Origin of the sequence: Rothia sp. HSID18067 (genome assembly GCF_003989445.1) — a bacterium.
Classification (GTDB): Bacteria; Actinomycetota; Actinomycetes; order Actinomycetales; family Micrococcaceae; genus Rothia; species Rothia aeria.
The window spans coordinates 574521-632191 of record NZ_RBMF01000001.1 but is presented as its reverse complement, the minus strand read 5'-3'; the positions used below and the strand labels follow the sequence as shown (position 1 = coordinate 632191).

Genomic DNA, 57671 nt, shown 5'->3' with positions numbered 1-57671 from the left:
TAAATGACGGTATCAGCACGCTCTAGAAGACGCTCACGTACCTGAGAGTACTGCCATTCTGTAATCCACGAATCCTGCGCCGCGAGTTCATCCACATCTGCTTCAAAACTGGGGCGGGGCGTCCAGTTCTCGCCCCAGTGCAAAGAATCCATTTCGGTATGCGGTATGCCTAAAATCGCGCCGAGTCTTTGGGCAAATGTGGTTTTACCGCTGCCGCTTGTGCCAGCGATGAGGATGCGCATAGCTCCTGCCTTTCGTGCGGGGACTTTTCCCAGAATAACTAACCCATACACGAATACGCACCGAAACGACGAAAGCGGGCTGCGCATACACCCGTGTGTAGCTGCAGCCCGCTCTCCTCTCAGCGCTCACGCGCGGGGATTTTCAGACAAGAATTACTTCTCGTCTTCGTCCTTCTTCTTCGGCTTGAAATCAACGCCTGCTTCCTTACGCTGCTGCGGCGTGATTGGTGCAGGTGCGGCAGTCAGCGGGTCATAGCCGTTACCGGTCTTCGGGAAGGCAATAACCTCGCGAATCGAATCAACCCCCGCGAGAAGCGAGATAATGCGATCCCACCCGAATGCGATACCGCCCATCGGGGGTGCACCGTATTTGAAGGCGTCCAGCAGGAAGCCGAACTTCTCCTGTGCTTCTTCCTCGCCAATTCCCATGACCGCAAAAACACGTTCCTGCACGTCACGGCGGTGGATACGGATAGAACCGCCACCGATCTCGTTACCGTTGCAGACAATATCGTAGGCGTATGCCAGCGCCGAACCGGGGTCCTTGTCGAAGGTATCCAAAAACTCGGGTTTTGGCGCCGTGAAGGCGTGGTGCACGGCAGTCCATGCGGAGTGCCCCAGTGCGACATCTCCCGACTCGGTGGCCTCTGCGGCAGACTCGAAGAGAGGCGCATCCACAACCCACACGAAAGACCACTCGCCGTCCTTGATAAGGCCGGTGCGGTGACCGATCTCAACACGGGCAGCGCCTAGCAGAGCACGCGCCTGTTTAGCTTCACCGGCGGCGAAGAAGATGCAGTCCCCCGGGTTGGCCCCGGTTGCTGCGGCAAGACCCGCGCGTTCTTCATCGGTGATGTTCTTCGCGACAGGGCCGGTCAGTTCGCCGTCTTCCTGCACGAGGACATAGGCCAGACCCTTCGCACCGCGCTGCTTTGCCCATTCCTGCCATGCATCCAGGGTGCGGCGCGGCTGAGAAGCACCGCCGGGCATCACCACGGCACCCACGTAGGGAGCCTTAAACACACGGAACGTGGTGTTGGCAAAGTAATCGGTAAGTTCGGTCAGCTCAAGACCAAAACGCAGATCTGGCTTGTCGGTACCGTATTTCTCCATCGCTTCGGTATAGGTCATACGGCGAATAGGACGGGGAACCTGCACATCAATCAGGTTCCAGACGGCCTCGACAATGCGTTCACCCAGGTCAATAATGTCATCCTGGTCTACGAAGGATGCCTCAATATCGAGCTGAGTGAACTCAGGCTGACGATCCGCACGGAAGTCCTCATCGCGGTAGCATCGAGCAATCTGGTAGTACTTCTCAATGCCGCCCACCTGCAGGAGCTGTTTAAACAGCTGGGGTGACTGCGGCAGCGCATACCAAGAACCGGGTGCCAAACGTGCAGGAACCAGGAAGTCACGGGCACCTTCGGGTGTCGAACGGGTAAGAGTGGGGGTTTCAACCTCAAGGTAGCCGTCATCAGCAAGCAGGTTGCGGGCCGCGCGGTTAGCATCAGAACGCAGGCGCATGATGCGAGCAGGTTCGGGGCGGCGAAGATCGAGATAACGGTAACGCAGACGCGCCTCTTCACCAACCTCAACATGCTCGTCAATCTGGAATGGAAGCGGTGCCGCAGTATTGAGAACCTCAACCGCAGAAACTTCAACCTCAATTTCGCCGGTTGCAAGATTCGGGTTTTCATTTCCCTCAGGACGCTTGGTCACCTGACCGGTTACACGCAGAACGTACTCATTGCGCAGGTGCTCAAAATCGTCTTCATTATGGAACACACACTGGGTAACGCCCGCGCGATCACGCAAATCGACGAAAGCTACGCCGCCGTGGTCACGACGACGAGCTACCCAGCCGGTGAGGGTTACGGTTTCTCCGATGTTGGCGGCGGTGAGCTCGCCATTGGTATGGGTGCGAAGCACTGCATTCCTTTCATTGCAGGCACCTCACGACTATAGACAGTAGCCGGGTGCATGCGCTTGATTTTCTAAGATACGCACACTGCGTGCGCATTGTCCCATTGTAATGCCGCCACGCACTATAGTGTGGCGACACCCGCAATATTTTATGAGCCGATACTCTCGGCAGGCACTACACGCACGTTCAGGTCTTTTTCTGAAGGCATCCAGCTCGCGGGGTCCGCAGCGACTTGTTCCCCCGAACGGATATCCTTCACCTCGTGCGCCAGTTCGCCGTTATCCCCCGTCGAAATAAACCATACGAAGGGAATACCGCGTTTTTCAGCGTATTTGATCTGCTTACCGAATTTGGCTGCGTTCGCCGAAACTTCACAGGCGATACCGCGCGCCCGAAGCGCATCGGCAACATCGTTAGCGGCAGACCAGCCTTCATCATTAGTGAGGGCGATAAACACCGCTGAGGGAACCTTACGGGTAGCCTGCGCAAACCCCTGCGAGAGGATGCGTGCCACCAGACGGGTTACCCCAATCGACAGCCCAACTCCGGGATAGGTTTTCTTCCCGTTCGAGGCTAGTGACTCATACCGACCGCCCGAGCAAATCGACCCTAACGATTCATGCCCCACGAGCACAGTCTCGTAGACGGTACCGGTGTAATAATCCAGCCCGCGCGCAATAGAGAGATCGGCGAGAACTTTTCCGGGGGCGCGGCGGGCGGCTTCATCAATAACTTCGGCAAGCTCGGCAACACCCTGATCAAGAAGCTCATGCTCAGCCTCGTAGCGTTCAGCGAGTTCACGGACCTGGGCCACAAAAGATGAATCCTCGGTACGAATCTGCGCAAGCTTTAGGGCTGCCTGAGCCTGTTCTTCAGAGGCACCAGCTTCACGCTGAAGTTCCTGCGCCACCGCATCCGCGCCAATTTTTTCAAGTTTGTCAATGGAACGCAGCACCGCGGCTGTATCGGTGAGCCCCAGCCCAAGATAAAAACCCTCCGCAAGTTTGCGGTTGTTCACCCGAAGTTTGAAATCGGGAATAGGGAGTTTTGAGAGCGCATCCACAACAACGAGGGCGAGGGTCACGTCATAACGGAAAGGCAGTTCGCCATCACCCACAACATCAATATCAGCCTGGGTAAACTCGCGTGCACGCCCCTCCTGCGGGCGTTCGCCGCGCCACACTTTCTGAATCTGGTAGCGAGAGAACGGGAAATTCAGGTACCCGGCGTTCTCAACCACGTACCGCGCGAAAGGCACGGTCAAATCGAAGTGCAGAGCAAGCTTTTCTTTAGCTTTGGCGCCGTTATCATCCTGCAGGCGAGAGATCGCGTACACTTCCTTATCGATCTCGCCCTTGCGAAGCAGCTGCTCAATAGTCTCAACCGAGCGGGTCTCAATTGAGGAAAAACCATGAAGCTCGAAGGTCTTACGCAGAGTATCAAGAACGTGGTTCTCAACAAGTCGTTCAGCCGGTAAATACTCCGGAAAACCAGACAGCGATGCCTTGCGAGCCATAGTGTTTCTTCTCCTTGAGGTTGCAATAATCGGTTGTGCTATATGAGCAAAGTGTTTGCGGGGCACAATCTTCTTAATAGTAACAAGGATGCGCTCCTAGCGAACCCGACGCCGCCTTCTGCCGACCTGAACCACCAGCTCGCCACGTGTGCTTCGCGGCGTCGCGCATCTCACCCTGTGACCCGCGTCCGGGTTGGCGTGTAACGGTGTGTTTAAACACCCGGCACCCGTTATGCTGTATAGATGCGCGCGCATCCTGATGACACGGTGCGCACCCTCAAAGCCGCCCCGTACGCGCGCACCATGAACCTCGGTGTCGCACCCTAACACGGTACGACGCCCCTAGTGAAAGAGTTATAGCGGTGACCATTAAATCCGACGACATTGCTGTGAACCTCGAAAAGGCCCGCAAGTTTGGGCGCGTCTCTGAAGACGGCCACGTATTCGTCATTGTCGAAGGCGAAGAGTACGCGGTAGGCCAGCTGCCTGACGCCTCAGAAGAGGAGGCGCTCGCCTACTTTGCCCGCAAGTTCGAGAACGTTGAGGCGCAGGTGACCCTGCTGGAGTCTCGCATCGAAAACAACGCTCCCGCCGCCGATGTTCAGAAGGGTATCGAATCAATCGGTGCCCAGATTGCCGAGCGGAATATGGTGGGCGACTACGCCGGTATGCAGCAGCGGCTAACAGCCCTGACCGAACGCATCGGTGAGCTGGCTGAGCAGCAGAAGCAGAACCGTGCCGCCAACCGTGAACGCGCCTTGGCAGCCCGTGAAGAGATCGTGGCTGAAGCCGAGTCGATTGTGGAGCAGGATCCCGAGAAGATTCACTGGAAGAACTCGCACGCGCGCATGAACGAGCTGTTTGATGCGTGGAAGCAGGCCCAGCGGGAAATCCACCTGCCCAAGTCGGTGGAGGACGAGCTGTGGAAGCGTTTCCGTACCGCCCGCACCACCTTCGACCGTAACCGCCGCGCGCACTTCTCCCAGCTGGATGAGCGCAACGCTCGCATTAAGCGCGCCAAAGAAGAGCTGATTTCCCGCGCGGAAGAGCTCTCAAGCTCCACCAACTGGTCTGAGACCTCCCGCGCCTACGGCGATCTTATGCGCGAGTGGAAGAAAGTTCCGCGCGGCTCCCGCCGGGAGGACGATAAACTGTGGGCCCGTTTCCGTGCTGCACAGGATGTCTTCTTTGACGCCCGTAACGCTGCCGAAGCTGAGCAGGATGCGGCCTATGCCGACAACCTGAAGGTGAAAGAGGGGCTACTGGTTGAAGCCCGCGGGCTTCTTCCGGTAACCGATATTGCTGCCGCTAAAGCCGCGTTCGATAAGATCCTTGACCGCTGGGATGCAGCGGGCCGCGTGCCGCGTGCCGATATGCGCCGCATCGATTCTGAGCTGCGTAAAATCCAGGACGAGATTCACGGTGCCGAGGCTGCGAAGTGGAAGAAGAACGACCCCGCGAAAACCGCACGGGCAAACTCGCTGCTTGCGCAGATTCAGGATTCCCTCACCAAGCTGGAAACCGAGCTGGCGCAGGCCCAGGCATCGGGTGATGAGAAAAAGATCGCTAAGGCGCAGGAGGCACTGGATGCCCGCCGCGCCTGGGCAGCCACCCTGGAAGGGTTTGAAGGCTAACGCCTAAGAGCGCAAACCTTATCGGGGCGGCTCACCACACTACCGCAGGAGTGTGTGAGCCGCCCCGTTCGTGTATAAAAACACCCTCTTATGATGCGTGCGCCGGCTTAGAGCCCGTCAGACGGTACGCCTTATACACGCCGTCAACGTTCAGTACTACGTTCACCACATGCTCCAGCATGTACCTGTCCCCCAGTTCAACCGTGAACCTGTCCACCGCTATGTGGTCCTCGGACGTGTGCACGCGCGCATCCACAATACTCACGCCCGAGTCTGAGATCGCACGGATGAGGTCATTGAGCAGACCCTTACGGTCAAGTCCCTCCACCTGAATCTGCACCCGGTAGGTGCTGCTGGGGGTGGGTGCCCACTGAACCTCCGTTAAACGCGGCTGCTGCTCCTCATCCAGGTTCAGTATATTCGGGCAGTCACGCCGGTGCACCGAAATACCGTTGAGCCGGGTGACCATGCCAATAATGTCGTCGGGCGGGACTGGGCTACAGCAGCGGGCGATCTTCGTGAGCACACCCTCAGCCCCCGGCACCAGCACACCGTTGTCGCTCACCGCGCTGCGGGTCTGCTTCAGCAGGGTTTCGTCAAAGTCGCTCACCTCAACAGTCGGCTCGTCCTGCTGCTCCCCGTTATACAGGTCAATGAGGGTGTCAATAACCTGCTTTGTGGTCAGCTCGTTCTCGCCGATAGCCCGGTACATGGTTGCCACATCGTTCTTATGCAGAGTTTGCGCCACCTGGGTCATCAGCTCGGGGCTCATCATCTTCTGTAACGGCAGCTCATTATTGCGCATGCTCTTCGTGAGCGCCTCACGCCCACGGTCCAGCGCCTCAAGACGACGTTCTTTCGCAAAGTGCTGGCGGATCTTTGTGCGGGCCCGTGAGGAACGCACGAACTTCAGCCAGTCTTCGCTGGGTCCTGCCTCCTCATCTTTCGTGGTCATAATTTCCACGGTCACCCCGGTCGGCAGCATCGTGTGAAGCGGTACCAGACGGCCGTTTACTTTCGCCCCGACGGTTCGGTCCCCCACCTCAGAGTGAATAGCGTACGCGAAATCAACCGGGGTTGAGCCGGAGGGAAGCGCAATAGCCTCACCGTTGGGTGTGAGCACCACAATCTCGTCGGTATCCAGGGTGTCTGCGAGGGATTCGTAGAACTTATCGGACTCGGGGTTAGAGTTAGAAATTTCGGCGATAGCCTGCAAAATACCGACGTTCATTGCTGCGGTCTGGGTGCCGGGTTCGTGCTTGGCGTTGCTCACCTGCTCACCGCGTGAAGCCGCCTTATACCGCCAGTGCGCAGCCACCCCGTATTCGGCTTCTTCATGCATCTTATAGGTGCGGATCTGCACCTCTAACGGCAGGTTCCCCGGCCCGTACACCGTTAAATGCAGCGACTGGTAGTTATTGTTTTTGGGGTTTTTAATATAGTCCTTAAACCGGCCTGTCATTGATGGCCATAGCGAGAGGATATGCCCCAGCACGGTGTAACATTCGCTCTCCTCTTCCACCATAATGCGCACCGCAAGAATGTCATTAATCTCGTCAAAACTACGGCCCTTTGTTTTCATCTTCTGATGAATCGAGTAGTAGTGTTTAGGCCGACCAGTCACCATGGCCTCAACACCCATCTGGGTTAGCCGCTCGGAGATTTTAGCGCGGGCGTCCTCCAGAAACGCCTCAAGTTTTGGGGTGCGTTCCCCCACCATGCGCACCATCTCAGCGTAAATATCGGGGCTCATCGCCGCAAATGACAGGTCTTCAAGCTCCCATTTAATCGTGTTCAAACCCAGCCGGTGTGCTAAGGGGGCATAGATTTTTAGTGTCTCTTCGGCTTTACGGGCCGCCGAGGCCGCCGCCACAAAACGCCAGGTGCGTGCATTGTGCAGACGGTCCGCAAGTTTAATGAGGAGCACACGAATATCTTTGCTCATCGACAGCACCAGTTTACGGATGGTCTCAATGGAGGCACGCTCACCGTAGGTCATCCTGTCGAGCTTAGTCACCCCATCCACCAGGTAGGCGACTTCCTCCCCAAATTCTGCGGTGAGCTCTTCCATCGTGTAGTCGGTGTCTTCTACCGTGTCGTGAAGCAGCCCAGCAGCCAGCACGGGGCCGGTTGCACCCATCTCCGCCAGGATCGCTGTCACAGCAACCGGGTGGGTAATGTACGGGTCGCCACTTTTACGTTTCTGCCCGCGGTGGTGCCTATTGGCCACCTCAAAGGCACGTTGAAGAACCTGAATGTCCTCCTCAGGATGGTATTTGCGCAGGGCACGCACCACCGGGGCGATCATGGGCGAGAAATGTGTCTGTGACGTACCAGGGTCAAGATTTTTAGCGATGCGCCTACCGAAAACCAGCCGGTTAGGCACACGCCCGGATGCGGTCATAACACGGTGCGAACCGCGCACCGGTTTCTTTTTCGGCGCGGTTTGAGGAACCACACTACTGTCTTCGGGGGTATTGTGGGATTCTACGACCATTTTTACCTTTTCCCTCCTGCGAGTTTTCTGGCCTGGTAGCGGTGGGGTGCTTCGTCGGCCCCTTACGCGGCGCCTTGTTGTGCATGGCGGCGCGCATCCACACGAGAAAACCCGTTGTGTGTTTGTTATGCTACCCAACCTTGACGATACGTCGCAAACTGTGCCCGGTTATATGGTGCGCGCCCGCACGCTTTTTGGCCCCTCAGCAGCTGGGCAACCCCGGTGCACTAAAGGGCACGCATAAGGGGCTAGCATCTTGGATGATGCTAGCCCCTTACCCTCAAAGCCGGTAAGTGAAACTAATCAAAATTCACGACATTCACTTCAATCTTCGGCTTTGAACGTTTCACGGGTTTCTGCTGTGACTCGTTGTCAGAGTCGGTCTCTTCTTCCCCGCCGTGGGCGCGGAAGTACTCCACCTTCTGCCGCTGCCCAACAATCTTTTTCTCGCCCAGCCGCAGCATACCGTACAGCGGTGCCGAGACGAACAGAGTGCCGAACATGCCCACCAGAATACCCACAAAGAGCGAGAGGGAAAGATCCTGCAAGGTACCTGCACCAAGCATAAACGCACCAATGAACAGGATGGACCCGACGGGGAGCACACCCACGATCGCGGTGTTAATGGAACGCACCAGGGTCTGGTTAACTGCCAGGTTTGTTTCCTCCGCGAAGGTCGCATCCTTACGGTCCATAATGTCCTCGGTGTTCTCGCGGATCTTATCGAAAACCACCACGGAGTCGTACAGCGAGTAGCTCAGGATCGTTAGGAAACCAATAATCGCGCTCGGGGTGATTTCAAAGCCCAACGCCGCGTAAATACCCACGGTGACCACCACGGTAAAGAACAAGCCCGCGATGGAGGCGACAGACATCTTCCAGGTGCGGAAGTAGAACGCCATGCCAATCAGTGCGAAAATCACGAACGCCACCAGACCCCACAGCGCCTGCCGGGTCACATCAGCACCCCAGGTGGGGCCCACATAGGATGAGGTCACGTCGTTTTCGCTGACGCCGTACGCATCCTGCAGGGCTTTCTTCACTTTGAGGGTCTCTTCGTCACTGAGTTTACTCATCTGCGCCCGAACAGTGCCGGGGGCAATATGGGTAACATGCACGTCGGAGGCGTCCGGGACGTTCTCCTTGACGATTTTCTCCCCGGTGGAGGATTCCGTATGAGAAGCCTTCGACACCACAAATTCCGAACCGCCACGGAAATCGATACCCAGGTTAAACCCGTTACCGACCAACGGAAGGATCACTGAGACCGCCATGAGCGCGGCGGCTATCATCAGCCACAGTTTACGTTTGCCAATGAACGGGTAGGAGCGTTTGCCCGAGTGCAGGTCATTACCGAACCGCGCGAAGACGTTAGGTTTTACCTCGGTCATGGTTACGCCTCCTTCTTTTCTTCAGGGGCGCCCGTCACGTCTTTATCCTCGGCGGCACGGGCGGCGCGGCGGCGCTCTGCGATACTCACATAGTCTTCATCCGGTTTGCGGAAACGACCGGCGCCACGGTACAGCGGGGTTGCGCCCAACGACTCGGGCGAGAGGCCCGAATGACGGTACCCCTTACCGAAGTAGCGGGTATTCGCCAGCAGGGTCAGGGTGGGGTGAGTGAACAAGTACACAACGATCAGGTCGGCGATAGCAGTCAAGCCCAGGGTAAAGGCGAAGCCCTTCACAGAACCCACCGACACCACGTACAGCACCACTGCCGCCAGCAGGTTCACGGCCTTCGAAGCGAGGATGGTGCGGGAGGCCCGCTTCCAGCCGTGGTTCACAGCGGAAGGGATGGTGCGTCCGGCGCGTATCTCATCACGAATACGTTCGAAGTACACAATGAACGAGTCGGCTGTGGCACCAATAGCAACAATTAGGCCCGCAACACCTGCCAGGGAGAGGCGGTAGTTCAACGCCCAGCCCAGAAGCACAATCGCCTCGTACGAGATAATGCCCGCCACGATCAGCGATGCCATGGTCACAAACCCGAGCAGGCGGTACTGGAACAGCGAATAGATGAACACCAGCAGCAAGCCGATGAGACCGGTCAGCAGGCCCACCTTCAACTGCTCAGAGCCGAGGGTTGCCGAGATCTGCTGCTCAGATTGGATGCTGAAACTAATCGGCAGTGCACCGTATTTGAGCTGGTCGGCCAGGGCTTTGGCCTGGTCCTCAGTGAAGTTACCGGTGATCTGTGACTTACCGTCTGAAATAACAGCTTGGGACGTTGGGGAGGACAGCACCTTACCGTCAAGCATAATAGCGAACCGGCTGCGCGGGTCGGCGGGGTTCTGCCCACGGATCGAGTTCAGGCGGGAGGTCACATCTTTGAAAGTGGTAACCCCCTGGTCTTTAAACTCAATGTTCACGCCCCAGCGGCCGGTGGTCACGCCCTGGCCGCTGCTTTCCTGGGAGTGCGAGGCTGTTGCAATATCGTTACCGCTGAGCTCAACACGACCCAGGATGTACTTTTCGGTACCGTCGGTGGAGCAGGCCACAATCGGTTTTCCGGGATCCTGGTTTTCAGCATCCTCATTATGCCCGGCGGTGCAGTCTTTCGCCTCGTATTCTTTCTGCAACTCGGCGGTAATCCAGTTCTTATCCGAGTTGTCTTTAGGTTCCGCGTCCGGTTTGGGGAGCTTATCGTCCGGGGTGCGGCTCTCTTGCGGGGTTGCCGCGCCTGAACCCGAGGCCAGCACAGGGCGGAACGACATGTTCGCAGAAGCCTGAATGAGTGCACGGGTTTCGGCGCTAATAGTGCCCGGAACGGAAACCACCACGTTATTGCCCGAACCGAAGGAGGTGGTAACCTCCGCCTCGGAGACGCCCGCGCCATCAACGCGCTGACGGATAATTTCAACTGCCTGGTTCAGCTGCTCTTGGCTGACAGATTCATTCTGCGACCCGTTAACTTTGGGTGAAAGAATCATCTGCGTGCCGCCAGAGAGGTCAAGCGCAAGTTTCGGGGCCCACGACCCGCCCGCCTGGGTGGTGCCGAAAATACCTGCGGCCATCACAATCATGAGCAAAACCATTGAGACGAGGGCGCCTCGTGCAGCTGTAAGCGGGGAACGCTTAGCCATGTATGCCCCTTACTAGATTTTTATCTTCTCAATCAGCAAGAATAGCACCCGTTCTAGGGTGCTATTCCCGATTATTGTCTTTATTAATTGAGGTCGTAGCCCTTGGCAGGCTTCTCGGGTGACTCGTCTTCCGCCGTGTCTTTGGACTCGGTGCTTTCCACGGCTTCTTCCTTAGCCTCCACCGGTTCTTCTTCCGCAACATCCACCACGGTGGCAACAGCGTCCAGGCTAATGGTGATGATCGTTCCCTCGGCGATCTCCACAAGTGCTTTACGGTTTTCATGGTCGGTTGAGACGATGGTGCCGTACAGCCCGGCGCGGGTCATAATTTCATCACCAGCACGCAGGTTTTCCTGCATAGTCTGGGTGGCTTGCATCTGTGCTTTCTGCCGTTTAGTGCCGCTGTAAATGCTCCAGATCATGAAGAGCACAAAAACGGCGAGAAGTATCATCGTAATATCCATGGTGTCCTCTCTGTAGGGACGTGTCCCCGGCGTCGCCCTACCCGGGGTGCATAGGATGGTGACGCGCCTGTGTTCATAGTTTCTCTACTGTACCCATCCTACGCGAGAGCACAGTCTTTCCCTATCGGTTATGCGCTCAGCCGCAGTTTTTCTTGAGAAACTACCCTGCCACGGTGATGTTTTCCCCACTGAAAACAGCATGACCGTTCCGTGATAGGGGGGATAGTTCGGTACTACAGGTTGATATCGGGGGCTTCTAGCCCCAGGTGCTCCCACGCGGCAGGCAGCGCCACACGCCCGCGAGGGGTGCGGCCGATCAGCCCTTCACGCACCAGGTAGGGTTCGGCTACTGTCTCCACGGTCTCGGTTTCTTCACCAACGGCGATAGCTAGGGTGGATAGCCCCACCGGTCCCCCACCGAACTTGTGGATGAGCGATTCAAGAACGGCGCGGTCCAGGCGGTCCAGCCCGCGCTCATCCACTTCATACATGTCAAGGGCGGTTGCCGCGTTGTGGGCGTTAATATTGGGCACATCATTCACAAGGGCCCAGTCGCGTACACGGCGGAGCAGCCGGTTAGCGATACGCGGTGTGCCGCGTGAACGGCCCGCGATCTCTGCGAACCCCTCACTGGTGATACTCATATCCATCAGACCGGCACTGCGGCGTAGCACCAGCTCAAGCTCCGGCACGGAGTAGAACTCCAGGTGCCCGGTGAACCCGAAACGGTCACGTAGCGGCCCGGGGAGCAGCCCGGCACGGGTTGTGGCACCCACCAGGGTAAACTGCGGTAGTTCAAGGGGGATGGAGGTGGCTCCCGCTCCCTTACCAACCACAATATCCACGCGAAAATCTTCCATCGCCATGTACAGCATTTCTTCGGCGGGGCGGCTCATGCGGTGTATTTCATCTAGGAAAAGCACCTCGCCGGGGGTTAGCGACGAGAGGATTGCCGCTAAATCGCCGGAGTGCTGAATAGCTGGGCCGGAGGTGATGCGCAAAGGGGCATCCATCTCAGCGGCAATAATCATGGCGAGCGTGGTTTTGCCAAGCCCGGGAGGGCCGGAAAGAAGCACATGATCAGCACTGCGGCCCCGCATTTTCGAGGCTTCCAGCACTAGGGAAAGCTGCTGCCGCACCCTTTTTTGCCCCACGAAGTCACCAAGCGATTTGGGGCGCAGGGCCGCCTCAATCATTTTTTCTTCGGGTTCTTCTTCCATGGCAACTAGCCGCTGCTGCCCGGGCACCTGACCGGGTGCGTAACCGCCCGACGGCGTAGGCTCATAGGGGTTATCTGTCACGTGTTCTTATCCTCTGTAGATGCTGTAGCTCTCGTGCCTGAGCGGGATGCGGCGGCTCTATCCGATACTACCGTACGCACCACCGGGTGCGGTGTGCTCCCCGTGGTAGGGTGTGTTCCGCCGTGTGTTAGCGCCGCCCAACAGTATTTTGCGCCCCTAAGGAGGCAAGCACCCCGCGAAGTGCTGCGCCTACCGCCTCATTCTCGGCACCCGGGTTGTGGGTCACATAGGCGTCAATCGCGGCATTAGCGTCTTTTTCAGTCCAGCCCAGAGAGGTGAGAGCATCGAGAACCTGCGGCTTCCATACCAGCCCGCCCTGGGGGGCGGCTGCTTCTTCTCCCTGGCTTTCGCTAAGAATTAGTTTGCCCGCCAGCTCAAGCACAATACGCCGCGCACCCTTGGGGCCAATACCGGGAACCTTGGTAAATGCTTTATCATCCCCCGTGGCCACGGCGCGCTCTACCTCGCTGGCGGTGTGCACGCTCAGCACAGCCAATGCAATACGCGGGCCAATTCCTGAGACGGAGAGCATCATATCGAACACTTCACGTTCGGCGGGTTCAGCGAAACCGTAGAGCGTCATAGATTCTTCGCGCACAATCATGCTGGTGAGCACCGTGGCAGTCTCCCCCAGGTGCAGGCCAGCGAGCGTACGGGCGGTGGCGTGCACAAGCATCCCAAACCCGTTGACGTCGAGGATGACGCTGTCGAGACCTACATGGCTTACTCTGCCGGTGAGTGACGCAATCATAGTTTCCTCTCATAGGGCGCACTAGGTACCGTTGCTGTGAGCAGGGCGCGCACCTCCAGTATATTAGAATATATCTTCTGAAATCAACCACATGATGACCCGCCCGCGAAAAATACTTGAGAATAACGGGAAAATCGCGCACATTATATTCGAAAATAGTATCGAAAAATGTGTTGGGTCGCCTACCTGCGGGCCTTCGCCTCCGCCTCTTTCCACGCCCGCTGCGCTGGAGTGAGCGCCGCACCCCGGGCAGCCTGCACAGGCCGGGACCCCTGGTGAGTCTGGGTGTGCGCCGCCATATTAATACCCGAACCGATGCCGCCGCCGCGCCACCCGTGGCAGATGGCAATAGCGAGCGCATCGGCAGCATCCGCCGGTTTCGGCATTTTTTCAAGGCCCAGGATGCGGGTTACCATCCGCCCCACGGAGCTTTTATCGGCCCGCCCGGAGCCGGTGACCGCCGCCTTCACCTCGGAGGGGGTGTGAAAATGCACGGGCACACCAAGCATTGCGGCCGCCGAAATCACCGCCCCGGAGGCGTGCGCGGTACCGATCACAGTATTGACCTGTTCTTGGGCGAAGATTCGCTCAATAGCGAGCGCATCTGGCTTATACACTTTAATCCACTGTTGGGTGGCGTTGAATATGCGCAGAATACGCTGATCCAGTGCCTCAGCCGCCTGGGTTCCGGCGATACCGACGTTCACGAAGTAGGCTTTGCGGTCGGCGGTCATATCGAGCATGGAGATGCCGCAGCGGGTCAGGCCCGGGTCGATGCCCATAATGCGTGTGGCACCGGGTACGCGCGGCTCGGGGGCGAGCGGGTGGTTTTCGCTCATCCGGTTTCTCCTTATGCTGTCGTTGGCTGTCCCCTCCGACTCCGGTGGGGGTGCGCCCAGATAGAGTACGGTGCCCGGCTCACTGCCCGCGTGTGCGGGGTGTGTCCGGGCACTCGTGCGTTTTGTGCTTATTCGGCTTCTAGCTGGGCGATAACCTCTGCGGAAACGTTTGCGTTGGAGTAGACGTTCTGGACGTCGTCGAGTTCTTCGACCGCATCCGCGAGTTTGAGGAACTTTTTGGCGCCGTCAAGATCGAGGTCTACCTGCATGGTGGGGCGGAATACGGGGTCGTCGTTGTTGTACTCCAGTTCCGCTTCATCCAGTGCTTTGCGGATTTCGGGCAGGTCGGTTGCGGCGGATACGACGGTGAACACGTCGCCTTCGTCCAGTACTTCTTCAGCACCTGCATCAAGCACGGCCATGAGCACGTCATCTTCGGTGAGCCCGTCGGTTTTCGCTACTTCGGCCACGCCTTTACGCTCGAAGAGGAACGCCACGGAGCCCTGGTCTGCCATGGTGCCGCCGTTGCGGGTCACGGCCAGGCGCACGTCTGATGCGGCACGGTTGCGGTTATCGGTCAGGCACTCGATGTACAGTGCGGTGCCTTGCGGGCCGCGTGCCTCGTACATGATTTCGGTGTAGTCGATGGTTTCGCCGGTCAGCCCAGCACCGCGTTTAATGGCGCGGTCAATATTGTCGTTGGGCACCGAGTTCTTTTTTGCTTTCGACACGGCAAGGTCGAGTGCGGGGTTGCCCGCAATGTCTGCCCCGCCCATGCGGGCGGCTACTTCGATTGCCTTAATGAATTTGGCGAATGCCTTCGCGCGCTTGGCGTCAATCGCGGCTTTCTTGTGTTTGGTGGTGGCCCATTTGGAGTGACCCGACATTCGTTTCTCCCTTACGTTAATGTTCTGTGCGGGCGCACGTGGGTGGCCGCGCGTCAATACTTTTCAACTATACCGGCTGATGTGCGCTGGCAGTAGTTTTAGCGGGGGCGTTTCATCGCTGATGCGCGTGCCTTGTTCACGAGTGTGTCGTCGATTGTGGCGGGGGTGAATTCGCCGTATTTACGTTTGGCGGCCTGCTCGATCAGGTAGTCAGAGATTTTGGGGTTTTTGGGCAGTAGTGAGCCGTGCAGGTAGGTGCCGATCACGTTGTGCACGCGCGCGCCTTCATGGGTTTCTGCCTTGTTGTTCCCTTCGCCTTTGGTGACGGTGGCAGCAAGCGGGGTGCACCCTGAGCCCAGGTAGGTGAGCCCGGAGTGGTTCTCAAACCCGATGATGGTTCCGAAGTCTTTGGACTCTTCAACAATGTTGCCGATCAGTCGTTCGTCGCCGCCTACAGTGTGGGCGTCGAAGATCCCGATGCCTTTGAGCACTTCCCCTTCGCGGGTGCGGAATTCTTTGCCGAACAGCTGGTATAGGCCGCAGATGACGAGCATGGGGGTGCCGTCTTCGGCGAGCTGTTTCAGGTGTTCGGAGTTGGCGTGCAGGTCTTCTTGGATGACGGTCTGCCCGGAGTCCTGGCCGCCGCCGCCAATAATAATATCGACGTCTTGGGGGAATTCGTCGCCGGGGTTGTAGTCGATAATGTCAACGTCGAACCCGTGGGCGTGTGCGCGGCGTGCGAGTGAGAGCGTGTTGCCCCAGTCGCCGTAAATGTTCATGTCTTTGGGGTACAGCTGCAGGATACGCAGAGTTTTGCCGTTGTTCGGCCCGGCGGCGGGGGTTCCGGCGATGGTGTGGGTCATGGCTTAGGAAACCCTTTCGACGTTGGTGATTTTTCCGAGTTCTTCGCGCAGGGCGAGCATTGAGGTGTAGGTGCAGAAGATACGCATGGGTGCCTGCCCGCTGTTGGCGATGAACGAGCGGAGGGCATCGTCGAGGTCTTCTTGCACGTCTTCTACAGGTACGCCGTCGTGTTCTAGGCGCAGCGCCATATCCCAGGCGCGCACCCCGGAGACCATTTTCACGCCGGTGGCGGCTAGGTCGTGGAAGTCCACATCCCACAGCCAGGAGACGTCACGCCCGTCGGCGTACTGGTCGTTAATGGTGATCATGGTGGCGTAGTCGTGGGAGTTTGCGCTGGCCAGTGAGAGGCGGAACCCGCTGGGGTTTTTCACCAGCAGCAGCTGCAGCGGACGCCCGTTCACGTTGAGGGTTTCGCCGCGGCCGAATGCGGGGGTGATTTTTGCCAGCTCGTTCACTAGGGCGTCTTGGTTGAGTTTTTCGCCCATCACAGCGCGGGTGAGGGCCATTGCGGCGGCGGCGTTGAAAATGTTGTAGATGCCGTAGAGGTTAATCTGCCCTGTGATGCTTTGGCCCGCCAGGTTGAAGGTTGCGCTGCTGCCGGAGAAGGCGGTGAGGGTCACGTCTGAGTCGGGCAGGTCGGCGGAGCGTGCGCCCACGCCGCTGCGCAGCTCGTCGTCTGAGGGGAAGTATGAGCGCAGTTCGTCGTTCAGCCCGAAGTAGCTGATGTTCGTGCCGGGCTGCACGGCTTGAGCGAGCGAGCGGATGCGCGGGTCTTCGCGGTTGAGCACCACGGTTTTAGTGGTTGCGGCGGCTACGGTGGAGAGCATCCTGCGGGTGGTGTCGATTTCGCCGAAGCGGTCAAGCTGATCGCGCAGCACGTTCAGCAGCAGCGCATAGTCGGGTTTGACGGCTTTGACGAAGTGCACGGCGTGCGCCTCGTCTAGTTCGAGCACGGCAATGTCTGCATCGAGTTTTCCGGTGAGGCTCATTGCGCCCAGGAGGGCCGCCGCCACACCGCGCACGAAGTTGGAGCCGGTGCGGTTGGTGAAGACTTTAAGCCCCTGCGATTCGAGCAGCTGCACCGTCATTTTGGTGGTGGTGGTTTTGCCGTTGGTGCCTGAGACAACAACCACGCCGTAGGGCAGTTTGGCGAGTTCTTCGGCCACGAATTCGGGGTGCAGTTTTTCCATGACGAGGCCGGGGAATGCGGAACCGCCACCGCGCAGTTTACTTGCGTAGCGTACGCCCTGGCCGAGCAAACGAATGAGGGGTTTTGACATGCACACTATTTTATACCCTCCCGCACTGTGTAATTGCACGGTATGGCGTTGCTTACTTTGCGGGTGTTGGCGGCGGTTTTTTATGTGTTGTGCCATGCACACAACGGCGCGTGCCGCTATTTCGCGGCGGGTTTTCGCGGGAGTAGTAATAATTTTTCTGGGTGATTTTAGAAGAGAGCCGTTTGAATATTTACGGTGCTTATGTCGTGGTTCACGGTGAAGGCTAGGTTGTCGATTTCGGCCGTGTTTACCAGCAGGGCGGCGGCTGGGTCGCCGGTGTGGGCGGTCATGAATTTCCCGGCCGCACCGGTGCAGTAAAATCCTGCGGTGCCGGTGGAAAGTACGCTGGGGAACTGCCCGAGCGGTTCGGGGCTGCCAGCTCGCAGGGCCGCGTAGGGGCGAGCCATGGCGGGTGAGGGCTCCCACGGCTCATTCAGCGGGGTAAGAGGGGCGCGCAGTTGAGCGTGGGTGAGCGCATCCCGGGCGGTTTTCATGGTTTCTTGGTGGACGCTGCGTATTGTGCTGTTTGGCAGCGGGTTAAGCCAGGCACGGTATTTGCTGGGTGTCTGTTTCACCTGCGGCACCCCGCCGATGCGGGTAACAGCGTCTTCAGCTTCACGCACGCTCAGCCCGTCGGGTGCTTGGGCTATGTAGGTTGCGACGGCTGGCGCCTGCTCGTCGAGGCGGCGCGGGGTTGAGGCTTGGGAACTGGTGCCTACTTTGCTGGTCCCGTCGGGGAATGTGGCAATGTAGAGCCGGTGCGGTGTCGCCGCGTAGGCCCGCATCCCCGGGGTTAATGTGCCGGGGTGCAGGTGCGCGGTGTGAAGGGCCGTGAACTCGTCGCGGGCGGCGCATCGTTCACATTGTTTACCGCTGCGGATGCGTGCTCCTTCTGGGCAGGGCACCCTGCGGGGCGCACCCGTGTTTGGGGTGTTCGTGTTCTCACCGGGTGGCCCGCTTGCAAAGTACCCGGCACAGTAGCGCAGGTGTTCACCGGCGGTATCAGCCAGTAGCCGCAGCCCAAGAAACGCGCCGGGGGTAAGCGGTATGCGGATGCGCTCACCGCTGGGGTGCTGCTCCCCCGCCGCCGCGGTGAGGGGTTCCGCTTCAAGAACGGGCTGACGCTCAACCCACCGCAGCTCACGCCAGATGAGCGCCCGGTCGCTGCCGCCGCTAGGGGTCGCACTATCGAGCAGGTTCAGGGGCGTCATCCTCCCAGCATACCTATTCCCACCAGGTTCTAATACCCCCATGAGCCGGGTGCGCGGCTACTTCAGCCACTTGGAGCGGAGCGAATCTACCTTCTTCACTTTCCACCCCTGGTCTTCCACGTACACAAGGGTCATATTGAAGTCCTCTTGAATACCCCACGAATAGTACCGGTTATCGGCTTGGCCGCTATCTTTGTTGTACCAGGTGTAGGTGTTGCGTTTGTGCCGTACCGCAATGGTGACTTCTTTTTTATCGTCACTCCATTTTTCTGAATCGGCCACACGTTTCATGGTGTATTTATATTCACCAACCCAGTACCCTGCTTCGCGCAGCTCATTATCGTTTTTGCTCTGACCGTCGGGGGTTTTGTCGGTACGTTCGTCTTTTTCACTGGATTTATCGTACTTATAGTCGGGGGCGTACACGTTTTTGGTGTAGTTCTCGATTTCCGTATTAGTGTACGCAGTGTACCGGTAGGTTTCGCCCATGTATTTAATGAGTGCATCTACCCCGTCAAGTTCACGGGATTTTACGGTGTCTGAAAGCACCGGCGCACCCATATTGTAGACGGGGTGCTTATCGGTGGGCGGTATGAATTTACCGGCGTAATAGTTGTCAAGCTCCGTGCTGCTCAGCGGGGCGGGTGAACCATCGGGCAGCGTGGGTGCGGGGCGCTCTTTAGTGAGCGGCACACTGGATTTGGCGGATGAGCTCGCTGAGGGGCTGGCTGATGCGGAGGTGCTGATCGTACCTGATGCGTCGGTTTCTTCGTCGACGTATTCGGCGCATCCGGCGGTTGCGAGCAGGCAGGCTACGATCGTGAAACTGGTGATTGTTCGAGTAATCTGGGGTCGTTTACCTGTGGGGATGCGGGGGCTCATCGGCGGCTTTCGTGGTTGGTTTGCGGTCAGCTGGGTGGGAAGGTCCGGAAGGAACCTTGGGGGCGGCGGTACGGGTGGTTTCGCCGTTATATATCATGCCATACTTTACGGTTCAAAAAATAATCTGACACCGTGGTTTTAGCATGATGCGTTTCACTCGTGGCCGCAGGCGCTTTCTGCCCGTAAAAAATAATGCTCAGGGGTGGGTATTTAGGCTGGGGTGCGGCAGATTTTGGGCGCTGGCAGCTTTTTTCTGTGTCTGGTTTTTTGCGGGGTTTTAAACAGCACAGTTTACCCTTCTGTAGAGGTTCAACTTACCGATTTATTGTACGCCTGCTTTTCTGTCTTAACAAGGAAATACGGGGGTTGAATTACCCACAGTCTTCCTTGTTGCCTGCCCGCACAATTACTGGGTTTGAGCGAACCCGTCCGCAATTATTTGGCGCATGTCGTCAAGGGTGCGAGACATGGTTTTTGTGTGCGCAATAATGGGCAGAAAATTGGTGTCCCCGCTCCAGCGGGGCAGAATATGCTGGTGCAGGTGGTCGGCTATGCCCGCTCCCCCGACTTTGCCCTGATTCATACCGATGTTGAACCCGTCGTTATGGGACACTTTGCGCAGAACCCGCATGGTGCGCTGAGTCAGGTACGCCATTTCGAGGGTTTCTTCTTCGGTTGCCTGGTCGTACAGCGGAATGTGGCGGTACGGGCAGATGAGCAGGTGCCCCGGATTATAGGGGTACAGGTTGAGCAGAGCGAAGGTGTGCTCCCCACGGTACACAATGAGCGATTCCTCATCACTGCGTGAGGGCGCGGTGCAGAAGGGGCAGGTTTTCTCGGTGTGGTCCTGCTGCCCGCCACTCACATAGGCGGTACGGTGCGGTGTCCAGAGCCGCTGGAACGCATCGGGCACGCCGGGCAGCTCGAAGTCATCGGCAGTGTTCGTGGTGTGGGCATTCTGGTTCTCGCTCATGTCTCTATTAAACCGCACGGCGCACCTGTGAGGGCGCTATCGCCCGGCGCCTTTAGAAATAACTGGTGTTCCCGCAGGCGGCCCCATAACCCGGCAGGGCACTAGAGCGCACTGGTCAGCCTACGATTCTCCTCAGCCGCCGTATAGGTGCGGGGTTTAAGAATCACGCCGCAGGCGCACCGCGATTTTCTGGCGGATCACGGTGAGCGTCTGTTTGGTCTCTTCGATAAGTTCCATGGGCTGTTCAGGCTCGTGGGTGTCGTCCTCTGCGGTATCGGGTGCACCCCGCCGGGAGGCAAGAAATTCCTGGGTGAGTTCTTCGGGTGGGCGGTGTACCGTGCCGTCTCCCATACGGATGGCGAGCATCGCTTTCAGCTCGGCGATTTCGGCGTGAAGCGCCTCAATATCGGCTTTCGTTGCGGCGTGGTCTTCTTCGGTGACTCCGCTAATTTTCTCAATCACCCAGGTGGCTAGCGCACCGGTGATCACACCAAACAGGCCAACCCCGTAAATCATAACGACCACGGCAATAACCCTGCCGGAGACGGTCACCGGGTACACGTCGCCGTAGCCCACGGTTGCCAGGGTTGCCAGAGTCCACCAGTATGCCGTCCAAATGTCTTTAATGAGGGCACCGGGGGCGTCTTGCTCAATGGAGAAAACGGCCAGGGCCGCCATAATCACAAAGATCAGTGTGTACCCGAAGAGTTTAACGGCCAGCTCTGAGAGCAGCTTGTACTGGCGGTTGGCGGTCATGTGAAGCATCGCCAAGAAACTCACAATACGCCAGGCTGGCAGGAGCACAATAGCGAGGTTCATCAGGTTGCGTGTGAGGAAGTATATGCGCCGGGGCGCCAGGTAGAGCCGCACACAATAATCGACCGCGAAAAGCGCCCACAGTACCATCTGAAGAATATTGAGAACACCGTCAATCGGCGCGCTAATGCGCGTGCTCACAATGGGTGCGGCGTAGGCAATAAGGTACAGGAGCGAGGCAATAAAAAGCGGTTTGTCGGTGCGGCGCTCCCATTCGGTGAGCCCTTCTTCGCCGCGGGTAATCTTGGGCCGGCGGGCCTGTTCCGGTTCGGGGTGCCGAGTTTGGGAGGGGTCTAAAGAAGTGTTTTCAGACTCGGGTGCGGTACCGGTGTGTGGTGTTTCTGCGCCGTTTGCCTCTGCCATGCTGCCCAGTCCTTACACGTTCTTCGTTGAAGCAGGTCTGCTGTGAACCGCAGGTTCGTGCGTGAACCTTCTGTAGCCATCATATCGGTTTTTCCGCACATATCTGCGGATGCTGCAGAACTAGCGTGAGGGCACCTACCGTTCGGGAACGTTGGTTTGCTTCGGGGGTATAGCCCAGACCAGTACAGAGAAGAGCCGCATCTGAGAGACTAGAACTATGAGTTATTCAATCTCTCAGGCAGTCCGCGATCTTGCCGAACCAAAACTGGCGGAGTTCACGGCGAAGCTGCTCCCCACGGTTGATCCGGCACGGATTTTAGGTGTTCGCACACCCGCACTGCGCAAACTCTCTCAGAAGCTGCTGCGGGAACATCCGCAAGAGACTGCGGAGTTCCTGGCAGCGGTTCCGCATGATTTTCAGGAAGAAGACCTGCTGCATGTGCTGCTTCTGAATGAGGAACGCAACTTCGCAACCTGGCATACGGAAATTACCAGTTTCCTGCCGTATATGACGAACTGGATTCTTACAGATGCCGTCTCCCCAGCCTGTGTGAAGGGCCGCAAAGCAGCCAACCTGCCGCAGCTGGAACGGGCCTGCCTCGACTGGCTGGTTGATGACCGCGTGTATGTGCAACGTCTAGGCGCGGTGGTGCTCATGTCACTGTTGGGCACCGAGTATTTCTCACCGGAGCATCTGCGGGCGGTAGCAGCATTGGCAGGCAGCGATGAATACTATGTTCGGGTTGCTGTTGCCTGGTATTTTGCGGAGGCGCTGGCTCGCCAAGAACGTGCAGCTCTCCCCTGGTTCGCGCTCGCTGATAGTTCCGACGGCACCGATTCACCTGGTTTACCAGCGGTGGCGCTTCGCATGGCGATCACGAAGGCTATCGAATCGCGGCGTATTTCGGACGAACTGAAGGCAGAGTTAAGGCAGATTCGTTCCACGCTCCCCCGCCGTTCCTAGTCCCTGCTCAGAGCGAGAGTTTCAGTTCTGGGAGTGTAGTCCCCCGCTGCCGCTGTAAAAGGTTGCACTATTTGTTTGAGCTGTATTTTTCGTAGAGCCACAAGTATTCGTCAATGATTTGAAGCCGTACTTCAATATCGCTGTGAGGTGCCGCCGGGTCGAAAGTAGGCTGGTCTGGTTCTGGGGCGTTGGGGTGGTACTCCCAGGGGTCGCCCACGTATGCGGGCACCTGCACGGTGCGGGTTTTGAGCAGCTCGGTGAGCTGCGTGCGGCGGGCGATAATGCCCGGGATCGTGACACGGAAGTGGCGCAGCGCGTCGCTCAGTTCGTCTTGTTCTTCTAGGTAGCCGGAAATGTTGGGGTGCCGCAGCTCATCCGCCAAGTGTTTGGCGTACAGGCACCGCACCAGGTACTGCGCATAGTTATAGTCTGTATCGAGCCGCGCCAGCAGCAGAATAAAGTTGGGGTAGCTGAGGCGGATGTGTTTCTCCCCAATGTCCGCGATATCGTCAAGGTAACTGCTGGGGGTGTTGTCGTAGATGTCGTGGTCGTGCACTGCCGGGTTCCTTGTCCAAAGTTGAGTGTTCCTTGTCTTATAGTTACACGTTTTCCTTTTCAGGCGCGCGTCGCTTCGTCACCTCTAGGCGTGAGGGTGAAAACGGTGCATCTAGACTGTGTTTAAATATGTGTATAGTAGGTACCTGAATACATATGAACGCCTGTATTGGAGCTATTATGACCGATGAACAGACCACAGTTGAGTTACCGAAACAGCATGCGTTTATGTCGCCAATTCTTAGATACTTGTCTGACGGTAAAACACATACGAATAGAGAAATTTATGCAGGTGTTGCAGAGCTGGTTGGTCTTACGCCTGAGCAGATGAACCTTCGGCACCCTACTAGTTCTATCTTTATTTATTCTGACCGGATTTACTGGGCTTTATTCACGCTAAAAACGGTTAAGGCTACAGCTTCTCTCAAAGAGGGCCAACACGTTATTGGTGAGTACGGGCGTCAATTACTCCGTGAGTTTCCAGATGGTTTACCTGATGATATTATTCAGTCGATTGCACGTAAAGCACGTGAGTTAACCCCACGGTATAGGAATTCTATCAACCCTGCTAATAAAGCTGTCTCTCAACCTACTGCCGTTGAAGATAGTACACCAGACGAATTAATTTCTTCTAGCATGGTGCAGCTTGAAACAGCACTTGCCCAAAATGTTTTGGAACGTATTCGTAACCTCTCCCCCAGCGGGTTTGAGCGCTTGGTGGTGGATGTCCTGCTGGCGATGGGCTATGGCGGCAGCGAGGGGCGCGGCATGGTTACCCAGGCTTCCAATGATGGCGGTATTGACGGTGTGATCGACCAGGATGCGCTGGGGCTGTCAAAGATTTATGTGCAGGCTAAACGCTATGGTGAGAAGAATTCGGTGGGCCGCCCCGAGGTTCAGTCATTTGTGGGCGCAATGCACGGGCAGGCATCACAGGGCGTATTTATTACTTCCGGCTCTTTTACATCCGGGGCACGGGAGTATGCTCAAAATCTTGGCGGCGGGCTGTCTCTAGTACTGATTGATGGTGAGCGCCTGGCACGCCTCATGATTAAGTACAGTGTGGGCGTGCAGGTGGCACGCACCTATACAATCATGAAACTCGACGAAGATTTCTTTGAAGATTCCTAAACATCAATCAAATAAGAGGTGGAAATCACCAGACTTATCCTCATAAATCAGTAATATTTAACTTGAGATTTTAATGTATCTCGAAGTATATCTCTAAAAAAATCTAAATCTGTTTTTTTGCCCAGCCCTCCCTTAACTTCTGAAATTAAGATATTACCTAAAGTATTATTTATCATTTTACTAATATTACGATATCCAGCAATCATTTCATCATCTCTAGGATCTATATACTTTTTAGGATCTACTTCAGGAGTATGTTTTTCTGGAAACTTTTGTTTTATATCATATACACGTATATTCTTTTCTAATAACAAGTCAAATTTTTCGTTAATCTCGCAATAAAATGGATCGCGATACATCAACACATCGGCTTCTCCTTTACTCGCCCTACCATATTTTCCACCCATATAGGTAGAATGACTAAAATTAGAGGAGCCAATAAGAATACCGCATATATCTATATTATCCACGAACCTATCAATACCTTCAAAATCTAATTGTTTTTTACCTGAAAATACACAACATAAACAGTTATTTAAATAGCATAAACAGTTATTTAAGCAACATAAACAGTTATTTAAACTGTGCTCGCAACGTTTATCTACGCGAATTGGAGCACAGATAAAAACAATCTTTCTATGATCATCCCCAGTTACCTGGTTGTAATCCTGAGGTGAAAATCTTATAGGGTCGGGAAGATTTTTCTTTCGTATAAAATCATTTAAATATTCTAAACGCTCTGGAGTACTTCTGTAGCCATTCAACATGCCAATTTGATAATTTATTTTTTTATCAAATATATTTTTGTATAATTTTTTAGAACTTGCTGAAGTAGTTGATAAATACCCTGGAGATATTAATAATATAACCTTATTATTGTTCTCTAAAGCGACTGATTCTGTCATAGATTTTAACATGTTTACAATTGCAAACTCTTTTGATTTAGCCCTTTTTTCATCATGACTCTTATTGATAAATACTAACTTCAATTACTTTCTCCAATTCAAATAAAGCGATATATTCAACAAACAAAGCGATATTTGACTGCACAACATATAAATTAAGTTTTATACTGTTATGCCCCCTCCCCACTCGGCTTCGGGTCTTCATTTACCCTGTTCCGAATATGGTCGACAATGCGTGCCACTGCTTCATCAACAGGGACGCCGTTCTCTTGTTTGTTACCGCGGAAGCGGAATGAGACTGCTCCAGCCTCCGCATCCTCGCCGCCAGCAATCAGAATGAACGGCACCTTCTCGGTAGAGGCGGTGCGAATCTTCTTCGTAAACCGGTCCGAACCGTAATCAACCTCAACACGCACGCCCTGCTCACGCAGCTTATCCGCAATCTCGGTCATATAGTCGTTGAAAGCCTCCGCCACAGGCACACAAATCACCTGCACCGGTGAGAGCCACGCCGGGAACGCACCTGCATAGTGCTCAGTCAGCACGCCCAGGAAGCGCTCAATCGAACCGAACTTGGCCGAGTGAATCATCACCGGCTCCTGAATCGAACCGTCCGCAGCCTGGTACTCCAAACCAAACCGGCTGGGCTGGTTGAAGTCATACTGCACGGTAGACATCTGCCAGGTGCGGCCAATCGCGTCCTTCGCCTGCACCGAAATCTTCGGGCCATAGAACGCGGCCCCACCCGGGTCAGGCACCAGCTCAAGACCGGTCTCCTTCGCCACCTGCTCCAGTACGGCGGTAGCCTGCTCCCACTGCTCATCGGTGCCGATAAACTTATCCTTCTTATCGCCCTCAGTGTCGCGGGTCGAAAGCTCCAGGTAGAAGTCCGTCATACCGAAATCTTCCAGCAGGCTCAGCATGAAATTCAGCAGGTGCCGCACCTCATCGGGTGCCTGTTCCTTCGTCACATACGAGTGGGAATCGTCCTGCGTAATCATGCGCACGCGGGTTAAGCCCTGCAGCACGCCCGACTTCTCGTCACGGTACACGGTGCCGAACTCGAAGAAACGCAGCGGCAGCTCACGGTACGAACGCCCACGCGAACGGTAAATCTCGTTATGCATGGGGCAGTTCATGGCCTTCAAACGGTAGTTGCCGTTGTCGAGCTCCATCGCTGGGAACATGCCGTCCGCGTAGTACGGCAGATGCCCGGACGTGTAGAACAGGTCTTCCTTCGAGATATGCGGGGTGCTCACGTACTGGAAGCCCTCAGCAATATGGCGGGCGCGCACATAATCTTCCATCTCGCGCTTAATCACGCCGCCCTTAGGGTGAATCACCGGCAGGCCGGGGCCAATGTTCTTCGGGAACGAGAACAGGTCAAGCTCCTTGCCCAGGCGGCGGTGGTCGCGGCGCTCAGCCTCAGCAATACGGTGCTTATACTCCACCAGCTCGTCCTTCGTGGGCCAGGCGGTACCGTAAATACGCTGAAGCATGGGGTTCTTCTCAGAACCACGCCAATACGCGCCACCGGCACGCATGAGCGCGTACCCGTTAGCAATCAGCTTAGTATTCGGCAGGTGCGGGCCGCGGCACAGGTCATTCCACAGCACCTCACCGGTTTTCGGGTGCACATTATCGTAAATCGTGATCTCGCCAGCACCAACCTCAACCGAGGCACCCTCGGCGGCATCCGCGCCCGAACCGGGGCCTTGGCTAAGCGAAAGCAGTTCGAGCTTATACGGCTCGTTCTTCATCTCTTCAACCGCTTCATCGTGGGTGACCACGCGGCGGCGGAACAGCTGGCCCGACTTGACGATCTTAATCATCGACTTCTCAATCTTCTTCAGATCCTCGGGGGTGAAGGGCTCAGCCACATCAAAATCAAAATAGAAGCCATCCGTAATATAGGGGCCAATGCCCAGCTTCGCGTCTTTGCGGTACTCCTGCACCGCCTGCGCCATCACGTGCGCCGCAGAATGGCGCAGCACATTCAAGCCATCGGGTTCGTCAATGAAAACGGGCTCAACGGTATCGCCCTCAGAGAGCTTGTGTGAAAGGTCAACCAGCGTGCCATTCACGCGGGCAACCACAATCTTTGCGTTATCTGCAAAGAGTTCAGCGGCGGTGGCGGCAGTAACTTCGCGCTCCTCACCGGATACGCTGATCATGATGGGTGCTGACATTTCAGCGGCAGACATGTGTCTCCTTTAGGTTAGGCACGGGGCCTACTCCCCCAGCGTACGGGGCCAGGGTAGGCGCAGCCGCGCAGGCTAATCCGCACTGTACAGGTGCACGGACATCACCATTCTACGGCGTTCACAGCAGATTTTCAGGTAGCGGTGCGGTGAGCGTGTCTCAGCAGCCCCGCCATCTCACTAGTTAAGCATGTTTTCCGGGGCATAAGCCTAGCCAAAGCTAAGCAGACATAACGTGTGCAAAAGCACATACTGGAAGGATAGGAAGTACTGTGCCTTCATCGCTAAGGAGATAAGACCCATGACAGTTGTATCGAACACGTCCGAAGCTCTAGACTCCCCCTACACTAATGCCCTTGAGCATATGCTCGCTGAAACCCGCGCGCACGCCCTCGATTCCAGTGTTAAAGAAATTGACAGGCTCGCTATTGCGCACGATGCCTCGCACTACCTGCTGGTGCCCGCCGGAATCGTACGCCCCGATTCTGCGGAGGCGGTCGCCGATATTTTCCGTGCCGCCAGCGCCTTCAACCTGCCGCTCACCTTCAGGTCGGGCGGCACCTCTCTATCAGGGCAGGCAAGCGGCGACGGGCTGATGGTCGATACCCGCCGTAACTTCAAGAAAATTGAGGTGCTTGACGGCGGCAAAAGGGTGCGCGTTCAGCCCGGCGCCACGGTGATGGCGGTCAATAATATGCTGGCACCCTACGGGTATAAACTTGGGCCTGACCCGGCCTCATGGTCGGCATGCACTATCGGCGGGGTGGTCGCCAATAACTCCTCGGGTATGTCTTCCGGTACCGAGTTCAACACCTATAACACACTGGAATCTATGGTGTTCGTGCTCCCCAGCGGAACCGTTATTGATACTTCTGCACCCGATGCTGATGCCCGCCTGCGCGCCCTCGAACCCGAGATTCACGAAGGGCTGCTGCGCCTGCGCAAGCGCGTGGTCGAAAACCCGGAATCGGTTGCGCGCATCCGTCAGCAGTACTCTATGAAGAACACCATGGGCTACGGCGTGAACTCCCTGCTGGATTACAGCACCCCGGTTGATATTCTGCAGCACCTTCTGATTGGTTCCGAAGGAACGCTCGGGTTCGTGGCGTCCGCAACCTACCGCACTCTGCCCATTCATAAATTCGTCTCAACCGGTCTGCTCGTGTTCGACAACCTGCTGGACGCCACCCGTTCCGTGCCGGAGCTTGTGGCCAACCACCTGGCCACGGTTGAGCTTTTGGACGCCACCAGTATTCGTGTGGCGCAGCGTACCGGGCAGGCGGCGGAGGCGCTTGCCGCCATTGATGTGCGAGAGCATGCTGCTCTTCTCGTGGAATTTCAGGGTAATTCAGAGCAGGAGCTCACCGACCTCGCCCTATCTGCCGCGCCCATGTTTGATGCCCTCCCGGTGGTGTCGCCAGTCACCATGACCAGCAAACTTTCCGAACGTAACGCGCTCTGGGCTGCGCGGCGCGGACTGTACACCACGGTCGCAGGCAACCGCCCCACCGGCACGAACGCATTGCTTGAGGATGTGGTGGTCCCGGTGGACGTGCTCGGCACCACCTGCCGCGATCTGACCGCCCTCTTTGATGCCCACGGCTACCAGGACTCGGTGATTTTCGGGCACGCCAAAGACGGCAATATTCACTTCATGCTCAACGAGCAGTTCCGCGACGCCAAACAGCTTGTGCGGTACCGCGAATTCACCGAAGAAATGGTGCAGCTCATTCTGGAGGCTGACGGCTCGCTCAAGGCAGAGCACGGAACCGGGCGTATTATGGCCCCGTTCGTGCGCCGCCAATTCGGTGACGAGCTCTTTGAGGTCATGCGCGAAATTAAGCGCCTGATCGACCCGAAGGGCTTTTTGAACCCAGGTGTGGTTCTCGCCGAGGAAGACACCGATTACGCCACCGACCTGAAAGTCGCCGAAACCGTTGAAGAGGAAGTCGACCGGTGTGTGGAATGCGGGTACTGCGAGCCGGTGTGCCCCTCTAAGGATTTGACACTGACCCCGCGCCAGCGCATTGTGCTGCGCCGCGAAATCGCTGCGGCAGAGGCTAATGGTGATACTAAGCTTGCCGAGCGTCTGCGCCAAGAATACGAATACTACGGTGTGGATACCTGCGCGGTAGACGGCATGTGCGTTACGCGCTGCCCGGTGCTGATTAACACGGGTGATTTGGTGCGCCGTCTGCGTGCCGAGAACCAGGATGCGCTCGGTGCCGCCGGGTGGAAGTTCGCCTCGAAACACTGGGGCACAATCGATAAAGTGGCGGGTAAAGCGCTCACGGCCGCAAAAATGCTGCCGTTCCCGGTGGTGCGCGGAGCCACCGATATTGGTCGTAAACTTTTCGGCGAAGACTTGGTGCCCGCCTATAAGAAGGGGCTGTCTGCCGGTGGCGCGCCGCGTGTGCCGCATACGGAAGCGAACCCCGATATTGTGTTCTTCCCTGCCTGCGTGAACGCCATGTTCGGCGGTGTTGATGGTGAAGGTAAGCACGACCCGGTGAATGCGACCCAGGCGTTTATTCGCCTCTGCGAACGTGCGGGTGTGAAATACCGGGTTCCCGAAGGCATCGACCAAATGTGCTGTGGCACGCCGTGGAAGTCCAAGGGGTACACAGACGGCTACTCGATTATGAGCGACCGCGTGCTCAAAGCGCTGTGGGAGGCGACCGACGGTGGGCGCATCCCGATTGTGTGCGATGCTTCATCATGCACCGAAGGCCTTGAGGTGATGCGCGCGAAAGTTGCCGCCGCCCTAGAGCATAAAATCACGCACGGCTTGGGCGCGGGCGAAGCAGATTACGCTCAGCTGAAGCTGATTGATTCGGTGCAGTTCGCCGCCGATACGCTGCTGCCTAAGCTCACGGTGTCTGCTCCCCTGCCGTCTCTGGCGCTGCACCCCACTTGCTCAATGACTCATCTGGGTGTGCAGCCAGCGTTCGAGAAGATTGCAAACGCCATGAGCGAGCAGGTGTACGTTCCCAAGAATTGGGGATGCTGCGGTTACGCTGGTGACCGCGGCATGCTGCACCCCGAGCTCACGCAGAGCGCTACCCGTGCCGAGACCGCTGAGCTGAACGAGCACGAGTTCGCCGCATATATATCCTCAAACCGGACCTGTGAGCAGGGTATGACCGAAGCAACCGGTCACACCTTCCAGAACGTGCTGCAGCTTCTAGAGCGGGCCACACGGTAAACCCCTGTTACGCACGTGATGCGCGTACACAAAAAGACGGTGCCCTCACATCGGTAGGATGCGGGGGCACCGTCTATAAGTGTATGAAACTTACGCTGCGTGCTGGCAGGTTGAGCAGGTGCAGTCCTCGCATGCGCAGTTAGCGCAGGAGTCGCTGCAGTGAGCGCACTCGCACACGGCGTGGTTGCAGGTGGGGCAAGCGCAATCGGCGCAGGTGCAGTTAGCGCACAGGTCGTTGCAGTTGCCGCAGGAACAGGTGTTGCACTCGTCGTAGTGGCCATCGTGCTCACGGTGTGCGTGGCCATCGTGCAGGTAGTCCACGTGATCCAGGTGAATCACTGCCTGGTGCCCGCAGTTGGGGCCGTGGGTGTGAGCATGTGCCTCGGAGTGACGGTGCGGTGCTACGGTGGTCATGATTGCTCCTTAGTGTGGGCATGCACATCAGTAACGATGTGACTAATATGATGATCCTTCAAGCTGTATATGGTGGCCCTGCCCTGCTGCTGCCCCTCAACAACATGCGCTTCACGCAGAATACGCAGGTGGTGCGAGGCAAGCGGCTGGGAGATACCCAAGCATGAATGCAGTTCGCTAACGCTGTGTGGGCGCTCCACAAGATGATGGGCAATAGCTAGGCGTAACGGGTGGGCCAATGCTGAAAAAATAGCCACCGATGCGCCAAACTCATGTTCCCAATCTTTATGGGCTGAACCATTTTCCATAAAGACAACTTTATATAAAAACAGGTTTATATGTCAACCGTTGTCTGTTCCGCACAAAAATATTAACAACCCACCAGCGAAAAATACCCCGCAGGTCAGCCCGCGGGGTATTTTTCGATATAAAGTTCTGCATGGAACCTACAGGGTCACGCCCAAACGAGCCGCCAAAATATCGCGGATTAGCTCAGCCCCGCCCACCGGTGCCGCCGCACCGGTGCTCGTCGTCTGGGCACGTGTGAGGGCATCAATAGCCCACGCATCCAGCGCTTTGAGCGCCTCGGGTGCGTTCAGATCATCCGCCAGATACTCGCGCACCTTATCTAGAGTCTTTACGGCGCCCTCAGTATCGTCCCCGGTGGCTGCCGCAATGGCATGGCGGTACGTCTCAAGGCGCGCATCAGCCTTATGCAGCAAATCATCGGTCCAGAACCAGTCAGACCGGTAATGGTTATCAAGAATCGCCAAGCGGATCGCGTTCGGGTCAACACCGGCTGCACGCAGCTTAGAAACCAGCACCAAATTCCCGCGCGACTTACTCATCTTATGCCCGTCAAGACCCACCATGCCCGTATGCGCATAGTGGCGGGCGTGCGGCCGGTGATCCACCGCCCACGAATGCCCCGCCCCCAAATCATGGTGCGGGAACGTCAAATCTGAGCCGCCCGCCTGCACCGTCAGCGGCCCATTCACAAAACGGCGGGCAATCATAGTGCACTCAATATGCCAGCCGGGCCGGCCTGCGCCCAGCGCACCGGCCTCCCACGACGGTTCACCCTCGCGGGCGGCACGCCACAGCAGCGGGTCCAGGGCGTCACGTTTGCCCGGGCGGTCGGGGTCACCGCCTCGCTCCGCGAAAATGCTCAGCATCTCCTCACGGCTCATATGGCTCACCTGCCCCGGCGCCCACGAGTACCCTTCCTCATCCGCCGGTAGTGCCTGGGTCGCTTTCACATCCAGGTAAATATCCCCGTCAGGATGCTGCACACCCTTCTCGTCCGTAAACCCCGGCACACGGTACGCCAAGCCACGCTCCAGCAGGCCCTCGACCACGGGGAACAGCCAAGCAATCGACTCGACCACCCCCACATAATGATCCGGCGGCAGCACATTCAAAGCCGCCATATCGGTGCGGAACAGCTCCGTCTGGTCTTCCGCAAGCTCTTGCCAGTCCACGTTCGTGGCGGTTGCGCGCTCCAACAGCGGGTCGTCCACATCCGTAACGTTCTGCACGTAGGTCACCTCAACCCCGGCGTCCCGCCAGGCACGGTTAAGCAGGTCAAAAGCCACATAGGTGGATGCGTGCCCCATATGCGTGGCATCGTACGGGGTGATACCACACACGTACAGTCCCGCTTTCTTTGGTTCTTCAAGCTGAACCACAGTGTTTGCGGCGGTATCAAAGATACGCGGTAGCGGCGCCGAACCGGGCAGAGAAACAGGGGCGGGCGCATCCCAAGCACGCATGAGCATCCTTTCAAAGGCATAAAAATATCACCTACAAGAATACCCGCTTGCGGCAAACCGCAAACGGGTATTTCTGTGCGCCAAGCGGCAAGCGAAATTCTAGGAAGAAATAACCCCGAACCCCAGGCCCAAGAAAATAAGCGCCGCAAGCAGAATACGGTACCACACGAACAAGCCGTACGAGTTCGACGAAACATACTTCAGGAACCAAGCAATCATTAGGTACCCCACGCCGAAAGCAATCACAGTTGCCAGCAGGGTGGAAGGAATACCGTAGTAGCCGCCCGCCTCGTGCCCGGTAAACACTTTAAACGCCTTATACAGGCCCGAAGTGAACACCGCAGGCAACGCCAGCAGGAACGAGTAACGTGCCGCCGCCTCACGGGTGTAGCCCATGAACAAGCCCGCCATGATCGTACCGCCAGAGCGGGAAACACCCGGGATCAGGGCGAGCGCCTGCGCGCACCCATACACCAGGCCGTGGCCCAAGGTAAGATCCTTAATCTTGCGCTGCTCCTTGCCGAACCGGTCAGCTAGCCCCAGGAACACTGCGAACACGATCAGCATGGTGCCAACAATCCACAGGGACCGGAAGGTGGAGTCAATGTAGTCTTCTAGAACCAGACCGAGAATGCCAATGGGGATGGAACCGATAATAATGAGCCAGCCCATCCGCGCATCCGGGTTGCTGCGCTTAACCCGGCCGGTGAGTGAGCCGAACCAGGCCGAAATAATGCGCACAATATCACGCCAGAAGTAGAGGAGCACAGCGGTTTCGGTGCCCAGCTGGGTGATCGCGGTGAACGCAGCGCCCGGGTCAGCTTTCTCGGGCAGCAGCTGCCCCACAATACGCAGGTGCGCCGAGGACGAAATTGGCAGAAACTCGGTGAGGCCTTGCACTAGGCCCAGAATAATAGCTTGAATCCATTCCACGCCTTCCAGCATACCCCACAGTGCCTATGAACTTTGAGAGCAGAAAATAGGGGTGTAAAGATTCTAGGGTCTTTAGTGGTTGGGAAAACCGCTGAGGGCCGCCCGCCCACGTGCTTTCCTGGTGAGGGGTATCCCACACGCTAAACGGTGGCCCCGGATGATCAGCAGAGGGGTGCTTCTCAACCGTAGGCCACCGCTTAGTTGCAGGTGGTTTCTGCCTTTCCAGGCTACGCGCTCAGCTATACGTCACGCAGGGCGCGGTTTACCGCCGAGATCATGGCTTTCAATGCGGCGCGGGTGGTGGAGCTGTCGATGCCAATACCCCACAGCACACGCGTATCGACGGCTGCCTCAATGTAGCAGGCGGCGTTCGCTGCTGAGCTGGAGGAGAGGGTGTGCTCCGAGTAGTCCATGACCCGAATGTCTACGCCCTCAGCGCTGAGCACGTTCTGCAGCGCATCCACGGGGCCGGTACCGGTGCCGGTACGGTTGTAGGTGCGGCCTTCAACGTTCAGGCTCACGCGCAGAGTGGTTGCCCCCGTATCCGCCGAGTCAATGTTAATCGACTCGATACGGTACTTACCCCAACGTTCCTGATCCTCAGGGGCGGGCAGGTACTCGTCCGTGAAAATGTTCCACAGCTTCTGCGGGGTCATCTCCCCGCCCTCAGTGTCGGTGCGTTCCTGCACGATCTGGGAGAACTCAACCTGGGCGCGGCGCGGCAAATCCAGCCCGTACTCGCTCTTCAGCAGGTACGCCACCCCGCCCTTGCCGGACTGCGAGTTCACCCGGATCACGGCCTCATAGCTGCGGCCCACATCGCGCGGGTCAATCGGCAGGTAGGGAACCTCCCACGTCACCTCGTCAATCGTTTTGCCCTGCTGCGCGGATGATGCCTCAAGAGCCTCAAACCCCTTTTTAATAGCGTCCTGATGCGACCCCGAGAAGGCCGTGAACACCAGGTCACCGCCGTAGGGGGAACGCTCGTGCACGGGCAGCTGGTTGCAGAACTCAACGGTTTTACGGACAGAATCAATATCGGAGAAATCGATCTGCGGGTCAATGCCCTGCGTGTACAGGTTCAGCCCCAGCGTCACCAGGTCTACGTTGCCGGTACGCTCACCGTTACCAAACAGGCACCCCTCAATGCGGTCGGCCCCCGCCAGGTACCCCAGTTCGGCTGCCGCCACGCCCGTGCCGCGGTCATTATGCGGGTGCAGGGACAGCACAATGTGTTCACGGTTCTTCAGGTTGCGGTGCATCCACTCGACAGCGTCCGCGTAAACGTTCGGGGTGGCCATCTCAACAGTGGCGGGCAGGTTCACGATCAGCTCTTTACCGTCTACGCCCACACCTAATTCGTCAGCGACAGCGTTGCATACACGCGCCGCGAATTCCAGTTCAGTGCCGGTGAATGACTCTGGCGAGTACTCGTAGAGCACATTCGTGTTAGAGATCATCTGCTCTTCAAACTTCTTGCACAGGCGCGCGCCCTGTAACGCAATATCCAGAACGCCGTCCTCATCACGCTGGAACACCACGCGGCGCTGCAACACGGAAGTTGAGTTGTAGAAGTGCACAATGGCGTTTGGGGCGCCCTCAATGGCCTCAAACGTGCGGGCAATCAGGTGTTCACGGCATTGCACCAGCACCTGGATCGTCACATCATTGGGGATGTGCCCGTCTTCGATGAGGGTGCGTACGAAGTCAAAATCGGTTTGTGAGGCTGAGGGGAAGCCCACCTCAATTTCTTTGTACCCCATGCGCACCAGCAAATCGAACATGGCGAGCTTACGCTCAGTGTTCATGGGGTCAACCAGGGCTTGGTTGCCATCACGTAAATCAACAGCGCACCAGCGTGGGGCCTGTGTAGCGACCTTGTTCGGCCACGTACGATCGGGCAAATCAACGGCGATCTGCTCGTGGAACGGACGGTACTTGTGCACCGGCATGGGTGAGGGAGTCTGACGGTTCTGCATATTCATTCCTGTGAGGTCTTGTGCCTAAGGCACGTGGTGGGCGCCGCAATATATCGCTGGAACGGGTGCGGCTCTTAGGATAAGCGAACCCCGCCCCAGCAACTAAGGGTTAGAATCCTCACGCCGGTATCGTTCATACCTTTTACGCTACCACGCCGAAGAGCCGCCCACCCGCCACATACACCCCGCTTTCACTATGCGATACAAAAAAGCTGGGTGACGCGCTCAATATGCGCCACCCAGCTTTTCTACACGCTCGGGGTTATTGGCCCCCGCCCGCTAGTTGAAGGCGAAGGCGTGCTGGCAGGTTTCCTGATCAGCAGTCTGCCCGTTTGCGTTGCCCGCGATCTGCGCCTCCTGCTTCTCCATGGTCTCACCCTTGGGGAAGTCGGTGCCAACGGTCACAGTCACACCGGTTGCCTCCGCGCTTTCAGAGACTCGGCCAATGTTGAGCTTAGCGGCAATCTCACGTGCCTCAGCCTCATGCCCGGCCGCGTAGGTGACGGCGGAGAACTGTGCCGCCTCAGCGGCGGAGGTGGGGGCCACGTTCGTGTACCCCAGCCCGCTCACTACCTGGCTAATAGCCGCGCCGCGTCCCTCCAGGTTGGTTGCGTTCACCACGGTAACATTCGTGGAATGGTCAGCCGGTGCGCTCTGCGCCTTGGGCTGCTCCTGCGCTGCGGGGGCGGCCTTCTCCACCTTTAGCGACTGGTCATCCTGCAGGCGTTTGAAGACGGAGTCTGCTTCGGAGGTGACCTGCAGACGGTTATTGTCTTGGCTCCACGGCTCGGTGGGCACGGTAGCGAACACCACCTGCGAGAGATCCACGCCGCCTAGGGTGCCGCCGATACCGACCAGCTCGTTAATATTGCCCAGGCCCTTATCCACGGTCACGTTCTGGGTGATAGCCTCGGCAATGTTCACCATCCGCGAGGGGTTAGACAGGGTGCCTTCGGCTTTCACCTTACGCAGCAGGGCCGCCATGAACCCCTGCTGGGCTTGAATACGACCAATATCGGAGCCGTCACCAAAGCCGTGGCGTGAACGCAGGAATGCGAGCGCCTGCTCGTCCTCAACAGTTGACCGGCCGGCGGGAAGTTTCAGGTTGGTGTACTCGTCATCAATCGGCTTATCCACGCACACCTCAACGCCGCCTACAACCTTCGACAGCTCTTTCACGGCGTTGAAGTCGACCAGCATGAAGTGGTCAATTTGCACACCGGTGAGTTTACTGATGGTCGCCACAGTGCAGCCTGGGCCGCCCCGCCCCAAAGACTCGTTAATCTGTACGCCGTCCTCAGCGGGGTACACTTTGCCGTCAGGGTCGGTGCATTTGGGAATGGACACCATCAAGTCACGCGGGAATGAGAGCACGTTTACGTTCTTACGGTCTTTGCTGATGTGCAGGAGCATCATCACGTCAGCGCGGGCGGCTTTGCCGTCGTCTTCACCGTATGAACCGTCGGTACCGGCACGCGTGTCTGAGCCAATCACCAGGATGTCGAGTGCGCCGTTCTCCAGCGCCCCCTGGTAGTCACCAATGTTTAGCTCATTGGTGTGCAGGTTAGCGCGTAGGCGTAACGCGATGGCGCCGCCGAAGCCTAACACGACAAGTAGCATACAGGCGCTGAACAGGGCGATCCACTTATTGCGTGCAGACTTCATGATGCTGCTGCGCATATGGCGGCCGCTGCTGATCATAGGAGGTTTTTCTGTCATACCTTCTTGCTTTCTGCGGTGGGTTCAGGCGAGTACTAGAAACCGAGGCGGTTTAGTGCCCGCGGGTCAGACTGCCATTCTTTGGCGACTTTCACGTGGATGCCCAGATACACGCGGGTGCCGAGCATCGTTTCGATTTGTTCGCGTGCTTTCGCACCAATTTTACGCAGGTTTGACCCGCCTTTGCCGATAATGATGGCTTTTTGCGAGTCGCGCTCGACGTAAAGATTAACGTGAACATCAAGGAGAGGGTTGTGTTCAGGGCGTCCCTGGCGAAATTCCATTTCTTCAACAGTAACAGCTATCGAATGGGGCAGTTCTTCGCGGGCGCCTTCAAGAGCTGCTTCACGCACAAGCTCTGCAATGAGCGTGGCTTCTGGCTCGTCGGTGAGCTCCCCTGCGGGGTAAAGAGGCGGGGATGTGGGGGTGTAACTTGCCAGCAGGTTAGCGACCGCATCCACCTGAAAATCTTGTACCGCTGAGACCGGGATAATATCTGCCCAGCCGCCTTTACCGTCTACGGGCAGAGGTTCTTCCTGTACGGTTCCTGCCGCGCGGCGTGCTGCCGGGCCGCTGCCTTTGGCGAAGGGAACGGCGTCGTTTTTACGCGCCTTTTTGGGGTTGCTCCCCTGCTTGGCGCGGTGTGTTGCTCGTTGAGCGCGGCTGGCGCGCTCTGCGCTCATGACTTCTTCGCCTAGCGCCTGAACCGCTAGAAGCTGTTCGGTGAGCTGCTCATTTCCCACCGTGTCGGCTTTGGTAACGATCGCCACCACAGGCTTATTGCTGGCGGCCACAAGCTGCGAGGCGATGTACCGGTCGCCGGGGCCGATTTTCTCGTTTGCGGGGATGCAGAACCCGAGCACATCCACCTGTGAGAGGGTTCCAGCCACCAGGTCGTTCAGCCGCTCCCCCAATAGTGTGCGGGGCCGGTGAATACCGGGGGTGTCAATAAGGATCAGCTGGTAGTCGTCCTTGTGCACAATACCGCGGATGGTATGGCGTGTGGTTTGCGGACGGTTGGAGGTAATAGCCACTTTCTGCCCCACCAGGGCGTTGGTGAGAGTGGACTTCCCCGCGTTGGGGCGTCCCACCAGTGACGCAAACCCGGATCGGAAACCCTCCGGGTAGCTAGGTAAGGGCGCTGTAAGGTCGATGTCCATTAATTCCTCCATGATGTAAGTGAAAATTCTATAGAGTGAGTCTGAAAATTATCTGTGAACCAGCTGCGCGGGTGTTTGTTTACCTCAGGTTTATTGCGCACCTGTTCCGCATTATGCGCGGGGTGCGGGGCTATTCGTCGGTCTCTTCATGTGAGTGGTTCTGTTCGGGCTCATGCGGGGGCTGTGCCCACACGAGCAGCGTGTCGATCTGGTGGCGGCGCCCGCCAGCGCTTACCGCCCGAATGTGGATACCGTTAACTGTCACCTCAGCACCGACAATGGGTACTTTCCCCAGGTTTTTGGCGAGCAGACCGCCGACGGTGTCTACTTCTTCGTCCTCTAGGTTAATACCGAAAATCTCCCCTAACTGTTCAACCCCCAGCCGGGCGGACACTTTGAAACTGCCGTCTTCTTGCAGGGCGTAGTCGGGCTTCTCGTTATCGTACTCGTCGGAGATGTCCCCCACCAGCTCTTCAATAATGTCTTCTAAGGTGATCATTCCGGCGGTGCCGCCGTACTCATCAACCACAATGGCAACGTGGGTAGATTCACGTTGCATACGGCGCAACAGGTCCAGTGCCGGCTTCGACTCGGGCTCAAAATGTGCCGGGCGCATGAGTGAGATGATGGTGGGCTCCTCGCCGCCGTGGGCGCTATCGGCGGTCGCCAGGCGGGCCCGCACCGCATCTTTAAGGTACAGAATACCCAGAATGTCGTCGGTTGATTCACCGATCACAGGCATCCGGGAGTAGCCGGAGCGAAGAAACAGCGTGGTGGCATTTTTGAGGGTTTCGCCTGCCTCAATGGTGAGCATGTCGGTGCGAGGAACCATGATGGAGCGGATACGCGTATCGTCCATCTCAAAGACAGACTGCACGATCTGTGCCTCATCGCCCTCAATGGTTTCGGCCTCTGAGGCGCGGTCCAGAAACTCACGCAGCTCCTCCTGAGCGAAAACTCCTTCAGGTGCGGCCGGGGTGCGCCGGGGCGAGAATACACGCACCAGCACATCTAAGGCACGGGTGATAGGCCCCAGCAGCAGCGCCGTGTAATAGGTGGGTGCTGCGAGCATTTTCAGCACCGCCACAGACCGGTTACGCCCCGTAGCACGCGCCCCCACACTCAGCAGCGGGTACCCCACCAGGGACACCACCCCGAGAGTGAGCACCGCCGCAACACTGTGCTGGTCAATCAGCTCAAGGATCGCAAGCATCGTCGTCAAACTAGCGATGGCGGTGCTGAGGATACGCGCTAACCGTAGCGGGTGCGTGTACCTCTCAGATTCTCCCCCGGTGGCGTGCTCAAGCACCCGCGCCAGCCGCGTGTGCGGGCGTTTGAGCGCCAGCTCTTGGGCTTCCTGGTGCGGTAAATAGGTGAAAGCAGTCTCGGCTGCGGTAATGGTGTACGCGCAGGTGGCCGCAAGTACCGCTGCGGAAAGCAGAAGTAAGAAAGTCACGGAAGGGTCCTCAGTGGCGGGTCTCGACGGGGGCGGGACGGCCCAGGAACTCTTCAAGGATGCTGCGCTGAATACCGAACATTTCGGCCTCTTCCGCGGCGGTACCGTGGTCATACCCTAAACAGTGCAGGATCCCGTGCACGGTAAGCAGGCACAGTTCATCAAGGGTTGAGTGCCCGGCCTCGGCGCCTTGGCGTGCAGCCACCGGTGGGCAGAGCACAATATCGCCCAGCATCCCCGTAGCTGGTTCGGTGTCCGTGCCGGGGGTCAGCTCATCCATGGGGAAGCTCATGACGTCGGTAGGTCCGGAAAGGTCCATCCATTCAAGGTGTATCCGCTCCATCTCACGCTCATTCACAATAGCAATGGAGAGGTACGTACTCTGGCTGACCCGCATCCGGTTAAAGGCGTGCTCAACCAGCCGGGTCAGTACCGCAGTGTCAACAGCTGCGAAAGACTCCCGAACCAGCGCATCGGCTTCTGGTTCGGTACCGGTGTCTGGCTCCTCAATCTCAAATTCTAGCTCCGCCACCGGCTAAGCCTCCTTACCGGTTCCGGGGGTCTCGCGCCCGGCCCCAGCTGGGGCATCCCCGTTAATACCGGCACGATCCAGCAGCTTCTCAGCCGCCGCCTCAATCGTGGCACGCTTGACCTTCCGGTTACGTTTGCGTTCCATCGCCTTCTGGTCTTCACCCCACCGGTCGTAAGCTGAGACAATATTCGACACTAAAGCGTGACGCACCACATCTGAGGATTCAAGGACACAGAATTGAATGTCCTCAACGCCCTCAAGAATATTACGCACCTGCTTTAAGCCGGAGGCCTGCCCGCCCGGCAGATCAACCTGGGTCACGTCCCCGGTAATGACCATCTTCGACCCAAACCCCAGGCGCGTGAGGAACATTTTCATCTGCTCCGCGGTGGTGTTCTGGGCTTCGTCCAGAATAATGAACGCATCATTGAGGGTACGCCCGCGCATATACGCCAGCGGGGCCACCTCAATTGTGCCCGCCTCCATGAGCTTAGGGATCGTCTCGGGCTCCAGCATATCGTGCAGCGCATCGTACAGGGGCCGTAAGTACGGGTCGATCTTATCGTTCAGGGTGCCCGGCAGAAACCCCAGGCGCTCCCCCGCCTCCACAGCGGGACGGGTCAGAATAATACGGTTCACCTCGCGGGACTGCAGCGCCTGCACCGCCTTAGCCATCGCTAAATATGTTTTACCCGTACCGGCTGGGCCAATACCAAAAATGACGGTGTTCGCATCGATCGCATCCACATACTTCTTCTGGTTTATGGTTTTGGGGCGGATCGTGGTTCCCCGCGTTGACAGGATGCTCGCCGATAGGGAACGGGCGGGATCTTTTAGCTCATCGGTGAGCATACCCATGAGACGGTGAATGACCTGCACCGTAATTTGCGTATCGTGGCTGGCTAATACCCGCAGCTCATTGAGCAGTTTAGCGGCGGTGTTCACCGACTCAGACGGGCCGGTAATCAGCAGATCAAGCCCTTTAGGGTGCACGCTGATGCTCTCAAAATAGTCCTCAATCAGTGACAGGTAGGCATCCTGCGGCCCGAGCACCGCCACCATCTCTGCGGCGCTCTTAAAAGAGACTGTGCGGGCCGTTGAAAGCGGTCGGGAGGTAGTTGTCATATCAGCTCCTTGGCTAGTGTATAAACCTTAAGTATAGCCGTGCCTACCACCTGCCCAGGGCAATATTAACGGCGCATAACCCTGCGGATCCTGCGGTCGAGGAACGCAGCACCTCGGTACCCAAAAGGGCTAGGGATGCGCCCGCCTGCGTGAACATCTCAACTTCACGTTCGCTGATGCCCCCTTCGGGCCCGACCACCAGGTAAATCTCACCCAGCCGTTCCCCGGCGCTTTGCCCCAGTAGAGTGGTGAGGCGTTCACTCGCCTGCTCGTGCAGTATAAAAACCGCCGCCCCCTGTGCCCTCACCTCGGCAATAAGCTCCGCAAGCTCGGGGGTCGAGTGCAAATCGTAGACGGTGGGGATACGAGAACGGCGGGACTGTTTCGCCGCAGCCACAACGGTATTCCGCCATTTCGTGTGAGCCTTAGCGGCCCGTTCCCCTTTCCACCGCACAATTGAGCGGTCTGCGCCCCACGGCACAACCCCTGTGACGCCCAGCTCGGTGGCTGTCTCAATGGCCTGCACATCGCGCCCGTCCTTAGCGAGCGCCTGCACCACATACACCTCCAGGGGGTTCTTATCATGTTGAATCTCAATGATACGCACCCTAATGCCGCCGGCGGTTGTTGCTTCAACGGTACCTAACGCCCGCCGCCCCTGCCCGTCAGCAAGGTCGATGCGTTCACCGTTCTCAACACGTTTCACCTTCGCGTGGTGCCCTTCGGGGCCGGTAAGTTCGAAGTCCGTCCCCGGGGTGAGCGGGTCAAACTCCTGCGGTGCTATGTAGAAAACGGGTGCGCTCATCGTGCCTTCCTGGGTTAAACAGGCGGGTGGCCGCCTTCGGCAGGGGCCACCCACATCTGTGCGTTATTTGAATTGCTCTTTGAGCTTGGAGAACAGCCCGTGTTTCTGTTTCACGTGGCTGCCTTCCTGCAGGTTCTCCCCCCGCAGTTCGGCGAATTGCCGCAGCATGGTGCGCTGCTCCTCATTCAGGTTGGTGGGGGTGGTGACCTGGATACGTACCCGCAGGTCACCGCGGCGGTCCTCATGCAGGCGGGCTGCACCCAGCCCGGGTAGGGTGACGGTGTCTCCGCTTTGGGACCCAGCGGGGATATTGACCTGCTGCTGTCCGTCGAAAGTTTCCAACGGGATGACGGTGCCAAGGGCGGCAGCCACCATGGGCACGTTCACGGTGGTGAGCAGGTCATCACCTTCACGGTTAAAGTACTTATCGGATTTGATCCTCAAATCAATGTAAAGGTCGCCGTTCGGTCCGCCGTTGAGGCCAGCCTCACCCTTGCCGCGCAGGCGGATGCGGGCGCCGTCGTTCACCCCGGCAGGCACGGTGAAGGTGACCGGTTCATTGGCCCTGACCCGGCCTTTACCGCTGCATTCGGCGCAGGGGTGCTTAATGACGGTGCCGTACCCGTGGCAGGTGGGGCATTCAACCTGCTGCATGACGGTTCCAAGGATGGACTGCACCCGGCGCTGCATGTACCCCGCGCCGTGGCAGGTGTCGCATGTTTCAGGGTGCGTGTCGGGGGCGGTGCCTTCGCCCTGGCATGACTGACAGGTGACAGCGGTTTTAAGATCAATAGTTTTTTCTACACCGAACACGGCATCGCGCAGGCTGATGGAGACGTTAATAAGAGAATCTTGGCCCTGGCGCACGCGGGAGGCAGGCCCGCTCTGCTGACCGCCGGTGAACATGTCAAAGAGGTCTTGGAAACCGAACCCGGCACCACCAAACCCGCCGAATCCGGCGCCCCCGAACCCTCCAGCGCGTCCTTGCTCGTCGCCAGTTGCATCGTAGATACGGCGTTTCTCGGTGTCTGAGAGCACCTCATAGGCGAGGGTTACTCGTTTAAATTCTTCGGCGGCATCAGCCGAAGGGTTCACATCGGGGTGTAGCTGGCGTGCCTTCTTACGGTACGCCTTTTTAATCTCTTCGGGGCTGGCGTCTTTGGAAACGCCCAGGGTTGCGTAGTGATCGCTCACGTGCTTGTTTATCCTTGTTATCTTTCAGAGGCCGATTACGCGGCGGTTAGTGTGTTGCACAGTGCCCGCGGTTGAACATTGTAGCGGATACATCCCATGCGCACTCAATGCGGAGGTTATGCGCAGCATGAGTCACTTACATCGGTTTCCCCTTAGCTGTGGGGCGCACCGGTTGCCGGTCATAGCGTGGGGTGCCGTAGGGCAGGCACTCATACCGTAGTTTATGCTACCAGCTACCGCCCAGTGCACAGACAGTCTTTCGCCCACGGCGAGTTATCGGTTCCCTTAGAATGGGAGGGTTCACCACACGAGCATGGGAGGCACTATGAGCGAGCGTTACGGCTGGGGCGCGCAAGATATTACCAGTGATGCGATGAACCGTCGCCCACCGGCCCCGCGTCAGATCCCGCTGCAGCGCGGCCTGCTTCTTGAGGACACCCAGAGCGGTTGGGTGGGTGAGGTGGTACGTGCCGAACGTATCGGGGGTGAGCTGGTGTTCGGCCTTGAAGACGCGCACGGGCGTGTACGTAATTTCCCCCTCGGGCACGGTTACCTGCTGGAGGGCGAGCCTATTGAGGTCATCGCCCCGGCTGCCCGCAAAGCGCCCGCGAAGAAAATTTCGCGGTCCGGTTCTGTCGCGGTGCAGAACGCCCCCGCTCGGGTTGCCCGCGCCTCCCGCATCTGGGTTGAAGGAACGCATGACGCGGAGCTGGTTGAGAAAGTGTGGGGCCACGATTTGCGGGTGGAAGGCATTGTGGTGGAGCCGCTGCACGGCGTGGACGACTTAGCTGCCGCCATCCGGAGCTTTAGTCCCGCACCGGGGCGCCGCCTGGGCATTCTGGTGGACCACCTGGTTGAGGGCACCAAGGAGCAGCGGATTGTTGCTGAGGCGTTGGCTGTTCCAGGTGCGGCTGGGAACGTCAAAATTGTGGGGCACCCTTTTATTGATATTTGGCAGGCTGTGAAACCCGCAAAACTCGGGTTAAAAACGTGGCCCGCAGTGCCGCACGGGGAAGACTGGAAGAAAGGTACGCTCCGTCGGTTAGGTCAGCCGCACGCCACGCAAGAAGATGTGGCGAACGCCTGGAAGCGCATCCTATCTCGGGTGGATTCATACACGGATCTCGATCCGGCCCTGCTGGGCCCAGTGGAATCACTCATTGATTTTCTAACCGAGCCGGGATCCTAGAAAGCAGCTTCAAGTTGCCGCAAATAGCCTCCCACAAGGGAAGAAAAACAAAAAATTTTCTCAAAAACCCGCTGTCAATGTCTCGCAACGGTTATTTAGGGCTCCCAAACCCGGTACAATAAAGCTTGCTACCACCCACGATTCTGCGCGATGGTAGCCACTATACAAAACGCTCAAACAATACACAGGATACTCGTGACTCACAATACTCAGTCGGCAAGTTCTGAGCTTTCCGAAGCTAAAGAACGTACCATTGCTTCTTTTGCGCACTTCGGCGGCATCCTCGGGTTTCTTCCCTCCGCCGCGATCTATCTCAAGTACCGCGGGCGTGGCACAGGGTTCGCTGAGCAAGAGGCGCGTGAAGCGATGGACTTTACTCTCGTTCCCAGTATCGTCATTCTTGTTTTTATGGTGGCCAGTCTGATCCCGAACATCGGGAATGTTGCTTTACCCGCTGCCGCGCTCGCCTGGATTTTCATGGCGATTGGGGCAATGCTTGGCGGGTCGAAAGCGTCTAAAGGGTACGCGTACACGTACCGTTTCACCCCGCGCCTGCTGGAGAAATCGTACTTCGATAAGAACTAGAATCCCGATACTTTTACTATTGATGCCTTGCTACCCGGGCGGCTCTGCTCGGGGTACGGTTATGCCATTGTGTGGCAGCATGTCAAAAGCATAGGTACAACATGCCAACAGGCACCGCATATTGGGTGTAGATGCAGCTGTGGGCCTCCGACACCGGAGACCCACAGCCGTATTCACTCAACTTCAGCAAGGAAGTTATGTTTTTGAAATCTTAAACATAACTCACCCCGCCGGGTACAGTTTATCTAACATTCAATCTGATGTCTAACAGATTCGATGAACTTCCATAAGGTTAAACCTTAAATATAATCATTAGGTGCTGTGATCAATCTCTGGGAGTAGTTCACGGGTCACGGCGTCTCCCAGAAGCCTGCCGCGTAGCGTAAGACGCACCCGTGCGTGAGAATCCGGTTCTGCGTTTGCGGTCAGAGCCTCTGGCTCAATCAGCCCCTGAGCTATCAGCCATCGCAGCGAAGCCCCGAGTTCTTGAGGGTCGTGCACCGCCAGCAGCTCACGTACCGGCAGCCCCTCCCGCACCCGAATCATGAGCATAATCGTCTCAAACGCCCGGGTGGGAGCATCCAGAATCTCACGTGCAGCTGCCGGGGACTGCCCGGCCCGTACACGGTGCGCATAAGGAACAGGGTGTTTAAGGTTCCACCACCGGGTACCGTTAAGGTGCGAATGGGCCCCCGGGCCAATTCCCCACCAGTCCTGGTTACGCCAGTACGCCAAATTATGGTCGCTGCGGGTCTGCGGCGATGAGGAATAATTCGACACCTCATACCAGCTGTACCCGGCGTCGGTGAGATACTCCTCCGCGAGCAGGTACATATCGGCCATCAGGTCGTTATCTGGCATGGTGTAGTCGCCGCGCCGGATCTGTGCGGCAAGTTTGGTACCATCCTCGACAATGAGCGAGTACGCCGAGATGTGGTCGGGCCGGTACGAAATTGCGGCTTTCACGCTGCGCCGCCACTGTTCCAGTGTCTCACCGGGTGAACCATAGATCAGATCAACCGAGACCTGCAGGCCAGCTTCTTGTGCCCACGCAATAACTTTGGGAACATTCGCGGGGGTGTGGGTACGGTCAAGCACCTGCAGCACCTCAGGAACTACGGACTGCATGCCGAAGGAAACACGCGTGAATCCCCCTTCCTTGAGGGCGAACAGATCGTCACGGGTCACCGAATCCGGGTTAGCTTCGGTGGTGATTTCAGCGCCCGTTCTGATTCCAAAAACATCCGCTGCGGCCTGCAGAATACGCACCAGATCTCGCGCGGGAAGTTTCGTGGGCGTGCCGCCGCCGAAGAACACCGTGTGCAGCGGGCGCCTTGCCACCCCGGATGCTTCAAGCGTTCGGGCGGCAAAGAGAATCTCGGCAATGGCATCGTCTGCGTAAGTGCCCAGCCCTATCCCGTCACCGAAATCTTCGGTGGCGTACGTGTTGAAGTCGCAGTACCCGCACCGCACCGAACAGAACGGAATATGCACGTAGAGGCTGAAATCACGGCTCTCACAGCCCCGGGCGGAGGACGCGGGTATATGCCCATCACGAGGCGCGGGCGCGCCAGAGGGCTGTGCGGGTGCCAAGTGGGGTGCCTCCTCACCAAGTATCGTATGAGTCTTTTTGCGGGATAGGTGCGTTTAAGTCATACGGGTAGAGCTTTACCGCGCGGGAATTCTCACGCAGCAACAGCCCTACCCGTGTTCCACACTGTATCGGCTACTTTTTCTTGTCTTTCTTCTCTTTCTCTTCACCCGAAGAAAGAGCGGCAATAAACGCCTCTTGCGGCACTTCAACACGGCCGACCATCTTCATGCGTTTCTTGCCTTCCTTCTGCTTTTCCAGCAGCTTGCGTTTACGCGAAATATCGCCGCCGTAGCACTTTGAAAGCACGTCTTTGCGCATCGCACGGATATTCTCACGGGCAATAATGCGGGAGCCAATGGCAGCCTGGATAGGCACCTCAAACTGCTGGCGGGGTATGAGTTCACGCAGCTTACCGGTCATCATCACACCGTATGAGTACGCCTTATCGCGGTGGGTGATGGCCGAGAACGCGTCCACTTTCTCGCCCTGAAGAAGGATATCGACCTTCACCAGGTCAGCTTCTTCCTCGCCGTCAAACTTCCAATCCAGCGATGCGTACCCGCGAGTACGGGACTTGAGCTGATCGAAGAAGTCAAAAACAATCTCGGCCAGCGGCAGGCGGTACCGCATCTCAACACGGTCTTCAGACAGGTAGTCCATGCCACCCATCTGTCCGCGGCGTGACTGGCACAGCTCCATAATTGCACCAATGTAATCGCTGGGGGCAATAATCGTACACGCCACCATCGGTTCACGAATGGTAGCGACCTTACCCTCGGGGAATTCGCTCGGGTTCGTCACACGCTTTGCATTACCCGCTTCGTCTACCACATCGTATATAACGTTAGGGGCGGTCGAAATCAGGTCGAGATTGAACTCGCGTTCCAGGCGTTCCCGCACGATCTCAAGGTGCAGCAGCCCCAAGAACCCGCAGCGGAACCCGAACCCCAGTGCCGCGGAGGTTTCCGGCTCATAGATGAGCGCAGCATCGTTAAGTTTGAGCTTATCGAGAGCATCACGCAGCGCCGGGTAGTCTGAACCGTCGATGGGGAACAGGCCCGAGAACACCATCGGTTTAGGATCCTCATAGCCGCCCAGCGACTCCTCCGCCGGTTTATGGGCACTTGTGACGGTATCACCCACGCGGGACTGGCGCACGTCCTTCACACCTGTGATAAGGTACCCCACCTCCCCCACGCTCAGACCCTTCGAGGGGATGGGCTCAGGGGAAATGACGCCGATCTCCAATAGGTCATGTTCAGCACCAGTAGACATCATCTTGATTTTCTGGCGCGGCTCCAGTCTGCCGTCTACCACACGCACATAGGTGACCACACCACGGTATGAATCGTACACGGAGTCAAAAATCATGGCGCGGGCGGGCGCGTCCGCCGTACCCTCGGGAGCGGGAATACCCTCAACGATACGGTCCAGCAGAGCCTCCACACCCTCACCGGTCTTGCCGGAGACCCGCAAAACTTCGTCAGGCTCACAACCAATAAGGTGCGCCAGTTCTTCGGCATACTTATCGGGCATCGCGGCGGGCAGATCAATTTTATTCAGGACAGGGATGATGGTGAGATCATTTTCCATCGCCAGATACAGGTTAGCGAGGGTCTGCGCCTCAATACCCTGCGCCGCATCCACCAGAAGCAGCGCACCCTCGCACGCGGCAAGCGAGCGAGAGACCTCATAGGTGAAGTCCACGTGGCCGGGCGTGTCAATCATATTCAGCGCATAGGAGGTGCCCTCCACCTCCCACGGCATACGCACCGCCTGAGATTTAATGGTGATACCGCGCTCGCGCTCAATGTCCATGCGGTCAAGGTACTGCGCCTTCATATCGCGCGGGGCAACCACACCGGTTGCCTGGAGCATACGGTCAGCGAGAGTGGACTTGCCGTGATCAATATGCGCAATAATGCAGAAGTTGCGAATAATCGCGGGGTCGGTGGCCGCCGGGACGGGCGGGTTCTTCGACAGAGGAGCCACTCGCTTCAATCCTTTCAAGGGTGTTCGCCACAGATAATAGGCATAGCCATCTAACATTTTCCCATGTTTAGAGCGGATGCGCGAACCAACGCCGGGTGGGAGGCGTCCCACCACCCACGCAGCAGTTCCGCGCAGCTGCCCGCTGGCCGGTGGCTGTGCTACTGCGGCTGCGAGCAGGTATTAACCAGCTCCCCAATCCCCTCAATACGGGTTACCAAAGTTTGCCCCGGCTTCAGCCACCGACGCGGGTGATACGACAGCCCTACACCCGCCGGAGTTCCGGTGAGAATCACATCGCCCGGCTCAAGCGTCATAAACGTTGACAGGTAAGAGAGCAGCTGCGCCGGGGTAAACACCATATCGGCGGTGGTGCCGCTCTGGCGGATTTCCCCATCCACCTCACAGCTCATGGCCAGACCGGCCGCAGGATCCACCTCATCCGGGGTGACGATGACCGGGCCGAAAGGGGTCATCCTATCCCAGTTCTTCCCCTGAAACCACTGGCTGGTGCGGCCCTGCCAGTCCCGTACCGAGACGTCATTCGTGACCGTATACCCCAGAAGCCCCTCCAGCGCTTGCTCTTCACTCACACCGCTCATACTCTGACCCACCACCAGCCCAAGCTCAACCTCCCAGTCGATTTTAGTGCTCTGGGCGGGCATACGAATCTCATCACGCGGGCCGATTAAAGCGTTAGCGTATTTAGCGAAAATCGCGGGATACTCAGGGAGCTCAAACCCCATCTCAGCGGCGTGGTCCCGGTAGTTCAGCCCCGCGCAGATCACTTTACCGGGGCGGTCAATCGGTTGCACAAAATTCAGCGATTCCCACAGCTGCATCCCGTGCCCGAGCGTAGTCGCCCCATTTTCACGCATAATAGCGAGCGCATTCTTGGGGTCCCCGAAATTCAACCGGTAGCGCCCATAAAACTGCAGCAGCGGTCCGAGCTTGGCGGGGAACTCATACACAGTCTGCTCGTGCAGGCAGACGGCGCGGGTGCCTTTCTCATCTTTAATCTGTGCCCAGCGCATGGGTTCCTTCCGGGTTGGTGGTATGTTCAGCGTATGTATCGGAGTCTAGCAGGGTGAGCAGGTTCGTATCAGGTTCCAGTACGCTCTTATCGTTATTTTTAATGTTCCCGATACGGCTGCTAACCTGCCGCACACGCCATTGGGCTGCCTGAGGGTAGGCGGCGTGCTGAAGCTGTTCCAGAGCAGTACGAGCATCGTGCAGGTCGCTCACGCCCATTGTAGGCATGTGACTATCTTCTGGGGTGCCGGCTACACGCCCCGACCCCAACCATACGTCAAGGGTGCTCGGTTGTCCGTTGACGGCAGCAGGGTTGAGTGGCAGCGGCATTCGCTCGTGAATGTGCCCAAGTTCCCGTAAAAGCGGTGAGCCGTCTTGCCCGGTGTAAGAGCGCGGTGAAGCCATCGTGAGGATTGTGAACGTCAAAAGCCACTGGCCGGTTTGCGGCTCATACCCTCCACCGGTTAGCGCTTTTGCTGATACCGGGTTTATCTTATACCAGGCGTACAGCCCCGCCAGGTACAGGTACTGACCGGGCGGGCCGATACGCTGCGGTATTTTATGTTCTTTAACGGTGCCTCGGGCCGTGATGGTGCTGCCTTGTACACCCCATTCGTAGTAGCCGCTGGTGGGTATTGCACAGTGCCCGGTGACGGCAGGACGGGCATAGCTTGCTTTCTCAAAAAGGGTTTCACTGCGGGCGTTGAAGGTAAGGGAGGGAGGTTTAGGGTCTTCGTCCCAGGGGTGCCAGTCGGGAATCAGGCCCCACCGGGCACGGTATATTTCCCGGTAGGTTCCGCCTGTGTCTAGGGCGGATGCCCCCAGCCGGTGCACGCCGGGGCGGCGCGGAGCATCTGGCAGCTGCCCCTGAGCGGTACGGGTTACGCGGCGGTTCAGCAGGATTGGGACCTGCTGGGTGGGCGCAATATTCCACGAGGTAAAAGGCTCCGTGAGCGGCACCCCACCCAGGGAGGTGCCGTAGTGCGCCTCAAGCCCGTACCGGCCGCACATTAGCGGAACCCGTTCTGCGCGTATACGTCAAGGATGGCGTCTTCCAAATCCTCCATGAGCAGTGCCGGATTGGCTTCTTGTGCGGCGCCGATGGTTGCCGGATCAAGCGGTAGCCCCAGTGCTGCATAGACACGCTCGGTGACAGACCGCAGTGGAGCCGAGTCGGCGACCACGATGCCTGTGCTAAACCACCAGGCGCCAGAGACAACGCGCTGGGCGGTACCGACCAGTTTTATACGTTCTCCGGCACGTTCGCCTCCTAACCGGGCGTGCACCGAAAATTCGCCGGGGCAGTATTCTCCGGGTATCTCCCCCACGGCTGCGTCCACACCAACATCTTGTAACGCCCGGGCGAAAAGCTCGCCGAAAAGTTTATAGCGTAGGTTGCTGCCGGTTTTCGCATCGTCAGCTGGCTGAAAATGGTCGATAACCAGGCACCCCGGGTGGTAGGCTGCCGCATGCCCACCAACTTTGCGGACGAGCACGTTAAAACCCATGTTTTTGCAGGCGGTAACGGCTTGGGCAAAGCCGGGGTTGAGTTCGTCACGGCGTCCAAAGGCAACGGTGGCTTCGGGCTGGTAGATGCGCAAAGTGGCGTTTCGGCGCCGGTGCGCAACCTCGCGCAGAATTGTGAGTGTCTCGTCGTAACGGGCAATGATTCCACCGGATGTTTCACCGGTTTCGCGTAGGATATCCACGGGTTCAAGTGTACCCGTATTCACCGCAGGTAACGGTTCTGTTCAAAGAACCAGTGGGTTTATTGTGTCTCTTTAAGGTCAGCTATAAGGCTCGTGGCGGGTGAACCTTGCCCGCCAGGTAACTCTGTGTGGGTTTTAGTGACATAATGTCAGACACACTAGTGGTTTAGCTACCCCTTTCTCCCTTGACCTGCCAGGGGTATGCTTATAGAGAACAGGAAAAACAGTATCGTAAATTCCCACATAAAACCACCTAAACACATGCATCGAACCGCGTAAACTATAGACCATACTGGTCCGAAGGAGAACGCCATGAGCCAGAAACCGGAGGATTCGCCCAAAGAATCCACGGCTGCACCAGATACAGTACCGGGAGCCTCCGCACCCCCGCCGCCTCACACGACGGGTGCGCCACAAGAACGCACCATTCTTGCACTAAAAGTTGCGGCCATCGTTATCGTCACCTTAGCTATTTGGTTTATTCCCGCCCCGCCCGGGGTAGACCCGCGCGGTATGCACATGGCAGCTATTTTTGTTGGCACCATCCTGGGGCTCATCCTCCAACCGCTGCCTACCCCATCCATAGCGCTCACTGGTTTAGCCATAGCCATGATTACCGGCACGATGACAGCTAAAAAAGAGGCGCTCGCCGGGTTTGGCAACTCCGCCATATGGATTATTGTTGCGGCATTTTTTATCGCCGACGGTTTCCTTATCACCGGTTTAGGCAAACGCATCGCTCTTCTTTTTGTGTCTCTTCTGGGTAAGTCTTCTTTGGGGCTCTCCTACGGTATGGCTATTACCGACCTGGTGCTTGCCCCAGCCACCCCATCCAATACGGCCCGCGCAGGCGGGGTTATCTACCCCATCATTAAATCCCTTGCTGAGGTGAATGGCTCCACCAATGAGAGCACGGAATCGCGTCGGAAACTTGGTTCTTTCCTGCTCATGACAGAGGCCCAGGTTAACACCATCACTTCAGCAATGTTTCTTACCGCCATGGCTGGCAACCCGCTCGCCGTGAAATTCGCGCAAGATAAAGGCGTGCACCTGGACTGGGGAACATGGGCGTTGGCCGCTATCGTCCCCGGCCTAGCCGCCCTCATCGTGCTGCCGTGGGTGATGTCGAAGATATACCCTCCCACCATTAAGAAAACCCCCGATGCCCCCGCACACGCCAGGGAAGAGCTTAAAAGCATTGGGCCGATGACCCGACCCGAGTGGATTATGCTTGGCACCTTTATAGTGCTGCTTATCCTGTGGATCGGAGGCTCCAGCCTGGGGGTGGATGCTACGGCGGCCGCATTTTTGGGTATCGCTATTCTGCTCGTTACCAAGGTACTTACCTGGAAAGATATGGCGGCTAACTCAAGCGCCTGGTCCACGCTTATCTTCTTCGCCGTGCTGGTAGGCATGGCCGATCATCTCAAAACCCTTAAAGTGGTTGAATGGATCGGCGCATCCGTCGCCAGCAGTGTGGGTGGAATGGCGTGGCCTTTAGCGTTTGGTGTCCTGGCGCTCGTATACTTCTACATCCACTATTTCTTCGCGTCTAATACCGCGCAGATTGTGGCGCTTTATGCGGTCTTCCTCGGTGCAGCTATTGCAGCAGGTACCCCGCCCATGTTTGCGGCACTATTCTTAGGTTTCGCCGGTAACCTGATTGGCGGCATCACCCACTACGCTTCCGGGCCTGCCGGGGTGTACTTCGGATCCGGGTACATTAAGACCGGCGAATGGTTCAAGCTGGGCTTTATTGCCTCGGTCGTGAATATTATTATCTGGGGTCTCATCGGTACTGTCTGGATGTTCTCCCTCGGGTACGGGCGGTAACAGCCAACCCCACCTTTATGCAACTGTGGCGGGCACCTTTGAAGGTGCCCGCCACAGCAGTCTTTGAAGCCCAGACCCTACTTACCAGCAGCCGCTTTCTGAGCTTCCTCAGCCTCAGCGTAGTTCTCAAAAACATAGTCAATATACGCCGTGTCAACGGGCTTAGCACCCAGGGCATCAAGCCCCTGCGTCAAAGCCTGTTCGTATTCCCGCTCATAGCGTGCCTCGCACCGTTCAACCGCCTGTTCTTTCTCAATAGTTAGCCGTACCGCATTAATGCTGTACCCGTTACGGCTCAGATAGTCCACAAGCTGCTGCGCCACAAACCCCGGGGTGAACGTTGCCTCCAGGATCAGGTTCATCCCCTCATCCGCGAACGTGCTCAGAAGAATACTCCCCAGTTTCGCTGAATCTTCACGGGCGATCGTCGCAATATCCATGGGGAACAGCTTATTCCCCTGCTTCTCAAATTCACGTGCAGGTTCAGGTTTTAAAGCCTCATACCAGCCTTCGGCAAGGTACTGCCGCAAAAAAGCCCGATCAAGAAGCTCGGGGTCAATCACTATATAGTCTTCGTTCCACCCCTCAATAGTGTTCGCAATATACTCGCTTTTACCCGACCCCGGGGCGCCCACCACCACATGCGCTTGCCGCTGCGCACCGGCGCTGGAGAACATTTTGCGGTAAATCGCCGTGACGTGCCCGAAAAGCTCTCGTTCCTGTTCCCACTCTTCAATCAAATCAGCAGGCAGCGGTAGACCTCGCGCGGCGAGCGCCTGCAGATCGGTGGGGTCAATGAGGTTCTTATAGAACGCCATCACCAGCTCGTCGTAGCTGCCAGGCATAAAGAACCGGAACTCGTGGTACGGGTTCCACTGGGCGTGTACGTTGTAGTCCCAGCGGGTCAGCTCGTCGGCCAGCTGCTCGTTGGTCAGGGCACCAATAGCGTAACGGGTGCAGATCTCCTCGGGGCCAGCACCCGAAAAACCAGGTTTCACAGGTCGCACACCCGGCAGCGCCTGCATATTGGTGTTCAGTTCTTCTTCGCTAAACCCGGCGCTCTCATTCGCCTCCTGCGGAGACATACCCGACTCTATCTTGTTTTTGAGGACGCGGCGGGAGTCCAGCTGTTGCAGATTTTGCCGGTACATGGCAATTTTTTGGGGGTCGAGAGCCACCGTCGGCGCTCCTTTCAGGGTCAAAAAATATCGGCGAAGGTGCGTTTGCCGTAGCCGGTGCCGCACCCGTTGTTAAAGCATAACCGAGGCTCCGAAGTATTACCTACACGCCCGGTGTAGGTGGTCACGAAATCACACCTGGGGTAGGCTTTAAATCAAGGCTATTGTCACACGCATCCGCGGGTTCTGCCGCGCTACGATGGTGTTCTTATCGGATGCGTCTACCGCTGCAGAAGGGCTCCTCTCATGCATCAAGAGCAGAACATTACTCACACCCTTAATACGCAACCTATCCCCATGGTAAAACCTCATGCTGAGTTCCCGCCAGGATTTCTGTGGGGTGGGGCGACCGCCGCTAACCAGTGTGAAGGCGCCTGGGATAAAGACGAGAAAGGCCCCAGCATTCAGGATGTGCTTCCCCGCGGCGGGTTCAACCCGCGTACAGCAACTCCCACACCCAACAATCTAAAGCTTGAGGGCATTGACTTTTACCACCGCTATCCGGAAGACATTGCACTTCTTGCCGAGATGGGGTTTAAAGTATTCAGGTTCTCTATCGCCTGGTCACGGATTTTTCCGCACGGTGATGAAACGGAACCGAATGAGGCTGGTCTAGCGTTCTACGACGGTCTGCTCGATGAACTCGAAAAATACGGTATTGAGCCTTTAGTGACCATTAGCCACTACGAGACCCCTCTGCACCTTGCCGAGAAATATAACGGGTGGGTGAGCCGTAAGCTGATTAGCTTCTACGAGCGGTACTGCCGGGTGCTGTTTGAACGGTACGGGCACCGGGTAAAGTATTGGCTGACTTTCAACGAGATTAACTCAGTCCTTCATGTGCCGTTTATGTCAGGGGGTATTAACACCCCCAAGGAGCAGCTGACAGAGCAGCAGCTATACCAGGCGATTCACCATGAGCTAGTCGCTTCAGCACGGGCAACCCGGTTAGCACGCGAACTTGCCCCGGATGCGCGTATTGGGTGCATGATTCTGGCGATGCCTACCTATCCGCTCACCCCGAGCCCCGATGATGCGCTCGCAGCCTTACACGCTGAGCAAGCCAACTACATGTTTGGTGATGTGCATGTGCGCGGCGCCTACCCCGGCTATTTTATGCGTCAACTGGCAGATAAGGGTGTGCAGCTTGAGATCACGGAGCAGGACCGGCAGGATCTGAAGAACACAGTTGATTTCGTATCGTTCAGCTACTACATGTCTACCTGCGCCAGCGGCAACCCGGCACGCGGGGAGCGTGAGGCAGGCAATATGCTCGGCGGGGTCAGTAACCCGCACCTGTCGGCTTCGGAGTGGGGCTGGCAGATTGACCCGGTGGGGTTGCGCATCGTGCTGAACCAGTACTGGGACCGCTGGCAGAAACCGCTCTTTATCGTGGAGAACGGTTTAGGGGCTCGCGATGAGCTGGTGGAGGCCAACGGCGAGCTGACGGTGCTGGACGACTACCGTATTGAGTATTTGCGTGCACATCTGCTGCAGGTTCGGGAGGCTATTGCAGACGGTGTGCAGCTGCTCGGCTATACGACGTGGGGCTGTATCGACATGATTTCAGCCTCGACGGCACAGATGTCAAAACGCTATGGTTTTGTGTATGTGGACCGCAGCGACGACGGCTCAGGAACCTTGGCCCGGTACCGTAAGAAGTCCTTCGACTGGTACCGCCGTGTGATCGCCTCCAACGGGGCCGAGCTGTAGGGTATCCAACAATACACAAACAATCCCGCATATTTACTCATTAGTCAGGGCTCTTATATTGCCTTCACATTGATTAAGTATGCGGGATTGTGCGCTTATGGGGTGGTTATGCCTCGACGGAGGCAACGATAATGAACGCACCGGCAATCACGGCACCGGGATGCAGGTTTTGCGCCGTCTCCGCAGGAAGAGCAATAGCCATCGGCACTACTGATTCTCCCAGAACATACCAGAATTCCCTCCCGGTCAGCTCATTGGTGCGCAGCTGCGCACTTTGAACAACCGCCGCGAACATTGCTACCGAGCTTGCCTCATCCCCCGTGGCATCCCCGCTGTGCAGCGCCAGAAGCCACGGTGATTTCAGATGTTTCGCGTCTAGGGTAAGGCCATCATGCTCGGACTGGGCCTGCTGATACTCATCCTCCGAAGCATAGACCACAACCTCAGCGCCAAGAGCGGCGGGTCGTACCGTCACCTTATTCGGCTCGGTCAGGGTAAGGGCCGTGGGGTTATCCACATACGCGAGGAAGCGGCCTTCACGGTCTCCGCTCTCCAGAAGGTCAAAGTGCGCCAGGTTATGCGAGACACGGTACCCCTGCGCCGGGTAAGCGTGTGGGCTCTCTAGGTTCGCATCAGTGTATTCCGTGCCGTCTTCCGCCCTGCCAAAAGCCACCTTCGCGCCGGACGGGTCGGTGTACACGCCCCAGGATGCACCAGCGGGGTCATCAATCACAGGAACATTTCGTCCCGCTAGGCGTTCACGGGTCTCAGCGACGCTCTCATCAATACCGATCGCGTGCAAATCTGGTTCTGTGCTCATCTGTTTTCCCCTTCTAGTAGCGGGTTTTCGTGAAAAGTTCCTTGGGCAGCCTCAGCCCATCCGCACCATATAACGCGTGCGCCTAATAAGTATTTCCGTCTCGTTTAGTCTACCTGCATATCGTGCAGGCTGGTTGAAACAAATTCCCACCAGGTGGGGGTTAGGCCAGCTGCCGCTGCGGTGCGTTGTGACAGTATGTGTGATGGGCTTGTCCCGTAAAACGGCAGGTACCCTTCTGCAAGTACAATACGAGTCACCTCACGGATCATTCGTGAAGCCAACCCGTAGTGCCGAAATTCTGGAAGCACGTCCACACCTATTTGACGCATGAGCGGTGAGTCATCGCTTGCACCTACCAAAGCTATCGGATCGGTTGCCTCTGTCTCCACCCCGTATGCGGCTAGTACTGTTATGTCGGGGCGGCGGCAGCTGAACCCCAGGGCG

General features: G+C 57.4%; 48 protein-coding genes (2 of these 48 cut by a window edge). 8 read left to right on the top strand and 40 right to left on the bottom strand.

The features are described from left to right. From D8M23_RS02805 to hisS, 3 genes are all read right to left on the bottom strand, one after another. Window positions 1-329, bottom strand: the 5' portion of a protein-coding gene (locus D8M23_RS02805) for an adenylate kinase (RefSeq protein WP_238693738.1). 286 nt of this gene lie to the left of the window's left edge; the window shows 329 of its 615 coding nt (coding positions 1-329); it begins with the start codon at window positions 327-329; its stop codon lies beyond the left edge, outside the window. 66 nt (window positions 330-395) lie between these two features. After that, entirely contained in the window at window positions 396-2174 is a 1779-nt protein-coding gene (gene aspS / locus D8M23_RS02800; protein ID WP_006887192.1) for an aspartate--tRNA ligase, read from the bottom strand. Between the two features lie 143 nt (window positions 2175-2317). Continuing rightward, window positions 2318-3685 carry a histidine--tRNA ligase gene (gene hisS, locus D8M23_RS02795; protein ID WP_126853575.1) on the bottom strand — a complete coding sequence of 456 codons (1368 nt, stop codon included), beginning with the start codon at window positions 3683-3685 and terminating at the stop codon, window positions 2318-2320. Between the two features lie 362 nt (window positions 3686-4047). Here hisS and D8M23_RS02790 point away from each other — a divergent pair, with 362 nt between their 5' ends. Beyond that, window positions 4048-5319 carry a DUF349 domain-containing protein gene (locus D8M23_RS02790; RefSeq protein ID WP_126853573.1) on the top strand — a complete coding sequence of 424 codons (1272 nt, stop codon included), beginning with the start codon at window positions 4048-4050 and terminating at the stop codon, window positions 5317-5319. Between the two features lie 88 nt (window positions 5320-5407). Here D8M23_RS02790 and D8M23_RS02785 read toward each other — a convergent pair whose 3' ends face one another. From D8M23_RS02785 to D8M23_RS02720, 14 genes are all read right to left on the bottom strand, one after another. Beyond that, window positions 5408-7816 (bottom strand): RelA/SpoT family protein, encoded by a 2409-nt coding sequence (locus tag D8M23_RS02785; RefSeq protein ID WP_126853572.1) that lies wholly within the window; start codon window positions 7814-7816, stop codon window positions 5408-5410. Window positions 7817-8115: 299 nt separating this feature from the next. Then, entirely contained in the window at window positions 8116-9207 is a 1092-nt protein-coding gene (secF, locus tag D8M23_RS02780; RefSeq protein WP_006887160.1) for a protein translocase subunit SecF, read from the bottom strand. 2 nt (window positions 9208-9209) lie between these two features. Next, on the bottom strand, window positions 9210-10904 hold the full coding sequence (gene secD, locus D8M23_RS02775) for a protein translocase subunit SecD (RefSeq protein WP_126853570.1): 1695 nt from the start codon (window positions 10902-10904) through the stop codon (window positions 9210-9212). A gap of 83 nt (window positions 10905-10987) precedes the next feature. Next, the gene (gene yajC / locus D8M23_RS02770) at window positions 10988-11368 is read right to left on the bottom strand and encodes a preprotein translocase subunit YajC (RefSeq protein WP_006887320.1); all 381 of its coding nucleotides are present in this window, start codon (window positions 11366-11368) and stop codon (window positions 10988-10990) included. Window positions 11369-11601: 233 nt separating this feature from the next. Next, a complete protein-coding gene (gene ruvB, locus D8M23_RS02765) occupies window positions 11602-12588 on the bottom strand; it encodes a Holliday junction branch migration DNA helicase RuvB (protein ID WP_023133001.1) in 987 nt (328 codons plus the stop codon). 208 nt (window positions 12589-12796) lie between these two features. Continuing rightward, window positions 12797-13420 (bottom strand): Holliday junction branch migration protein RuvA, encoded by a 624-nt coding sequence (gene ruvA / locus D8M23_RS02760; RefSeq protein WP_023133000.1) that lies wholly within the window; start codon window positions 13418-13420, stop codon window positions 12797-12799. Between the two features lie 182 nt (window positions 13421-13602). Beyond that, entirely contained in the window at window positions 13603-14259 is a 657-nt protein-coding gene (ruvC, locus tag D8M23_RS02755; protein WP_006887210.1) for a crossover junction endodeoxyribonuclease RuvC, read from the bottom strand. Between the two features lie 128 nt (window positions 14260-14387). Then, window positions 14388-15146 carry a YebC/PmpR family DNA-binding transcriptional regulator gene (locus D8M23_RS02750; protein WP_006887169.1) on the bottom strand — a complete coding sequence of 253 codons (759 nt, stop codon included), beginning with the start codon at window positions 15144-15146 and terminating at the stop codon, window positions 14388-14390. A 98-nt stretch (window positions 15147-15244) separates the two neighbouring features. Next, a complete protein-coding gene (locus D8M23_RS02745; RefSeq protein WP_006887113.1) occupies window positions 15245-16009 on the bottom strand; it encodes a type 1 glutamine amidotransferase in 765 nt (254 codons plus the stop codon). 3 nt (window positions 16010-16012) lie between these two features. After that, on the bottom strand, window positions 16013-17299 hold the full coding sequence (locus D8M23_RS02740) for a Mur ligase family protein (RefSeq protein WP_094757960.1): 1287 nt from the start codon (window positions 17297-17299) through the stop codon (window positions 16013-16015). 158 nt (window positions 17300-17457) lie between these two features. Further along, window positions 17458-18501, bottom strand: a complete 1044-nt coding sequence (locus D8M23_RS02735; RefSeq protein WP_126853568.1) for a hypothetical protein — start codon at window positions 18499-18501, stop codon at window positions 17458-17460. 57 nt (window positions 18502-18558) lie between these two features. Continuing rightward, window positions 18559-19383, bottom strand: coding sequence for a hypothetical protein (locus D8M23_RS02730; protein WP_037233569.1), 825 nt, complete (start codon window positions 19381-19383; stop codon window positions 18559-18561). Between the two features lie 406 nt (window positions 19384-19789). Then, complete coding sequence (locus tag D8M23_RS02725) at window positions 19790-20356, bottom strand: HIT family protein (protein ID WP_126853566.1); 567 nt, start codon at window positions 20354-20356, stop codon at window positions 19790-19792. Window positions 20357-20512: 156 nt separating this feature from the next. Then, window positions 20513-21535, bottom strand: coding sequence for a potassium channel family protein (locus D8M23_RS02720; protein ID WP_126853564.1), 1023 nt, complete (start codon window positions 21533-21535; stop codon window positions 20513-20515). Between the two features lie 217 nt (window positions 21536-21752). Here D8M23_RS02720 and D8M23_RS02715 point away from each other — a divergent pair, with 217 nt between their 5' ends. Continuing rightward, window positions 21753-22499, top strand: a complete 747-nt coding sequence (locus D8M23_RS02715) for a DNA alkylation repair protein (RefSeq protein ID WP_126853562.1) — start codon at window positions 21753-21755, stop codon at window positions 22497-22499. Between the two features lie 67 nt (window positions 22500-22566). On the opposite strand, the gene D8M23_RS02710 is transcribed toward D8M23_RS02715, so the two are convergent. Next, on the bottom strand, window positions 22567-23055 hold the full coding sequence (locus D8M23_RS02710) for a hypothetical protein (RefSeq protein ID WP_126853560.1): 489 nt from the start codon (window positions 23053-23055) through the stop codon (window positions 22567-22569). A 179-nt stretch (window positions 23056-23234) separates the two neighbouring features. Between D8M23_RS02710 and D8M23_RS02705 the strand changes: the two genes are divergently transcribed. Then, window positions 23235-24185, top strand: coding sequence for a restriction endonuclease (locus D8M23_RS02705; protein ID WP_126853558.1), 951 nt, complete (start codon window positions 23235-23237; stop codon window positions 24183-24185). Between the two features lie 47 nt (window positions 24186-24232). On the opposite strand, the gene D8M23_RS02700 is transcribed toward D8M23_RS02705, so the two are convergent. Together D8M23_RS02700 and thrS are read right to left on the bottom strand one after the other, a co-directional pair. Further along, window positions 24233-25174 (bottom strand): hypothetical protein, encoded by a 942-nt coding sequence (locus tag D8M23_RS02700; RefSeq protein WP_126853556.1) that lies wholly within the window; start codon window positions 25172-25174, stop codon window positions 24233-24235. An 86-nt stretch (window positions 25175-25260) separates the two neighbouring features. Next, window positions 25261-27294 (bottom strand): threonine--tRNA ligase, encoded by a 2034-nt coding sequence (thrS, locus tag D8M23_RS02695; RefSeq protein ID WP_126853554.1) that lies wholly within the window; start codon window positions 27292-27294, stop codon window positions 25261-25263. Window positions 27295-27592: 298 nt separating this feature from the next. On the opposite strand from thrS, the gene D8M23_RS02690 reads away from it, so the two are divergent. Continuing rightward, entirely contained in the window at window positions 27593-30496 is a 2904-nt protein-coding gene (locus D8M23_RS02690; protein ID WP_126853552.1) for an FAD-binding and (Fe-S)-binding domain-containing protein, read from the top strand. A gap of 90 nt (window positions 30497-30586) precedes the next feature. Here D8M23_RS02690 and D8M23_RS12055 read toward each other — a convergent pair whose 3' ends face one another. The 12 genes from D8M23_RS12055 to dnaJ all read right to left on the bottom strand — a co-directional run bounded on the left by D8M23_RS12055 (window position 30587) and on the right by dnaJ (window position 43585). Next, entirely contained in the window at window positions 30587-30910 is a 324-nt protein-coding gene (locus D8M23_RS12055; protein WP_126500086.1) for a hypothetical protein, read from the bottom strand. Then, the gene (locus tag D8M23_RS02680; protein WP_023132971.1) at window positions 30907-31218 is read right to left on the bottom strand and encodes an ArsR/SmtB family transcription factor; all 312 of its coding nucleotides are present in this window, start codon (window positions 31216-31218) and stop codon (window positions 30907-30909) included. Before D8M23_RS02680 ends, D8M23_RS12055 begins: the two co-directional genes overlap by 4 nt. A gap of 138 nt (window positions 31219-31356) precedes the next feature. Further along, the gene (gene mshC / locus D8M23_RS02675; protein ID WP_126853550.1) at window positions 31357-32682 is read right to left on the bottom strand and encodes a cysteine--1-D-myo-inosityl 2-amino-2-deoxy-alpha-D-glucopyranoside ligase; all 1326 of its coding nucleotides are present in this window, start codon (window positions 32680-32682) and stop codon (window positions 31357-31359) included. Window positions 32683-32781: 99 nt separating this feature from the next. Further along, entirely contained in the window at window positions 32782-33627 is an 846-nt protein-coding gene (locus D8M23_RS02670) for an undecaprenyl-diphosphate phosphatase (RefSeq protein ID WP_006887180.1), read from the bottom strand. A gap of 227 nt (window positions 33628-33854) precedes the next feature. Further along, entirely contained in the window at window positions 33855-35594 is a 1740-nt protein-coding gene (leuA, locus tag D8M23_RS02665; RefSeq protein WP_126853549.1) for a 2-isopropylmalate synthase, read from the bottom strand. Between the two features lie 279 nt (window positions 35595-35873). Beyond that, window positions 35874-37313, bottom strand: coding sequence for an LCP family protein (locus tag D8M23_RS02660; RefSeq protein ID WP_037233599.1), 1440 nt, complete (start codon window positions 37311-37313; stop codon window positions 35874-35876). Between the two features lie 35 nt (window positions 37314-37348). Then, window positions 37349-38473, bottom strand: a complete 1125-nt coding sequence (locus D8M23_RS02655; RefSeq protein WP_037233602.1) for a GTPase Era — start codon at window positions 38471-38473, stop codon at window positions 37349-37351. A gap of 130 nt (window positions 38474-38603) precedes the next feature. Next, window positions 38604-39929, bottom strand: coding sequence for a hemolysin family protein (locus tag D8M23_RS02650; RefSeq protein WP_126853547.1), 1326 nt, complete (start codon window positions 39927-39929; stop codon window positions 38604-38606). A 10-nt stretch (window positions 39930-39939) separates the two neighbouring features. Next, window positions 39940-40461: an rRNA maturation RNase YbeY gene (gene ybeY, locus D8M23_RS02645; RefSeq protein ID WP_126853545.1), complete on the bottom strand. Its 522-nt coding sequence runs from the start codon at window positions 40459-40461 to the stop codon at window positions 39940-39942. A 3-nt stretch (window positions 40462-40464) separates the two neighbouring features. Next, complete coding sequence (locus D8M23_RS02640) at window positions 40465-41586, bottom strand: PhoH family protein (RefSeq protein ID WP_051121960.1); 1122 nt, start codon at window positions 41584-41586, stop codon at window positions 40465-40467. 43 nt (window positions 41587-41629) lie between these two features. After that, window positions 41630-42391, bottom strand: a complete 762-nt coding sequence (locus D8M23_RS02635; protein WP_006887172.1) for a 16S rRNA (uracil(1498)-N(3))-methyltransferase — start codon at window positions 42389-42391, stop codon at window positions 41630-41632. 63 nt (window positions 42392-42454) lie between these two features. Beyond that, window positions 42455-43585 carry a molecular chaperone DnaJ gene (dnaJ, locus tag D8M23_RS02630; RefSeq protein ID WP_006887358.1) on the bottom strand — a complete coding sequence of 377 codons (1131 nt, stop codon included), beginning with the start codon at window positions 43583-43585 and terminating at the stop codon, window positions 42455-42457. Between the two features lie 325 nt (window positions 43586-43910). Between dnaJ and D8M23_RS02625 the strand changes: the two genes are divergently transcribed. Continuing rightward, on the top strand, window positions 43911-44774 hold the full coding sequence (locus tag D8M23_RS02625; RefSeq protein WP_126500092.1) for a DUF3097 family protein: 864 nt from the start codon (window positions 43911-43913) through the stop codon (window positions 44772-44774). A gap of 195 nt (window positions 44775-44969) precedes the next feature. Then, complete coding sequence (locus D8M23_RS02620; RefSeq protein ID WP_006887297.1) at window positions 44970-45359, top strand: DUF4870 domain-containing protein; 390 nt, start codon at window positions 44970-44972, stop codon at window positions 45357-45359. Window positions 45360-45671: 312 nt separating this feature from the next. Here the strand turns inward: D8M23_RS02620 and hemW are convergent, their stop codons facing one another. The 5 genes from hemW to D8M23_RS02595 all read right to left on the bottom strand — a co-directional run bounded on the left by hemW (window position 45672) and on the right by D8M23_RS02595 (window position 51683). Beyond that, on the bottom strand, window positions 45672-46952 hold the full coding sequence (gene hemW, locus D8M23_RS02615; RefSeq protein ID WP_126853543.1) for a radical SAM family heme chaperone HemW: 1281 nt from the start codon (window positions 46950-46952) through the stop codon (window positions 45672-45674). A gap of 133 nt (window positions 46953-47085) precedes the next feature. Continuing rightward, on the bottom strand, window positions 47086-48945 hold the full coding sequence (gene lepA, locus D8M23_RS02610; RefSeq protein WP_037286595.1) for a translation elongation factor 4: 1860 nt from the start codon (window positions 48943-48945) through the stop codon (window positions 47086-47088). A 158-nt stretch (window positions 48946-49103) separates the two neighbouring features. Further along, window positions 49104-49976 carry a fumarylacetoacetate hydrolase family protein gene (locus D8M23_RS02605; RefSeq protein ID WP_126853542.1) on the bottom strand — a complete coding sequence of 291 codons (873 nt, stop codon included), beginning with the start codon at window positions 49974-49976 and terminating at the stop codon, window positions 49104-49106. Next, the gene (locus D8M23_RS02600) at window positions 49957-50985 is read right to left on the bottom strand and encodes an SOS response-associated peptidase (protein WP_126853540.1); all 1029 of its coding nucleotides are present in this window, start codon (window positions 50983-50985) and stop codon (window positions 49957-49959) included. The genes D8M23_RS02605 and D8M23_RS02600 overlap by 20 nt, the downstream gene beginning before the upstream one ends. Further along, window positions 50985-51683: a lipoate--protein ligase family protein gene (locus D8M23_RS02595; protein ID WP_126500096.1), complete on the bottom strand. Its 699-nt coding sequence runs from the start codon at window positions 51681-51683 to the stop codon at window positions 50985-50987. The genes D8M23_RS02600 and D8M23_RS02595 overlap by 1 nt, the downstream gene beginning before the upstream one ends. A gap of 312 nt (window positions 51684-51995) precedes the next feature. Between D8M23_RS02595 and D8M23_RS02590 the strand changes: the two genes are divergently transcribed. Continuing rightward, entirely contained in the window at window positions 51996-53516 is a 1521-nt protein-coding gene (locus D8M23_RS02590; protein ID WP_126853538.1) for an anion permease, read from the top strand. Window positions 53517-53593: 77 nt separating this feature from the next. Here D8M23_RS02590 and D8M23_RS02585 read toward each other — a convergent pair whose 3' ends face one another. Next, window positions 53594-54694, bottom strand: coding sequence for a zeta toxin family protein (locus tag D8M23_RS02585; protein WP_094757871.1), 1101 nt, complete (start codon window positions 54692-54694; stop codon window positions 53594-53596). Window positions 54695-54991: 297 nt separating this feature from the next. Between D8M23_RS02585 and D8M23_RS02580 the strand changes: the two genes are divergently transcribed. Further along, complete coding sequence (locus D8M23_RS02580; protein ID WP_153274069.1) at window positions 54992-56407, top strand: glycoside hydrolase family 1 protein; 1416 nt, start codon at window positions 54992-54994, stop codon at window positions 56405-56407. Window positions 56408-56513: 106 nt separating this feature from the next. Here the strand turns inward: D8M23_RS02580 and D8M23_RS02575 are convergent, their stop codons facing one another. Then, window positions 56514-57227, bottom strand: coding sequence for a hypothetical protein (locus D8M23_RS02575; RefSeq protein ID WP_126853534.1), 714 nt, complete (start codon window positions 57225-57227; stop codon window positions 56514-56516). 104 nt (window positions 57228-57331) lie between these two features. Further along, on the bottom strand, window positions 57332-57671 hold the end of the coding sequence (locus D8M23_RS02570; RefSeq protein WP_126853533.1) for a GNAT family N-acetyltransferase. It continues 683 nt past the right edge of the window; only the last 340 of its 1023 coding nucleotides appear in the window; the start codon falls outside the window, past its right edge; its stop codon occupies window positions 57332-57334.

What these genes read in the sequence shown, in the direction of transcription:
- hisS (WP_126853575.1), bottom strand. Translation starts at nt 3,685, where the DNA reads ATGGCTCGCAAGGCATCGCTGTCTGGTTTTCCGGAGTATTTACCGGCT.
- D8M23_RS02785 (WP_126853572.1), bottom strand. Translation starts at nt 7,816, where the DNA reads ATGGTCGTAGAATCCCACAATACCCCCGAAGACAGTAGTGTGGTTCCT.
- secF (WP_006887160.1), bottom strand. Translation starts at nt 9,207, where the DNA reads ATGACCGAGGTAAAACCTAACGTCTTCGCGCGGTTCGGTAATGACCTG.
- secD (WP_126853570.1), bottom strand. Translation starts at nt 10,904, where the DNA reads ATGGCTAAGCGTTCCCCGCTTACAGCTGCACGAGGCGCCCTCGTCTCA.
- yajC (WP_006887320.1), bottom strand. Translation starts at nt 11,368, where the DNA reads ATGGATATTACGATGATACTTCTCGCCGTTTTTGTGCTCTTCATGATC.
- ruvB (WP_023133001.1), bottom strand. Translation starts at nt 12,588, where the DNA reads ATGGAAGAAGAACCCGAAGAAAAAATGATTGAGGCGGCCCTGCGCCCC.
- ruvA (WP_023133000.1), bottom strand. Translation starts at nt 13,420, where the DNA reads ATGATTGCGTCACTCACCGGCAGAGTAAGCCATGTAGGTCTCGACAGC.
- ruvC (WP_006887210.1), bottom strand. Translation starts at nt 14,259, where the DNA reads ATGAGCGAAAACCACCCGCTCGCCCCCGAGCCGCGCGTACCCGGTGCC.
- D8M23_RS02750 (WP_006887169.1), bottom strand. Translation starts at nt 15,146, where the DNA reads ATGTCGGGTCACTCCAAATGGGCCACCACCAAACACAAGAAAGCCGCG.
- D8M23_RS02745 (WP_006887113.1), bottom strand. Translation starts at nt 16,009, where the DNA reads ATGACCCACACCATCGCCGGAACCCCCGCCGCCGGGCCGAACAACGGC.
- D8M23_RS02735 (WP_126853568.1), bottom strand. Translation starts at nt 18,501, where the DNA reads ATGACGCCCCTGAACCTGCTCGATAGTGCGACCCCTAGCGGCGGCAGC.
- D8M23_RS02730 (WP_037233569.1), bottom strand. Translation starts at nt 19,383, where the DNA reads ATGAGCCCCCGCATCCCCACAGGTAAACGACCCCAGATTACTCGAACA.
- D8M23_RS02725 (WP_126853566.1), bottom strand. Translation starts at nt 20,356, where the DNA reads ATGAGCGAGAACCAGAATGCCCACACCACGAACACTGCCGATGACTTC.
- D8M23_RS02720 (WP_126853564.1), bottom strand. Translation starts at nt 21,535, where the DNA reads ATGGCAGAGGCAAACGGCGCAGAAACACCACACACCGGTACCGCACCC.
- D8M23_RS02715 (WP_126853562.1), top strand. Translation starts at nt 21,753, where the DNA reads ATGAGTTATTCAATCTCTCAGGCAGTCCGCGATCTTGCCGAACCAAAA.
- D8M23_RS02705 (WP_126853558.1), top strand. Translation starts at nt 23,235, where the DNA reads ATGACCGATGAACAGACCACAGTTGAGTTACCGAAACAGCATGCGTTT.
- thrS (WP_126853554.1), bottom strand. Translation starts at nt 27,294, where the DNA reads ATGTCTGCCGCTGAAATGTCAGCACCCATCATGATCAGCGTATCCGGT.
- D8M23_RS02690 (WP_126853552.1), top strand. Translation starts at nt 27,593, where the DNA reads ATGACAGTTGTATCGAACACGTCCGAAGCTCTAGACTCCCCCTACACT.
- D8M23_RS12055 (WP_126500086.1), bottom strand. Translation starts at nt 30,910, where the DNA reads ATGACCACCGTAGCACCGCACCGTCACTCCGAGGCACATGCTCACACC.
- D8M23_RS02680 (WP_023132971.1), bottom strand. Translation starts at nt 31,218, where the DNA reads ATGGAAAATGGTTCAGCCCATAAAGATTGGGAACATGAGTTTGGCGCA.
- mshC (WP_126853550.1), bottom strand. Translation starts at nt 32,682, where the DNA reads ATGCGTGCTTGGGATGCGCCCGCCCCTGTTTCTCTGCCCGGTTCGGCG.
- D8M23_RS02670 (WP_006887180.1), bottom strand. Translation starts at nt 33,627, where the DNA reads ATGCTGGAAGGCGTGGAATGGATTCAAGCTATTATTCTGGGCCTAGTG.
- leuA (WP_126853549.1), bottom strand. Translation starts at nt 35,594, where the DNA reads ATGCAGAACCGTCAGACTCCCTCACCCATGCCGGTGCACAAGTACCGT.
- D8M23_RS02660 (WP_037233599.1), bottom strand. Translation starts at nt 37,313, where the DNA reads ATGACAGAAAAACCTCCTATGATCAGCAGCGGCCGCCATATGCGCAGC.
- D8M23_RS02655 (WP_037233602.1), bottom strand. Translation starts at nt 38,473, where the DNA reads ATGGACATCGACCTTACAGCGCCCTTACCTAGCTACCCGGAGGGTTTC.
- D8M23_RS02640 (WP_051121960.1), bottom strand. Translation starts at nt 41,586, where the DNA reads ATGACAACTACCTCCCGACCGCTTTCAACGGCCCGCACAGTCTCTTTT.
- D8M23_RS02635 (WP_006887172.1), bottom strand. Translation starts at nt 42,391, where the DNA reads ATGAGCGCACCCGTTTTCTACATAGCACCGCAGGAGTTTGACCCGCTC.
- D8M23_RS02625 (WP_126500092.1), top strand. Translation starts at nt 43,911, where the DNA reads ATGAGCGAGCGTTACGGCTGGGGCGCGCAAGATATTACCAGTGATGCG.
- D8M23_RS02605 (WP_126853542.1), bottom strand. Translation starts at nt 49,976, where the DNA reads ATGCGCTGGGCACAGATTAAAGATGAGAAAGGCACCCGCGCCGTCTGC.
- D8M23_RS02600 (WP_126853540.1), bottom strand. Translation starts at nt 50,985, where the DNA reads ATGTGCGGCCGGTACGGGCTTGAGGCGCACTACGGCACCTCCCTGGGT.
- D8M23_RS02590 (WP_126853538.1), top strand. Translation starts at nt 51,996, where the DNA reads ATGAGCCAGAAACCGGAGGATTCGCCCAAAGAATCCACGGCTGCACCA.
- D8M23_RS02580 (WP_153274069.1), top strand. Translation starts at nt 54,992, where the DNA reads ATGGTAAAACCTCATGCTGAGTTCCCGCCAGGATTTCTGTGGGGTGGG.
- D8M23_RS02575 (WP_126853534.1), bottom strand. Translation starts at nt 57,227, where the DNA reads ATGAGCACAGAACCAGATTTGCACGCGATCGGTATTGATGAGAGCGTC.